The 55,594-nt window shown below is 67.8% G+C and carries 57 protein-coding genes and 1 pseudogene (2 of these 58 running past the window's edge); 28 read left to right on the top strand and 30 right to left on the bottom strand.

The annotated features are described in order from the left end of the window. On the bottom strand, positions 1-567 hold the 5' portion of the coding sequence (gene cei, locus AB0H61_RS03730; RefSeq protein WP_357298783.1) for an envelope integrity protein Cei. It extends 108 nt beyond the left edge of the window; 567 of the gene's 675 nt are visible here — the first part of the coding sequence; it begins with the start codon at positions 565-567; the stop codon falls past the left edge of the window. Between the two features lie 376 nt (positions 568-943). On the opposite strand from cei, the gene AB0H61_RS03725 reads away from it, so the two are divergent. Further along, entirely contained in the window at positions 944-1,246 is a 303-nt protein-coding gene (locus tag AB0H61_RS03725) for a DUF4193 domain-containing protein (RefSeq protein ID WP_357298780.1), read from the top strand. A 66-nt stretch (positions 1,247-1,312) separates the two neighbouring features. Here the strand turns inward: AB0H61_RS03725 and AB0H61_RS03720 are convergent, their stop codons facing one another. After that, positions 1,313-1,786 (bottom strand): DUF3093 domain-containing protein, encoded by a 474-nt coding sequence (locus AB0H61_RS03720; protein WP_357299839.1) that lies wholly within the window; start codon positions 1,784-1,786, stop codon positions 1,313-1,315. 91 nt (positions 1,787-1,877) lie between these two features. Between AB0H61_RS03720 and dut the strand changes: the two genes are divergently transcribed. Beyond that, positions 1,878-2,354 carry a dUTP diphosphatase gene (dut, locus tag AB0H61_RS03715; protein WP_357298777.1) on the top strand — a complete coding sequence of 159 codons (477 nt, stop codon included), beginning with the start codon at positions 1,878-1,880 and terminating at the stop codon, positions 2,352-2,354. 7 nt (positions 2,355-2,361) lie between these two features. Beyond that, the gene (locus tag AB0H61_RS03710; protein WP_357298776.1) at positions 2,362-3,264 is read left to right on the top strand and encodes a DUF3710 domain-containing protein; all 903 of its coding nucleotides are present in this window, start codon (positions 2,362-2,364) and stop codon (positions 3,262-3,264) included. A gap of 52 nt (positions 3,265-3,316) precedes the next feature. On the opposite strand, the gene AB0H61_RS03705 is transcribed toward AB0H61_RS03710, so the two are convergent. Next, on the bottom strand, positions 3,317-3,982 hold the full coding sequence (locus AB0H61_RS03705) for an alpha/beta hydrolase (RefSeq protein ID WP_357298773.1): 666 nt from the start codon (positions 3,980-3,982) through the stop codon (positions 3,317-3,319). Positions 3,983-4,210: 228 nt separating this feature from the next. Between AB0H61_RS03705 and AB0H61_RS03700 the strand changes: the two genes are divergently transcribed. The 3 genes from AB0H61_RS03700 (at position 4,211) to AB0H61_RS03690 (ending at position 6,171) form a co-directional block, all read left to right on the top strand. Further along, the gene (locus AB0H61_RS03700; RefSeq protein WP_196147417.1) at positions 4,211-4,588 is read left to right on the top strand and encodes an OB-fold nucleic acid binding domain-containing protein; all 378 of its coding nucleotides are present in this window, start codon (positions 4,211-4,213) and stop codon (positions 4,586-4,588) included. A 5-nt stretch (positions 4,589-4,593) separates the two neighbouring features. Continuing rightward, a complete protein-coding gene (locus AB0H61_RS03695; protein ID WP_357298770.1) occupies positions 4,594-5,346 on the top strand; it encodes a DUF3159 domain-containing protein in 753 nt (250 codons plus the stop codon). A 192-nt stretch (positions 5,347-5,538) separates the two neighbouring features. Beyond that, positions 5,539-6,171 (top strand): sigma-70 family RNA polymerase sigma factor, encoded by a 633-nt coding sequence (locus AB0H61_RS03690; protein ID WP_357298768.1) that lies wholly within the window; start codon positions 5,539-5,541, stop codon positions 6,169-6,171. Between the two features lie 33 nt (positions 6,172-6,204). On the opposite strand, the gene AB0H61_RS03685 is transcribed toward AB0H61_RS03690, so the two are convergent. Next, positions 6,205-6,876 (bottom strand): TrkA family potassium uptake protein, encoded by a 672-nt coding sequence (locus AB0H61_RS03685; protein WP_357298766.1) that lies wholly within the window; start codon positions 6,874-6,876, stop codon positions 6,205-6,207. 2 nt (positions 6,877-6,878) lie between these two features. Next, positions 6,879-7,544, bottom strand: coding sequence for a TrkA family potassium uptake protein (locus AB0H61_RS03680; RefSeq protein WP_357298764.1), 666 nt, complete (start codon positions 7,542-7,544; stop codon positions 6,879-6,881). Between the two features lie 179 nt (positions 7,545-7,723). On the opposite strand from AB0H61_RS03680, the gene AB0H61_RS03675 reads away from it, so the two are divergent. Together AB0H61_RS03675 and AB0H61_RS03670 are read left to right on the top strand one after the other, a co-directional pair. Then, positions 7,724-9,712 carry an APC family permease gene (locus AB0H61_RS03675; RefSeq protein ID WP_357298761.1) on the top strand — a complete coding sequence of 663 codons (1,989 nt, stop codon included), beginning with the start codon at positions 7,724-7,726 and terminating at the stop codon, positions 9,710-9,712. Beyond that, positions 9,709-11,163: a TRAM domain-containing protein gene (locus AB0H61_RS03670; protein WP_357298758.1), complete on the top strand. Its 1,455-nt coding sequence runs from the start codon at positions 9,709-9,711 to the stop codon at positions 11,161-11,163. The genes AB0H61_RS03675 and AB0H61_RS03670 overlap by 4 nt, the downstream gene beginning before the upstream one ends. A gap of 52 nt (positions 11,164-11,215) precedes the next feature. Here AB0H61_RS03670 and AB0H61_RS03665 read toward each other — a convergent pair whose 3' ends face one another. Then, a complete protein-coding gene (locus tag AB0H61_RS03665; protein WP_357298755.1) occupies positions 11,216-12,019 on the bottom strand; it encodes an enoyl-CoA hydratase in 804 nt (267 codons plus the stop codon). A gap of 78 nt (positions 12,020-12,097) precedes the next feature. Here AB0H61_RS03665 and AB0H61_RS03660 point away from each other — a divergent pair, with 78 nt between their 5' ends. Then, positions 12,098-12,484 carry a hypothetical protein gene (locus AB0H61_RS03660; RefSeq protein WP_357298754.1) on the top strand — a complete coding sequence of 129 codons (387 nt, stop codon included), beginning with the start codon at positions 12,098-12,100 and terminating at the stop codon, positions 12,482-12,484. Between the two features lie 24 nt (positions 12,485-12,508). On the opposite strand, the gene AB0H61_RS03655 is transcribed toward AB0H61_RS03660, so the two are convergent. Beyond that, the gene (locus tag AB0H61_RS03655) at positions 12,509-13,393 is read right to left on the bottom strand and encodes a CPBP family intramembrane glutamic endopeptidase (protein WP_357298752.1); all 885 of its coding nucleotides are present in this window, start codon (positions 13,391-13,393) and stop codon (positions 12,509-12,511) included. A 155-nt stretch (positions 13,394-13,548) separates the two neighbouring features. On the opposite strand from AB0H61_RS03655, the gene AB0H61_RS03650 reads away from it, so the two are divergent. Continuing rightward, entirely contained in the window at positions 13,549-13,845 is a 297-nt protein-coding gene (locus AB0H61_RS03650) for a DUF1330 domain-containing protein (RefSeq protein ID WP_357298750.1), read from the top strand. Positions 13,846-13,902: 57 nt separating this feature from the next. Then, positions 13,903-14,313 carry a glyoxalase gene (locus AB0H61_RS03645; RefSeq protein WP_357298748.1) on the top strand — a complete coding sequence of 137 codons (411 nt, stop codon included), beginning with the start codon at positions 13,903-13,905 and terminating at the stop codon, positions 14,311-14,313. Here AB0H61_RS03645 and AB0H61_RS03640 read toward each other — a convergent pair whose 3' ends face one another. Then, the gene (locus AB0H61_RS03640; protein ID WP_357298745.1) at positions 14,314-14,994 is read right to left on the bottom strand and encodes an SIMPL domain-containing protein; all 681 of its coding nucleotides are present in this window, start codon (positions 14,992-14,994) and stop codon (positions 14,314-14,316) included. A gap of 67 nt (positions 14,995-15,061) precedes the next feature. Beyond that, a complete protein-coding gene (gene glsA / locus AB0H61_RS03635) occupies positions 15,062-16,927 on the bottom strand; it encodes a glutaminase A (protein ID WP_357298744.1) in 1,866 nt (621 codons plus the stop codon). Positions 16,928-17,129: 202 nt separating this feature from the next. Here glsA and dxs point away from each other — a divergent pair, with 202 nt between their 5' ends. Beyond that, a complete protein-coding gene (gene dxs / locus AB0H61_RS03630; RefSeq protein ID WP_357298741.1) occupies positions 17,130-19,073 on the top strand; it encodes a 1-deoxy-D-xylulose-5-phosphate synthase in 1,944 nt (647 codons plus the stop codon). Positions 19,074-19,084: 11 nt separating this feature from the next. On the opposite strand, the gene AB0H61_RS03625 is transcribed toward dxs, so the two are convergent. Further along, the gene (locus AB0H61_RS03625; protein ID WP_357298738.1) at positions 19,085-19,837 is read right to left on the bottom strand and encodes a methyltransferase domain-containing protein; all 753 of its coding nucleotides are present in this window, start codon (positions 19,835-19,837) and stop codon (positions 19,085-19,087) included. Between the two features lie 28 nt (positions 19,838-19,865). Between AB0H61_RS03625 and AB0H61_RS03620 the strand changes: the two genes are divergently transcribed. After that, positions 19,866-20,276 carry a MerR family transcriptional regulator gene (locus AB0H61_RS03620; protein WP_357298736.1) on the top strand — a complete coding sequence of 137 codons (411 nt, stop codon included), beginning with the start codon at positions 19,866-19,868 and terminating at the stop codon, positions 20,274-20,276. A 53-nt stretch (positions 20,277-20,329) separates the two neighbouring features. On the opposite strand, the gene AB0H61_RS03615 is transcribed toward AB0H61_RS03620, so the two are convergent. Continuing rightward, positions 20,330-20,902 carry a CGNR zinc finger domain-containing protein gene (locus AB0H61_RS03615; RefSeq protein WP_357298734.1) on the bottom strand — a complete coding sequence of 191 codons (573 nt, stop codon included), beginning with the start codon at positions 20,900-20,902 and terminating at the stop codon, positions 20,330-20,332. A gap of 105 nt (positions 20,903-21,007) precedes the next feature. Here AB0H61_RS03615 and AB0H61_RS03610 point away from each other — a divergent pair, with 105 nt between their 5' ends. Next, entirely contained in the window at positions 21,008-21,424 is a 417-nt protein-coding gene (locus tag AB0H61_RS03610; protein WP_357298732.1) for an SRPBCC family protein, read from the top strand. Between the two features lie 108 nt (positions 21,425-21,532). Here the strand turns inward: AB0H61_RS03610 and AB0H61_RS03605 are convergent, their stop codons facing one another. Together AB0H61_RS03605 and AB0H61_RS03600 are read right to left on the bottom strand one after the other, a co-directional pair. Continuing rightward, positions 21,533-22,804, bottom strand: coding sequence for a ribonuclease D (locus tag AB0H61_RS03605; protein ID WP_357298730.1), 1,272 nt, complete (start codon positions 22,802-22,804; stop codon positions 21,533-21,535). Between the two features lie 22 nt (positions 22,805-22,826). Beyond that, positions 22,827-23,378 carry a DUF3000 domain-containing protein gene (locus AB0H61_RS03600; RefSeq protein ID WP_357299836.1) on the bottom strand — a complete coding sequence of 184 codons (552 nt, stop codon included), beginning with the start codon at positions 23,376-23,378 and terminating at the stop codon, positions 22,827-22,829. 185 nt (positions 23,379-23,563) lie between these two features. Between AB0H61_RS03600 and hemE the strand changes: the two genes are divergently transcribed. The 5 genes from hemE to hemQ all read left to right on the top strand — a co-directional run bounded on the left by hemE (position 23,564) and on the right by hemQ (position 28,801). Then, positions 23,564-24,619 (top strand): uroporphyrinogen decarboxylase, encoded by a 1,056-nt coding sequence (gene hemE / locus AB0H61_RS03595; protein WP_357298728.1) that lies wholly within the window; start codon positions 23,564-23,566, stop codon positions 24,617-24,619. 94 nt (positions 24,620-24,713) lie between these two features. Further along, on the top strand, positions 24,714-26,069 hold the full coding sequence (locus tag AB0H61_RS03590; protein ID WP_357298725.1) for a protoporphyrinogen oxidase: 1,356 nt from the start codon (positions 24,714-24,716) through the stop codon (positions 26,067-26,069). A 239-nt stretch (positions 26,070-26,308) separates the two neighbouring features. Beyond that, complete coding sequence (locus AB0H61_RS03585) at positions 26,309-26,782, top strand: Rrf2 family transcriptional regulator (RefSeq protein WP_357298723.1); 474 nt, start codon at positions 26,309-26,311, stop codon at positions 26,780-26,782. Further along, positions 26,779-28,014 (top strand): globin domain-containing protein, encoded by a 1,236-nt coding sequence (locus AB0H61_RS03580; protein ID WP_357298722.1) that lies wholly within the window; start codon positions 26,779-26,781, stop codon positions 28,012-28,014. Before AB0H61_RS03585 ends, AB0H61_RS03580 begins: the two co-directional genes overlap by 4 nt. A 91-nt stretch (positions 28,015-28,105) precedes the next feature. After that, positions 28,106-28,801 (top strand): hydrogen peroxide-dependent heme synthase, encoded by a 696-nt coding sequence (gene hemQ / locus AB0H61_RS03575; RefSeq protein WP_357298720.1) that lies wholly within the window; start codon positions 28,106-28,108, stop codon positions 28,799-28,801. 222 nt (positions 28,802-29,023) lie between these two features. Here hemQ and msrB read toward each other — a convergent pair whose 3' ends face one another. The 4 genes from msrB to AB0H61_RS03555 all read right to left on the bottom strand — a co-directional run bounded on the left by msrB (position 29,024) and on the right by AB0H61_RS03555 (position 33,244). Beyond that, a complete protein-coding gene (msrB, locus tag AB0H61_RS03570; protein WP_357298717.1) occupies positions 29,024-29,467 on the bottom strand; it encodes a peptide-methionine (R)-S-oxide reductase MsrB in 444 nt (147 codons plus the stop codon). Next, positions 29,464-30,819, bottom strand: a complete 1,356-nt coding sequence (locus tag AB0H61_RS03565) for a glycosyltransferase family 87 protein (protein ID WP_357298715.1) — start codon at positions 30,817-30,819, stop codon at positions 29,464-29,466. The genes msrB and AB0H61_RS03565 overlap by 4 nt, the downstream gene beginning before the upstream one ends. 77 nt (positions 30,820-30,896) lie before the next feature. Continuing rightward, a complete protein-coding gene (locus AB0H61_RS03560; protein WP_357298713.1) occupies positions 30,897-32,450 on the bottom strand; it encodes an alpha/beta hydrolase in 1,554 nt (517 codons plus the stop codon). A gap of 32 nt (positions 32,451-32,482) precedes the next feature. Continuing rightward, positions 32,483-33,244 (bottom strand): pyrimidine reductase family protein, encoded by a 762-nt coding sequence (locus tag AB0H61_RS03555; RefSeq protein WP_357298711.1) that lies wholly within the window; start codon positions 33,242-33,244, stop codon positions 32,483-32,485. Between the two features lie 35 nt (positions 33,245-33,279). On the opposite strand from AB0H61_RS03555, the gene zapE reads away from it, so the two are divergent. Continuing rightward, positions 33,280-34,299 carry a cell division protein ZapE gene (gene zapE, locus AB0H61_RS03550; protein WP_357298708.1) on the top strand — a complete coding sequence of 340 codons (1,020 nt, stop codon included), beginning with the start codon at positions 33,280-33,282 and terminating at the stop codon, positions 34,297-34,299. 75 nt (positions 34,300-34,374) lie between these two features. Next, entirely contained in the window at positions 34,375-34,884 is a 510-nt protein-coding gene (locus tag AB0H61_RS03545) for a tyrosine-protein phosphatase (protein ID WP_357298706.1), read from the top strand. Here AB0H61_RS03545 and AB0H61_RS03540 read toward each other — a convergent pair whose 3' ends face one another. From AB0H61_RS03540 to AB0H61_RS03530, 3 genes are all read right to left on the bottom strand, one after another. Next, a complete protein-coding gene (locus AB0H61_RS03540) occupies positions 34,885-35,379 on the bottom strand; it encodes a hypothetical protein (protein WP_357298704.1) in 495 nt (164 codons plus the stop codon). Between the two features lie 76 nt (positions 35,380-35,455). Beyond that, positions 35,456-36,238, bottom strand: a complete 783-nt coding sequence (locus AB0H61_RS03535) for an ABC transporter permease subunit (RefSeq protein ID WP_357298701.1) — start codon at positions 36,236-36,238, stop codon at positions 35,456-35,458. A 44-nt stretch (positions 36,239-36,282) separates the two neighbouring features. Then, positions 36,283-37,170: an ATP-binding cassette domain-containing protein gene (locus tag AB0H61_RS03530; protein WP_357298699.1), complete on the bottom strand. Its 888-nt coding sequence runs from the start codon at positions 37,168-37,170 to the stop codon at positions 36,283-36,285. A gap of 128 nt (positions 37,171-37,298) precedes the next feature. On the opposite strand from AB0H61_RS03530, the gene AB0H61_RS03525 reads away from it, so the two are divergent. After that, positions 37,299-38,051, top strand: a complete 753-nt coding sequence (locus AB0H61_RS03525) for an alpha/beta fold hydrolase (RefSeq protein ID WP_357298697.1) — start codon at positions 37,299-37,301, stop codon at positions 38,049-38,051. A 22-nt stretch (positions 38,052-38,073) separates the two neighbouring features. On the opposite strand, the gene AB0H61_RS03520 is transcribed toward AB0H61_RS03525, so the two are convergent. Both AB0H61_RS03520 and AB0H61_RS03515 read right to left on the bottom strand, forming a co-directional pair. After that, complete coding sequence (locus AB0H61_RS03520; RefSeq protein ID WP_357299835.1) at positions 38,074-38,604, bottom strand: GNAT family N-acetyltransferase; 531 nt, start codon at positions 38,602-38,604, stop codon at positions 38,074-38,076. A 5-nt stretch (positions 38,605-38,609) separates the two neighbouring features. Then, positions 38,610-39,842, bottom strand: coding sequence for an MFS transporter (locus AB0H61_RS03515; RefSeq protein ID WP_357298695.1), 1,233 nt, complete (start codon positions 39,840-39,842; stop codon positions 38,610-38,612). Positions 39,843-40,155: 313 nt separating this feature from the next. Between AB0H61_RS03515 and AB0H61_RS03510 the strand changes: the two genes are divergently transcribed. From AB0H61_RS03510 to AB0H61_RS03500, 3 genes are all read left to right on the top strand, one after another. Next, the gene (locus AB0H61_RS03510) at positions 40,156-41,391 is read left to right on the top strand and encodes a cytochrome P450 (protein WP_357298692.1); all 1,236 of its coding nucleotides are present in this window, start codon (positions 40,156-40,158) and stop codon (positions 41,389-41,391) included. Positions 41,392-41,684: 293 nt separating this feature from the next. After that, positions 41,685-43,229: an NAD(P)/FAD-dependent oxidoreductase gene (locus tag AB0H61_RS03505; protein ID WP_357298691.1), complete on the top strand. Its 1,545-nt coding sequence runs from the start codon at positions 41,685-41,687 to the stop codon at positions 43,227-43,229. A gap of 524 nt (positions 43,230-43,753) precedes the next feature. Beyond that, a complete protein-coding gene (locus AB0H61_RS03500; protein ID WP_357298688.1) occupies positions 43,754-44,722 on the top strand; it encodes a LysR family transcriptional regulator in 969 nt (322 codons plus the stop codon). Here AB0H61_RS03500 and AB0H61_RS03495 read toward each other — a convergent pair whose 3' ends face one another. Further along, entirely contained in the window at positions 44,723-45,799 is a 1,077-nt protein-coding gene (locus AB0H61_RS03495; RefSeq protein WP_357298685.1) for a hypothetical protein, read from the bottom strand. A 492-nt stretch (positions 45,800-46,291) separates the two neighbouring features. On the opposite strand from AB0H61_RS03495, the gene AB0H61_RS03490 reads away from it, so the two are divergent. Then, complete coding sequence (locus AB0H61_RS03490; RefSeq protein WP_357298682.1) at positions 46,292-47,248, top strand: hypothetical protein; 957 nt, start codon at positions 46,292-46,294, stop codon at positions 47,246-47,248. 17 nt (positions 47,249-47,265) lie between these two features. Here AB0H61_RS03490 and AB0H61_RS03485 read toward each other — a convergent pair whose 3' ends face one another. From AB0H61_RS03485 to AB0H61_RS03465, 5 genes and pseudogenes are all read right to left on the bottom strand, one after another. Then, positions 47,266-48,471: a sigma factor-like helix-turn-helix DNA-binding protein gene (locus tag AB0H61_RS03485; protein WP_357298680.1), complete on the bottom strand. Its 1,206-nt coding sequence runs from the start codon at positions 48,469-48,471 to the stop codon at positions 47,266-47,268. 190 nt (positions 48,472-48,661) lie between these two features. Then, on the bottom strand, positions 48,662-49,213 hold the full coding sequence (locus tag AB0H61_RS03480) for a GNAT family N-acetyltransferase (RefSeq protein ID WP_357298677.1): 552 nt from the start codon (positions 49,211-49,213) through the stop codon (positions 48,662-48,664). A gap of 112 nt (positions 49,214-49,325) precedes the next feature. Then, positions 49,326-50,032 (bottom strand): annotated as a pseudogene (locus tag AB0H61_RS03475) (SDR family oxidoreductase). A 136-nt stretch (positions 50,033-50,168) separates the two neighbouring features. Beyond that, positions 50,169-51,020: a helix-turn-helix transcriptional regulator gene (locus AB0H61_RS03470; RefSeq protein WP_357298675.1), complete on the bottom strand. Its 852-nt coding sequence runs from the start codon at positions 51,018-51,020 to the stop codon at positions 50,169-50,171. Between the two features lie 102 nt (positions 51,021-51,122). Continuing rightward, positions 51,123-51,680 (bottom strand): hypothetical protein, encoded by a 558-nt coding sequence (locus tag AB0H61_RS03465; protein WP_357298672.1) that lies wholly within the window; start codon positions 51,678-51,680, stop codon positions 51,123-51,125. A 380-nt stretch (positions 51,681-52,060) separates the two neighbouring features. Between AB0H61_RS03465 and AB0H61_RS03460 the strand changes: the two genes are divergently transcribed. After that, a complete protein-coding gene (locus AB0H61_RS03460) occupies positions 52,061-53,404 on the top strand; it encodes a hypothetical protein (RefSeq protein WP_357298669.1) in 1,344 nt (447 codons plus the stop codon). A 108-nt stretch (positions 53,405-53,512) separates the two neighbouring features. Here the strand turns inward: AB0H61_RS03460 and AB0H61_RS03455 are convergent, their stop codons facing one another. Both AB0H61_RS03455 and AB0H61_RS03450 read right to left on the bottom strand, forming a co-directional pair. Then, positions 53,513-54,487, bottom strand: a complete 975-nt coding sequence (locus tag AB0H61_RS03455; protein ID WP_357298666.1) for an NAD(P)-dependent alcohol dehydrogenase — start codon at positions 54,485-54,487, stop codon at positions 53,513-53,515. Positions 54,488-54,579: 92 nt separating this feature from the next. Then, positions 54,580-55,251 carry a TetR family transcriptional regulator gene (locus tag AB0H61_RS03450; protein WP_357298663.1) on the bottom strand — a complete coding sequence of 224 codons (672 nt, stop codon included), beginning with the start codon at positions 55,249-55,251 and terminating at the stop codon, positions 54,580-54,582. A 252-nt stretch (positions 55,252-55,503) separates the two neighbouring features. On the opposite strand from AB0H61_RS03450, the gene AB0H61_RS03445 reads away from it, so the two are divergent. Beyond that, positions 55,504-55,594, top strand: the start of a protein-coding gene (locus tag AB0H61_RS03445) for a lipase family protein (protein WP_357298660.1). It continues 1,250 nt past the right edge of the window; the window shows 91 of its 1,341 coding nt (coding positions 1-91); it begins with the start codon at positions 55,504-55,506; the stop codon falls past the right edge of the window.

Raw genomic sequence — 55,594 nt, 5'->3', positions numbered from 1 at the left:
CCGCAGCTCGCGGAACAGCGAGCCGAGTACCAGATCGACGGAGTCGTCGCCGCGCTGATCCTCGATCAGCTCGGCGCACGGCGCCACCAACTGCGCCGAGGCGGCGGCCGCGCGGCCGCTCACCCCGAATCGAATCTGGCCCGTGCATTCCAGGTCGCCATTGACGTATATCGAATCGTTGCCGTACTGCGTTCCGGGCGCACTCGCGAATCCGAGATCGCCGAGCTGCGAGGCGATGTGGGCGGCCTGCCCACGCTGGTTGTTCGCGTTCAGTACGCGCACCTTGCTGTTGGCGAGCGGGGCGGGTTCCACGTCCTGAAGACGTGACGCCCCGACCCGCTGTCCCAGCGCTGGGGGCTGTGCCGCGCCGCGGTCGGTGGCCGGACTCGGTGAGTTGCAGGCCATCGCGGTGGTGTCGTCGTCCTGCGTCGTCAGGGCCTTGATCCACACAATGGTGCAGATCAGCGCCATAACGCCGAGCATGATGAGCCAGGGCCGCGGGCGCCGCCGGATGAAGGGCCGTCCCTGCGGATCCGTTGCGCTGCCTTCGGTGATCAGTGAAACCACCAACACACTCTACGAAAATGTCTCGGGCACAGTGCGCAAGGTCTCGGCGAGTTCCCCGGTTGGTGTCGATTACCCCTCAGTTTCGAATCGTCTGTGTTTTGATTGCGACTTTTGCCTCGCGGTCCGCTATTGTCTGGCGGCCCAGATCGAATCACCAGCGGCGAAATCGGTGGTCGGTCGCGGGAACAAGTAGGGCATGTCCTGCGTTTACCGAGCGCTATCCGGAGTGGATCTACACGATCCGCCCTGATAGGTGACCGGTGCACGTGTGATGTGCACCACCGGCGGGGCGGTGCGGGGCACCTCGATTCCGGAAGGAATCGGCGTGGCGCGAGCCGGTCCGGGATATACGGAGTAAGGACGAGGGGAAGACGACATGGCAACCGACTATGACGCACCGAGGCGCACAGAAACCGACGATGTGTCGGAAGATTCGCTGGAGGAGCTGAAGGCTCGTCGCAACGAGGCACAGTCCGCCGTCGTGGATATCGACGAATCCGATACCGCGGAGTCGTTCGAGCTTCCCGGCGCGGACCTGTCCGAGGAAGTACTGACGGTTCGGGTCATCCCGAAGCAGGCCGACGAGTTCACCTGTTCCAGCTGTTTCCTGGTCCATCATCGGAGCCGGCTGGCCAGCGAGGCCGGCGGTCAGCTGATCTGCATGGATTGCGCCGCCTGATCTCCCCGGGAGATCGGAATATCGCGGCGGCCGGATCTCAGCCCGGGTTCGGCCGAGCGCCTTCTGTCAGTCCGCGCTCGGCAGCCCGAGCGCGGCTAGGACCTTTTCCGGGCGCCGGGTACTGATCAGCCAGTACGGTGTCGGATCGTCCGGGTCATCCAGGACGAGCAATACCATCGGCCCGATCCAGGGGCGGTGTTGCACATACGCGGCCGGGTCGAGTTGGCGGCCCATCGCCGCGCTTTTCGCCGTGGGCGCGACCACGGCCGCGCGGGAGACGAAGTTCACCGGCAGGTGCGCCCGATCGGCGCGCAGCTCCGGCGTTCCGGCCGCGTCACCGGTCACCTCCACCCGGTGGCGACTCAGCCACAGCAGCACCCATACCGGCACCGGGAACAGCAGCACGTAGGGCAGCCACGCACGGATTCCCGGTGCGCCCATGTGGATTTCGGCGGCCAGCAACCCGGCGATCGCGATCGCGACCGGCCACCACCACAGCGGCACCCAGAGACGCTCGCGGTACGGCTGGGGAGCTCGCATTTCGTTGTCCGTCACGGAGTGGTTGGGCTGGTCCGACACGACTCAACACTAAGTCACGAGCTCACGCGGGCGACGCGTAGGCTCGTCAAACGTGAGGGAACTTTCACCCATACCTTTGCTGCGGCTGGATCCCGGCGTCCCCGTGCCCACGCGCGCCCATCACGGCGACGCGGGCGTGGACCTGTGCACGACGGAGGACGTCATCCTGGAACCGGGGGAGCGGGTGCTGGTCGGCACCGGCGTCGCTGTCGCGCTTCCCGTCGGCACCGTCGGTCTGATCCATCCCCGATCCGGACTGGCCGCGAAAACCGGTTTGTCGGTGGTGAATACGCCGGGCACCGTCGATGCCGGGTACCGGGGCGAGATCAAGGTGTGTCTGATCAATCACGATCCGCGCACGCCCATCGAGCTGCGCCGGGGCGACCGGATCGCGCAGTTGCTGGTGCAGCGGGTGGAGCTGGTGGATTTCGTCGAGGTCGAGCACCTCGACGAGACGACGCGGGGAGCGGGTGGTTACGGGTCGAGCGGCGGCCACGCGAGCCTGGCCGACGCTGCCGAGAAGGGGTGAGGCGGAGATGTTCGGGAAGAAAAAGAAGCGGTCGGACGCCTACCGCGAATCCGACTCCTACGACGACGAATACGACGATGCCGGATACGGCGATGTCGAATTCGACAACGTCGACTACGACGCCGAATACGACGAGCCGGGCTACGACGACGAAGCCGACACCGCCGACATCCCGGTGGTGACGCCCGAGGCTCTCGCCGCCGCGGATGCCGGGAAGACCGGCCCGTACGACTTCGATGAGGTCGTCGAACTGCTCAACACCGTCGCCGATCAGCGGCTCGATCTCGGCTCGGTGATCCTGCCGGTGCCGCCCGGCGGCCAGCTCCAGGTGGAGATGACACCCGACGGCACCCCGCAGGCGGTGCACCTGGCCACCGAGCACGGCAGGCTCACCGTCGCGGCCTACGCGGCGCCCAAATCGCCGGGGCAGTGGCGGACGGTCGCGTCCGATCTCGCCGAATCGCTGCGCAATGACGGCGCCCGGGTCGCGGTGGAGTCCGGACCGTGGGGTCGGGAGCTACTTGCCATCACCGAGGGCGCGGACCTGCGTTTCATCGGCGTGGACGGCTACCGCTGGATGGTGCGTCTGGTCGCGGCGGGACCGTCCGGCGCGGCGAATGACGGCACCCCGCTGGTGACGGCGGCGCGTGCGATCCTGAGCGAGACCGTGATCCGGCGCGGTACCGATCCGTTGCCGGTGCGCGACCCGCTACCGGTTGTGCTGCCCCAGGAACTGGCCGAACAGCTGGCCGCCGCGCATCAGGCGCAGGTCGACGCCCAGCAGCAGCAAGCCGCCCAGGCACAGGCTCCGGTCGCCCAACCCGGCGGCAGCGTGGTGCCGCCCCGGATGCCGCAGGAGCCGCGGCGTGGCGCCGATGGCTCGGCCATGCAGCAGCTCGGCCTGAGCTGATCCGCACTCGGGCATGAGGCGCCGGACGTCATGTTCGGCGCCTTTCGCTCGTTCAGTCGAAGGCGGCAAGTCCGGCCCGCCCGAGCACGGCTGGGTCGGCGCCCAATTCGTCGAGGGTGATGCGCAGCAGCACGGCATCGGGGATGAGCCGCGCCCATTCCTCGGCCACCGCCAGCGGGTGGACCGGGTCGTCGACGGCGGCGACGATCGCGACCGGAATCGTGAGCGCGCGTAGCCGTTCGGTCTCCGGCCACTTGTAGGCGGCGGCCTCCTCGAGCGCCGCGGGCAGATCCGGCCACTGCGACCGCCACGATTGGGTGAGCGCGGCGGCCAGCCACGACGGACTGCCCGCGCGCATCCGTTCGGTGACGGCCGCCAGCCCGTCGGCACGCAGTTGTTCGGCGGTGAACGCGGCGCTGCGTGCGGCGGGGCATTCGGCGGTGTCCGGTCCGGTCCACGCAGGCAGTGCGGCTATGACACCCGCCACCGCATCCGGGTGGTCGGCCGCCCACTCCAGTGCGACCGCCGCGCCCAGCGAGATCCCGGCGGCGAGCACCGGCCCGCGTTCAGCCGCGGCGTCCAGCGCCGCACGATAGCTGGCAACCACTCCGCGCGGATTCGGCTCCACCGCGATGAATTCGAGGTCGCAGGCAGCGCAGGCGGGTTCGAAGGCGCGCCGGGCGAAGTCGGCGTCCGACCCGGTGCCTGGCAATGCCACGGCAACTCGGGTTGGCCGAAGAGGTTTCAACCGGGCGGATTCGGGCAAATCCAAGCCCGTAGATCGGCGATCTTGCACCACCGGGTGTGGGGAGTCGAACATCGGGTCGAGCGTAGCGGGGCAGTCCCGCTGCATCTACAGTGGCGGTATACGGCCAACCGCCGGTCGTTCGTTGGAATCTACGATGGTGTGCGACCCACGCCATTTGCGTTAGCAGGAGTGCGTGCAATGCCATCCGCTGCCTCAGGATATTTTCGCCGACTGGGCCGCAGGCTGACCGAGGATATCGATCAGCTGGATGCCGAGGAGCTGGCCGAGACCGCCGAGGCATCAGGAGCGTGTCGCGCGTCCGAGTGTCGTCGCGGTGACGAAGCCACCATGCTCGGCCGACTACGTAGTGTCGAAGCGTGCCCCAAGGCCGCGGGCGCTAGTGTGCAGGCAGAGTTCTTCGATGGCACCGACGCCATCACCCTGGTGTGGATCGGACGTCGCCGCATCCCCGGTATCGAACCGGGCAGGCGCATCCTGGTCCGTGGCCGTGTCGGTGATCGCGACGGCCGTAAGGTGATCTACAACCCCTACTACGAATTGCGCGGGAACAGCTGACACGTATGCCATCGAGCAACGACAACGGCGCCGAGCTGGGCACGCCGACCGATACCGGAGTGCGCGGCCCTGCGGACACCGAGCCCCGTGCGTTTCCGACTTCCGAGCCCACCGACCTCGACATCTCCGAAGCCGAGCGCGAGGAGGCCGCGGAACAGACCCTGCTGGAGCAGCTGGGCGGTTTCAGTGGCCTGATCTACTCCACCCTGCCGGTGCTCGTCTTCGTCCCCGTGAACACCCTTGCCGGCCTCGCCGCGGCCATCTGGTCGGCGCTCGGCGTCGCCGGAGCTATCCTCGTCTGGCGCCTGGTCCGGCGCAGTCCCGTGCAGCCCGCCATTTCCGGCTTCCTCGGTGTCGGCATCTGCGCCTTCATCGCCTACCGGATGGGTGAGGCCAAGGGGTTCTTCCTGTTCGGCATCTACACCAGCCTGGTGTACGCGGGCGTATTCCTGGTTTCGATCCTGGCGCGCTGGCCGCTGGTCGGTGTGATCTGGGGGTATCTGAACGGGCACGGCACCGAGTGGCGCACCGATCGCCGCCTGATCCGCCTCTACGACCTCGCGACCTCCACCTGGGTGCTGGTATTCGGTGCTCGATACCTGGTTCAGTCCTCCCTCTACGACACCGACCACACCGGCTGGCTCGCCTTCGCGCGCATCGCGATGGGCTGGCCGCTGACCGCGGTCGCACTCGCCGTCACCGTCTGGGCGGTGCGCCGGGCCGGGCACCTGCCGGTGCGCCGTACCGCCGCCGCCTGACCAGCGCCCGACGCGGATCGGGCAGCGCCGCAATGGCCTTTGGAAATTGTCTGGATAGCCGCAAGGGTGAGCCCACCCCACCGCCCAGGTGGGGCCTTACCCACCCTGGGGTACCTGGCTGGTGGCCCGAGTTCATCAGACGATCGTTGTCGACACGAGAAACGCAACGATCGACTGGAAAGGACTCGGAAGTTGGCTACCGAGCACAAGATTGCGGCAACGAAGTCCCACGCGCATCCCAACCCGGCCCTCTCGGAGAGCAAGCGGATCGGTGTCGAACTGGATAAGCTGATCGGCCCCGCCGCGGCGGGCGACAAGGAATCCGTCGCCGAGATCGTGCGGATCGTGCATCCCCTGGTTCGCCGCTACTGCGCCGCGCGCCTCGGCAGTACGGCACATCTGCACGTCACCGCCGACGATGTGGTGCAGGAGATCCTGATCGCCACCGTGAACGCGGTTCCGCGCTACCGGGATCAGGGCAAGTCCTTCCTGGCCTTCGTCTACGGCATCGCGGCCAACAAGATCGCCGACGCCTTCCGTCGTTCGCAGATGCACCCGACCTACCCGATGGCGGATCTCCCGGACGAGCCGTCGATCGCGGCGGGACCCGAGGAATGGGCGCTGGCTTCCGAACGGCGCGATGTCACCCGCGAATTGATGAAGATCCTGGCTCCCGCGCACCGCGAGGTCCTCGTGATGCGGATCGTGCTCGGCTGGAGCGCCGCGCAGACCGCCGAGGCCATCGGCACCAGCCCGGGCGTGGTCCGGGTGATGCAGCACCGCGCGCTGAACAAGCTGCGGTCGGAACTGAAGGTGGCGTCGTGACCTGGGGCCCGCGGCGGAGGCCCTATCGGGGAGTTAGGGCTTGATGCCGTGGTGGGCCAGCGCCACCCGCAGATCTTCCTCGGCCTCGGATGAGGTCACGAACAGCAGCTCGTCGTCGCCCTCGAAGGGGTCGTCGGGCTGCGGCACGATCACCCGGCCGCCGCGCAGGATCGTCACCAGGACCGCGTCGCGTGGCAGGGTGAGGGTGCGTACCGGCTTACCGGCCAGCGCGGTATCGCCGGGCAGGGTGATCTCGACCAGATTCGCCTGCCCCTGACGCAGCGTCATCAGCCGCACCAGGTCGCCGACCGACACCGCCTCCTCGACGAGGGAGGCGAGCAGCCGCGGTGTCGATACGGCGACGTCCACACCCCAGGAACCGTCGAAGAGCCATTCGTTGCGCGGATCGTTCACCCGCGCGACGACCCGGCGCACCCCGAATTCGGTCTTGGCGAGCAGGCTGTGCACCAGGTTCACCTTATCGTCGCCGGTCGCGGCGATGACGACCTCGTAGGTCTCCAACCCCGCATCCTCGAGCAGCGCCAGCTCGCAGGCGTCCGCGTGCATCCAGATGGCATCCGGGATCGCGGTGGGGTCGATGTGATCGAGCTGACGCTCGAGCAGCATCACCCGATGCCCGGCGCGTAGTAGCTCACGGGCAATCGATCGGCCGACGGCGCCGGCTCCGGCGATGGCCACCTTCATGATCAGTCCTCGCTCACGGGGGGCTTGCCGGCCAGCGCGACGGCCTCGCCGACGCTGCCGGAGGTCGCGGCCACGTACACGATGTCGTCGGCCTGGACGATGGTTTTGCTGTCGGGCAGCAGGCCCTGTCCGAAGCGGATGATGAACGCCACCCGGGCGCCCACCGACCGCTCCAGATCGCGCACGGTGCGCCCGTACCAGTCCTCGTGCAGGTTCAGTTGGGTCACCGCGACCGTGCCGGTGGGATCACGCCAGGTGGTGGTGCTGATATCGCCGATCAGGGTGCGCAGGAATCGGTCGGTGGTCCACGGCACGGTGGCGATGCTGGGGATGCCGAGGCGCTCGTACACCGCGGCTCGTTTGGCGTCGTAGATGCGGGCGACCACGCGCTCCACCCCGAAGGTTTCGCGCGCCACCCGCGCGGAGATGATGTTGGAGTTGTCGCCGGAGGAGACCGCGGCGAAGGCGTCGGCGCGTTCGATTCCGGCCCGTGTCAGCACATCCCGGTCGAATCCGACGCCGACCACCTGCTCACCCGGGAATCCCTCGCCGAGCCGCAGGAAGGCGCTCGGATCACGATCGATCACCGTGACGTCGTGACCGACCCGGACCAGTGCGCGGGCCAGCGATGAGCCGACACGTCCGCACCCCATGATCACTACGTACACGGTGCAACCTCGTTCCTGGAACCGTGGCGTTCGGTCTGCTTGTCTCTCGGCAGAACCGTACCCGCCGATGGCGTCCAAGGCCCATTTTCCCCCTCGGCGCAGCGGGCAAACCTGGTTGTGGCGCGCCAGGGGCCGGACCGGGCGGGCGCTCCACCCTGGGGGGATCTATGCTCGCTCCAGTGTCCAAGTTGACGACGGCAGCCAAGCGGATGCTGCTGGGCAGGCCCTTCCGAAGTGATTCGTTGGGTCATACCTTGCTGCCGAAGCGAATCGCGCTTCCGGTATTCGCCTCCGACGCCATGTCGTCGGTCGCGTACGCACCGGAGGAAATCTTCCTCGTACTCTCCATCGCTGGTGTTTCGGCTTACCTGTACGCACCGTGGGTCGGCCTCGCGGTCGCCTTCGTGATGGCCGTCGTGGTGGCCAGCTACCGCCAGAATGTGCACGCCTATCCCTCCGGTGGCGGTGACTACGAGGTTGCTACCACCAACTTGGGGCCGACCGCGGGCCTGACCGTCGGCAGCGCGCTGCTGGTCGACTACGTGCTCACCGTCGCGGTGTCGATTTCCTCCGCCGCGTCCAATATCGGATCGGCGATCCCGTTCGTCGCCACGCACAAGGTGCTGTTCGCGGTGGTGGCGATCGCGGTGCTGACCGCGATCAACCTGCGCGGCGTCCGAGAGTCGGGTACGGCGTTCGCGATTCCGACCTACGCCTTCATCTTCGGCATGTTCGCCATGCTCGGCTGGGGTCTGTTCCGCCTGTTCGTCCTCGGCGACGACCTGCAGGCCGAATCGGCGGGTTTCCAACTGAATGCAGAGGAAGAGCACCTCTACGGACTGGCCTTCGCCTTCCTGATCGCGCGGTCCTTCTCCTCCGGCTGTGCCGCGCTCACCGGTGTCGAGGCGATCAGCAACGGTGTGCCCGCCTTCCGTAAGCCCAAGTCGCGCAACGCCGCCACCACCCTGCTCATGCTCGGCTCCATCGCGATCGTGCTGCTGATGGGCATCATCATCCTGGCTCAGAAGATCGGGGTTGTGTACGCGCACAACACCTCCGACCTGGTCGGTGCGCCCGACGGCTACCAGCAGAAGACGCTCATCGCGCAGCTCGCCGAGACGGTGTTCCACGGGTTCCCGATCGGCTTCTTCTTCATTACCACGGTGACCGCGCTGATCCTGGTGCTCGCCGCGAATACCGCGTTCAACGGATTCCCCGTGCTGGGATCGATTCTGGCGCAGGACCGCTACCTGCCGCGGCAGCTGCACACCCGTGGCGACCGGCTGGCCTTCAGCAACGGCATTCTGTTCCTCTCGGGTGCGGCCGTCGCGTTCGTGGTGTTCTTCAGCGCCGAGGTGACCAAGCTGATCCAGCTCTACATCGTCGGCGTCTTCGTGTCGTTCGTGCTGAGTCAGACGGGCATGCTGCGGCACTGGACCCGCCTGTTGCGTACCGAGACCGATCCGGCGCAGCGCAACCGGATGAAGCGGTCCCGAGTAATCAACGCGATCGGCCTGACGGCCACCGGCGCCGTGCTGGTCATCGTGCTGATCACGAAGTTCTTCGCGGGCGCCTGGATCGCCATCCTGACGATGGTGGCGATCTTCGCGGTGATGAAGATGATTCGCAAGCACTACGACTCGGTCTCCCGGGAACTCGACGAAAGCGACTGGGACGGTGTGCTGCCCAGCCGTTCGCACTCCATCGTGCTGGTGTCCAAGCTGCACCTGCCGACCCGGCGCGCACTGGCCTACGCCCGCGCCACCCGCCCGGACACCCTGGAAGCGATCACGGTGAACGTCGACGAGGCCGATACCAGGGGCCTGGTGCGCGAATGGGAGCGCAGCGATATCGCGGTGCCGCTCAAGGTGATCGAATCGCCCTATCGCGAAATCACCAAGCCGGTACTGGATTACGTCAAGCGCGTGCGTCGCGATGCCCCGCGCGACGTGGTGACCGTATTCATCCCGGAATATGTGGTCGGTCACTGGTGGGAGCAGGTCCTGCACAACCAGAGCGCGCTGCGGCTGAAGGGCAGATTGCTGTTCGAGCCGGGTGTGATGGTGACCAGCGTGCCGTGGCAGCTGAGCTCCTCGACCCGGGCCAGGCAGCCCGGTGACATCAACGCACCGGGTGCGGTGCGGCGCGGTTATGAGGATCGGGTGTGAGTTCCTGGCGCGGAATGACATTCGAGATCCGGCTGGGTCCGCCCGGACACGGCGGCTTCTGCGTCGGCAGGCATGAGGGCCGGGTGGTCTTCGTCCGGCACGGGCTCCCCGGTGAACTGGTGCTGGCCAGGATTACCGAGGACCGTGGCGGCTCGTTCTGCCGGGCCGAGGCCATCGAGATCCTGGAAGCCTCGCCGGACCGGATTCCCGCGACCTGCCCGGTGTCCGGGCCCGGTGGCGCGGGGTGTTGCGACTTCTCCTACGCCACCGCCGCGGCGCAACGGGCGCTGAAGGCGTCGGTGGTCGCCGAACAATTGCGCAGGATCGCGGGGATCGAGCGCGAGATCGTGGTGGAACCCATCGCGGGCTATCCCGCCGAGGAGACGGGCGGCTGGCGCACCCGGGTGCGGTTGGTCGTCGACGCGCAGGGCCGGGCCGGGGTGCACGGCTACCGCAGCACCGAGGTGGTCACGGATCTGCGCTGCCCGCAACCGGTTCCGGGGGCGATGGATGGCATCGCCGACCGGCTGTGGACGCCCGGCGCGGACCTGGTGGTCGCGGTGGACGGGGACGGGGTGCGCCACATCGTCGAACTCGCACCGCCGGTTGTCACCCATGGGCGAGGCGGTGCGCGACGCGGCAGGGGACGTGCCGACGGTCCCGGGGGTGGGCGCGGCGCGGCGCCGCGCCGCGGCGACGGACGACCCGGCGGGCGGCACCCACGCGACGCGAACGGGCCGCGAGACCACCGCGACAGCGCTGAGGGTCCGCGCGATGATCTCGACGAATCGGGCGTGGACAGCGGCGTCGACGATCGGCGCGAGGCGGCCACGCGGCGGGCCGCCACCCACGCGGTGCGCGACGAATGGGTGATCGCCGGGAGCGGCCGGACCGTCGAGGAGGTGGCAGGTCGGCGCTGGGAGCTGTCGGCGACCGGGTTCTGGCAGGCGCATCGCGGTGCGGCACAGTGCTATTCGGATCTGGTTGCGGAGTGGGCGGCGCTCGGATCCGGCGACATCGTCTGGGACCTGTACAGCGGTGTCGGGGTGTTCGCCGCGCGATTGGCCGAGCAGGTCGGGCCGACCGGATCCGTACTGGCGGTGGAATCGGCGCGCTCCGCGGTCGCCGACGGCCACGCGGCGCTGCACGACCTACCGTGGTTGGACCTGCGCGCAGACCGGGTCGAGCGCTGGATCGCCGACCATGCTTCCGGTCCCGCGCCGGAGGTGGTCGTGCTGGATCCACCGCGCGCGGGCGCGGGCAAGGAGATCGTCAACGCGCTGAGTGAAGCAGGCCCCGCCCGTATCATCCATATCGGTTGCGACCCAGCCGCTTTCGCCCGCGATCTGGGACTGTATCAGGCGGCCGGATATTGCCTCACCGACCTACGCGCCTTCGACGCCTTCCCGGCGACCCATCACGTGGAATGCCTCGCGCTCTTGGAGTGCTGACCGGCGCGCGGCGCATACACCCATCCGATCGGCCGCGTCGTGGACGGTGCCGTCAGTGCTCGTAGTGCGGTGGGCGGCGGTCCCTGCGGGCGCGGATGGCTTCATCGAAATTGTCGGTGGTGAGGCGGACGTAGAGTTGGGCCAAACCTTCGTGCTGCATATGGGATTCGAAGCTATTTGCCTCCAGTCCGCTCCACAGCATGCGTTTGGTGAGTTCGGTGCCGACACGGCTGAAGCTGATGATCCGTTCGGCGAGGTCGAAGCAGGTCTCCAAAAGCTTTGCGGTGGGTACGGTCCGGGAGACCAGGCCGATCCGCTCGGCCTCCGCCGCGTCGACATCGCGGCCGGAGAGCATGATTTCGAAGGCGCGGGAGGAGCCGATGGCACGCGGCAGCAGGAAGCTCATGCCCAGTTCCGTCGAGGTGAGGCCGTTATTGATGCCCGCGGCGCGAAAGTAGGCATCCTCGCCCGCGATGCGGATGTCGGTGGCCACACTCAGACAGAAGCCGCCGCCGATGGCCGCGCCGTTGATCGCCCCGATCACCGGCTGGTGCATCCGCCGCAGCGTAGTCATCACGTCGTTGAGCAGATCCATCGACCGGCGGGCCACGCTGGTGGTGGTCAGACCCTCGATATTCGGCACCCGCCCGGCCCCCTGGAGGTCCGCGCCGGAGCAGAAGCCCGGCCCCGCACCCGTCAGCACCACGACCCGAATATCGTTATCGGCGCTCACCGCCTCCAACGCCTCACGCAGCGGAATCATCACGTCGAAGGCCATCGCGTTCATCCGCTCCGGGCGGTTGAGTGTCACCAACGCGACGTGCGGCCGTGGCGTGTCGATGAGCACGAACGACATACGATCTCCTGACGACTACGGCAGTTCCTCACTATAGGCACGGCCCCATACCCGCCCGCACGAATTCACAATCCGGTCGTGGTCTCGACGCCCCCGGGTCCCGGCTACGGTGAGACCGCCGATCGACTGTCCGGTCTTGCCATGCGCATTAGGTTCGTGATCATGCAGTCGGACGTGGCGGAGATACTCGGCATACTCGATCGAGTTCTGGCGATCGCGCAGGCGGGCCGCCAGGATATGACCTGGCAATCTCGGTATGCGGATGGCGGGGAATTGGTGGATGACCTGACCGATCATGCCGCGCGGATTCGGATCGGGGATATGAGCCGGTTGTCCGACCTCCGGTTCCTCTTCGCGCCGACCGGGCCGTTGTGCGAGATCGCCGCCAGCAGTGGATGGTTGGACATCTACACACTCCTGGGGAACCGGTTCGATCGGTTGCACGAGCGCCTCGGGCAGCAATGATGCCGGGCGAATATCGTCCGGTGATCAGCGCAGTGAGGGCTGCGGTCGGCCGAGCGGTACGGCCTGCGGTACCGGAGGCCGGGCGCGGATCGGATGGCGCATGTAGAGGGCGACGGCGAGGAGTACGAGTACCGCCCAGCCGACCAGCCCGAATCCCGCGAGCAGCGGGTTCGCGCGCCGGTCGAGCGATTCGAATGAGCTGAAGACACCGGTGCTCGCGTTGAACGCGGCATGCGCCACCACGCACGGCCAGATGCTGCCGGTGTGTAAGCGCAGCCAGCCCAGGATCGCGCCGAACGGCAGGCAGAATCCGAGGAAGGCCGGGGCGGCCCAGGCGCCCAGGTTCGGATAGTTGTAGCCGAGCAGCGTGAGCGGTGCGTGCCAGAGTCCCCAGATGACACCACTGGCCGCGACCGCCGCGCCGGGGCCGAGCCGACCGGCGAGGTGCGGTAGCAGCCAGCCGCGCCAGCCCACCTCCTCGCCCAACGCGAACGGCAGCGTGCCGATGGTACTGAGGGTCAATGCCTCCACCACGACGACGGCCGCGACGTCGGAGCTCACGAAGTCGAAAGAGAAACGGTACAGGCCGAATACGGCGCTGAGGCCGAAGGCGATCCACAGGAACAGAGGTGTGCCGAGCCACGCGGCCGCGGTCAGCCACAGCGTGCAGTGGGGGCGCGGGCCGAGCATCGCCCCGGTCTCGACGGCCAGTTCCCGCCAGGTGCGACGGCGGTAGTTCCACACCGCGAGCACTCCGAGTGCCGGGGTGAACATCATCATGGCGGCGCCGGGACGTAACCACAGGCTGGACAGGCCCTTGCCGTCCAGCCACGGTCCGCACGCGAGAACCCAGGCGGATATGAAGGATACGGTGAAGAACAGAGCGAAGTCGTTGCGTCGGGCGATCATTCGACATCCTCGGATCGACTGGGATGGGTCTCGCCGCTCTGCCCGCGGCGGGCTTCCTTATCTACTCGGACGCGCCCACCGCCGATTCGGTTCCCTGGGAAGCGTAAAGCCGTGCACCGAAACCCGCGGTGCCCCTCGCTCGTAGAGTTCCCGGCATGACCGTGTATGTGATCGCCCAGCTGAAGTTCACCGACCGCGCCGCCTACGACCGCTATCAGGCGCGCTTCATGGAGGTCTTCACCCGCTACTCCGGCACCCTCCTGGCCGCCGACGAAGCACCCCGGCTTCTCGAGGGGCAGACTGACCGCGAGAAGGTGGTACTGATGTCGTTCCCCGACGAAGCCGCGGTGACGGCATGGGCGCAATCCCCGGAGTATCAGGAGATCTCGAAAGATCGCCACGCCGGTGCCGATACGGTGTCGGTGCTGGTCCACGGCCTCGGTCACGTGTGAGATGCCGCCCTGCATCTCCGGGATGGCAATCTGGACCGGGTGATCCACCATGTGCAAGTGAGTTGCCCCGCAGGTGCCGAGGACCGGCAGCGTGACTTCTACTCCGGCGTGCTCGGCTGGCCGGAGCTTCCGAAACCGCCGCTACTGGCGGCGCGCGGCGGCTGCTGGTTCTTGGTGCCCGGCCGCGGCGGTCCCGACGGTGAACTACACGTCGGCGTGGAGGCCGACTTCCGCCCCGCGACCAAGGCACATCCGGCTTTCATCGTCGATATCGACGCCACTGCCGCCGCGCTCGCCGCCGTGGGTCACCCGTTCATCTGGGCCGATCCCGCCGAGATCCCCGGCCGCCGCCGCCTCCACACCACCGACGCTGTCGGCAACCGGCTCGAATTCCTCGCCGACCGACACCCCGGCGAGGACTGCGTGCCCGGGCCGGACCGTGCGGGGGAAGTCTTTCCGTCACAGTGATCAGTCCAGCTGCCAGGTGGCGCGGATACTGGCCGAGATTTCGCCTTCGCCGAGTTCGACGGGGACCGGTGCGGCGGCGTAGGCATCGGTCATGGGGGACGACACGGCCCTCATGCGTGGTGCGAAAGGCGTTGCCGAGGCCGTGTTCTCGGTGATCTCGAGCACCGAACCGAGGATGCGGGCGGCGCGAGCCGCGTACTGCTCGGCCTTGGCCAGTGCGTTGTCCCAGGCGGCATCGCGGGCCTGCGCGAGCAGTCCCTCCTGATCGGCGAAGGTGAGGGCGAGGCCGCCGAGCCGGACATCGTCGCCGCCCGCGTCCACACAGTTGGCGATGATGGTGGCGGGGCCGGGGTCGGCGGTCTCGCCGATATCGCGCAGTATCACGATCAGGTCGGTGGTGGCGAAGTAGCCGGTGATCCGAGTGCCCTGGCCTTCGGTCCACACGGTTTCCGTGCGCACCGACAGTCCGCTGGTCGCGATGTCGGCGCTCGCGATGCCGTCGGCGCGCAGTGTCGCGGTGACCGCGGCGACGCGTTCCCCGGCCTGCCCGTAGGCCAGGGCGACATTGCTCGCCCGGCTCTCGATGGAGATGGTGACCCGCATCAGATCCGGGGTGGCGCGCACGCTGCCCTGTCCGAAGGTGGTCACCGTGCCGGTAATGGATTCGGATTTCTTACTCACTGAGTTCTCCCGGTTCGGTCGGCGCGGTGGACGTTGTTTCTTCGGCACGGGCAGCACGCCATGGGCGTCAGTAATCCCCACCGCGCACCGCGATCGCGCGCACCGCCGCATCCATCTGCGCGTAGGCCCCCGCCGCGAGTCTTTCCAGCAGCGCCAGTTTCAGATGAGGCGCCTCGCCGGTGAGTTCGTCGAATTGCGCGGGGCTCAGCACCGCCACCCGCACCGCGGTCTCGGCGTGGGCCTCGGTGACGAACGGGATGCCGACCAGCATCGGGATTTCCCCGAAAGACATCCCGGCCGACAGCGACACCAGCCGGTGTGTCCGTTTGTCGGCGCCTTCGAAGATGATCCGCACCCGGCCCTCCAGGATCAGGTACAGCCCCGAACGCGCGCTGCCGCGCTGGGCGATCGTCTCGCCGCGGGCAATGGTGTGCACCTCGAAATCCTCGGCAAGCAGCGCCCGGTCCTGCGGAGTCAGCGCGGCAAGAGCCGGATGCTCGTCGATCGAGATCGACGTGCAGGCCGGTTCCTCGGCCGAGCGGTGGCGGTCGAGCAGAATCTCCTCACACCATTCGGCCGCGCTGTCGCGGTCGATGAAGACGCGACCGCGCGGGTCGGCGGGGTCGAGGCCGGAGACCAGGTGGCCGAGGCGGGCATCGGGGTCGACCAGCGCCACCCGGCATCCGTTGGCGGTCAACTCACGCTGGAGCTGGTCGAGCATGTCGACCGCGATCCGGCTCACCTCGCCGACCCTGCGCAGGTCGATCACCAGCGCGTCCAGTTCACCCGACTGCTCCTCGATGACCTGGACCGCGCGTTCGGCGCCCGCGAACAGCAGATCGCCGTCGAGCTCGTAGACGCGGGCGCGATGCCCGTGCTCGGCGAGCAGGTCCATCTCGTCGGTGCCGCGCCGCAGCCGCGAGGGCACTTCGGCCACCGTGTAGTCGGCCCGGATCGCGGTCCGCGCCGCCCGGGTGACGTGCAGGAAGTGCAGTTCCAGCCGCCGCGACAACTCGCGGCAGGCGGCCACCCCGCGCACGCTGTTGCCGTGGATGTCCAGCCGCGGCGAGTAGACCGCGATACCGATCTGGCCGGGCAGCACCGCCAAGATGCCGCCGCCGACCCCGCTCTTGGCGGGTAGTCCGACGGTGGTCACCCAGTCGCCGGCCGCGTTGTACATGCCGCAGGTGGTCATCACGCTGAGCACGCGTTCGGTGAGCGCGGCGGTGAGCGCTCGTTCCCTGGTGAACGGGTTGAGTCCGTTATTGGCCAGTGTCGCCGCCATCACCGCGAGGTCGTGGCAGGTGACGTTGATCGAGCACTGGCGGAAGTAACGGTCGACGGCATCGTCGGGATCGGACTCGATAATGCCGAACGAGCGCAGCATGTAGCCGATGGCGCGGTTGCGGAACCCGGTGCGCGCCTCCGAGGCGTACACCGCATCGTTCATGGTCAGCTGGCGACCCGCGAAGCGGGAGTAGCAGCGCCGGATGCGCTCGAATTTCTCGGCCGGGTCGTGGCCGGTGATCAGCGAGGCGGCGGTGATCGCGCCCGCGTTGATCATCGGGTTGCGCGGACGTTCGGTCACCGGATCCAGGCTGATCTCGTTGAACGCGTCGCCGGACGGCTCCACATCGATATGTTCGGCGACCCGATCCGGGCCCCGGTCCGCCAGCGCGAGCGCGTAGGTGAAGGGCTTGGAAATGGACTGGATGGTGAAAACGGTCTCGACGTCACCGACGCCGTACACCCGGCCGTCGGCGGTGGCCAGACACAGCGCGAACGAATCCGGTTGCACCGCAGCCAATTCGGGGATGTAGTCGGCCAACTCGCCGGATCGGTCGGTTCGGCACAGGTCGAAAACGTCGGTGACGATGCGCTCCACCACGCCCGGGTCGACCGCGCGCGGAACCTCTTGTTCGGGCTGGGCCACACGACCACTGTAGGACGGGTAACGTATGTGCGGCGGTCGCTCGGACGCGTGTGTCCGGGCGGCCGTTGCGGTCGGCATTTCGTGTGGAGGCTCACATTTCGCGGCGGAGTCGGCTGGTGACAGGCTGAGGTCGAGCAGGGGCGCTGTCACGGCTCCGTAGACTGATCGGATCAGATGCACTATCCGGAGGGAGCGAGTTCAGGTGGGAGTGCTTTCCCGGGTCGATACGCCCGAAGACGTGCGTGGGCTGACCGTGCCGCAGCTGCGTGAGCTGGCAGACGAGATCCGTGAGTTCCTGGTGCGGAAGGTCGCGGCCTCCGGCGGGCACCTCGGCCCCAACCTCGGCGTGGTCGAGCTGACCATCGCTCTGCACCGGATCTTCGAATCGCCGACCGATCCGCTGATCTTCGACACCGGGCATCAGGCCTACGTGCACAAGATCCTCACCGGGCGCAAGGATCAGTTCGATTCGCTGCGTAAGCAGGGCGGATTGTCCGGCTACCCGAGCCGCGCCGAGAGCGCGCACGACTGGGTGGAGTCCTCGCACGCCTCGGCTGCCCTGTCCTACGCCGACGGCCTGGCCAAGGCGTTCGCGCTGAGCGGGCAGGACCGCACCGTCGTCGCGGTGGTCGGCGACGGCGCGCTCACCGGCGGCATGTGCTGGGAGGCGCTCAACAACATCGCGGGCGCGCCGGATCGTTCGGTGGTCGTCGTGGTCAATGACAACGGCCGCTCCTACGCGCCCACCATCGGCGGCCTCGCGGATCGGCTGACCGCGCTGCGCACCCAGCCCGCCTACGAGCACGCGCTCGACGCGGGCAAACGGATCCTCAAGAGCATTCCGCGCGTCGGCGAATCCGCGTACTCGATGGTGCACGCGGTGAAGGCCGGGATAAAGGACGCGGTGAGCCCGCAGGAGCTGTTCAGCGATCTCGGGCTCAAATACGTCGGCCCGGTCGACGGCCACGACATCGTCGCCATGGAGGCCGCGCTGCGCCGGGCCAAGGATTTCGGCGGTCCGGTCGTCGTGCACGCGGTCACCCAGAAGGGGCGCGGCTACGAGCATGCCGAGAACCACGTGGCCGATCAGATGCACGCCTGCGATCCGATCGACCCGCTGACCGGTCGTCCGCTCGCGGATAAGAAGGCGCCCGGCTGGACCTCGGTCTTCTCCGAGGAACTGATCGCGCACGCCGAACGCCGCGACGACATTGTCGCGATCACCGCCGCCATGCCCGGTCCGACCGGACTCGCGCCGTTCGGCGAACGCTTCCCGGACCGGATGTTCGATGTCGGCATCGCCGAACAGCACGCCATGGCCTCGGCGGCCGGACTGGCGCTGGGCGGTATGCACCCGGTGGTCGCCATCTATTCGACCTTCCTCAACCGCGCCTTCGATCAGCTGCTGATGGACGTCGCGCTGCTGAAGCAGCCGGTCACCGTGGTACTCGATCGCGCGGGCATCACCGGCCCGGACGGCGCGAGCCACAACGGCATGTGGGATCTGTCGTTGCTCGGCATCGTTCCCGGCATCCGGGTCGCGGCCCCGCGCGACGCCGCCACCCTGCGCGAGGAGTTGGCCGAGGCGCTGGCCGTCAACGACGGTCCCACCGCCATCCGCTTCCCGAAGGGCAGTGTCGGCGCGGATATCACCGCGGTGGAACGACTCGACGGCGTGGACGTGCTGCGCCTGGCGACGCCCGACGGCCCCTCCGCCCAGACCCAGCGTGGCGATGTGCTGCTCGTCGCGGTCGGCCCGTTCGCCGAAACCGCCCTGCGGGTCGCGCAACTGCTGGAGCCCGAGGGTATTTCGGTCACTGTCATCGATCCGCGCTGGGTGCTGCCGGTCTCCGACACCATCGTCAAGCTCGCCGAGAACTACCGTCTCGTGGTCACCCTGGAGGACAGCGGTCTGCAGGGCGGGATCGGTTCCACCGTCTCGGCCCGTCTGCGCGCCGCCGGCCTGGACGTGCCGACGCGGGATCTCGGTGTGCCGCAGCAGTTCCTGGACCATGCCACCCGCGGCGAGGTGCACGAGGAACTCGGCCTCACCGCACCCGATATCGCCCGCAGGGTCACGGGCTGGCTGGATGCCCGCTCGGTCCGGGTCGTGGTGGCGGATGATCGGGACGTGGCCTCCGCCTGAGCCCGGGTGGCTCACCGGGCGGACGCCGCGGCGATGAACAGCGGGACGACCACGCACAAGCGGCCGGAGTGAGCCCGGGTGGTCTGTTCGGCGATCCATCGATCGACGGTTTCGACGTCGAGGTGCGATGCCGTCGCGGTGAGGCCGGTGAGCATCGGCAGTGTGTCCGCGTCGGTCAGCACCGGGGTGCGGACCTCGACGGTGATGTCGTCGAATCCGTTGTCGAGCAGCAGGGTTCGGTAGGCACGGGCCGCGCGCGGATTGGTGACGGCGTCGGCGCGGCCGTGGACAATGGCACGGGTGGTTTCGGGATCGTCGGAGTCGATGATGATCGCGTCCCAGTCCTGACCGAGCAGGACGAGGCGACCGCCCGGCTTCAGCACGCGGCGGGCTTCGGCGAGTGCGGCTGCGGGGTCGGCGATTTCGTGGAAGACCTTATCGGCGCGGTAGCCGGTGATAGACGCGGCGGGCAGCGGTAGCGATTCGGCGGTGCCGAGGCGGAAATCCAATGCGGGCCATCGGGTTCGCGCGACGTCCAGCATCCGCGTGCTGGGATCGACGCCGAGAGGACGGGTTTCGCGGGCCGCGAGTTCGGCGACCGCGCGTCCGGCGCCGCAGCCGATATCGGCGACCGGGTCACCGGGGCGCAGCCGCAGCAGGTCGTAGGAGTGGTCGCGGAGCTCGGCGGCGCCGGGCAGCCGGTCGGCCGCGTCGAGTCGCCGGATCAATGTCGCGGTGGCGGTTTCGATTTCAGGGGTGGACATATGTGTCATGCTGCGACTTAATGACGACATGAAGTCAAGCGGTCCGGTCGCGCCGGCGAGTATCGGCGCGGTCGCCGAGTGGTTCGGGCTCGCTACCCACGTATTGCGCCACTGGGAGTCCGCGGGTCTGTTGCACCCGGCCCGCGACTCCGCGGGCCGCCGGCGCTTCGGTGCGGACGACATCTTCCGCGTCGCGGTGATCCTGCGCGCCAAGGAAGCCGGTTTCCTGCTCGAGGATATCCACGCGATGCTCACCACCGCCGATCCGGTCGAGCGCGCGGCCGTCCTGCGTAAGCGCCGCCGGGAACTCCGGCTGCGAATCGCCCGCACGCAATCCTCGCTGGAGATGATCGATCACGCATTGGCCTGCGACCACGAGGATTTCACCGTGTGCCCGCACTTCCAGGCCGCCGTTGCGGAACGACTGTTCGGCCGGTAGACCGCCGCGGCAGCGCTGCCGTGAATTCTTCCGCGATGCCGGGGTAACCGGGTCTAGCGGCCGGTGCTGCGTCGTTGTGCCGCACGTACTTTCACGCGATTGCCGCAGACATTCATCGAGCACCAGGTGCGACCGTGGTTGCGGGAGTGGTCGTAGAAGGCCCAGCGGCAGCTGGGTTCTCGGCAGGTCTTGAGGCGCGGCCAGGTACCCGCTGCGACGGCGGTGGCGACGTCGGCCAGCAGGGTGGCCAGGGCGCGGTCCACCGGATGGTCCGGCCGGGGTGTCAGACGTGGCGGGGTGACGGTGACATCGAGGGTCAGCGGCAGCTGTGCGGTGAGCGCCGCGAGTCGCGTGCGCGCGGCCGGATCGAGGCCGTCGGGGCGGGGGCTGGCGACCGGTTCGGCATTGTTCGCCGCGAGTAGGGCGCGCAGCCCTTCGCGCACCCACTCGGCGCGGTCGCGGTCGCGGTCGGTGACCGCGGTGTCGCGTGGGAGCAGGGCGTGGGCGTGCAGCCAGATCGTGAGCTGTTCGGGGGTTCCGATGTCGTCACCGTCGGCGCGGCGGGTGTTCACGAACTCCGCGATGCGCGTCAGCGTGTCCTCGGCTGCCCGGATTCCGGTCGACATGCCACCATATTAACCACCTATTGACGATGGGTAGTTAACTAACTAGCGTTCTAGGAACACCAGTTATCTGCGACACAGGTGTCGCGACGAACCGAGGAGAATGTCATGGCGTCGGTCGAGAAGGAGATCGTCATCGAGGCCCCGGTCGAGGACGTGTGGGCGATCATCGGCGATTTCGGACAGGGTCCGATCCGGATGGCGCCGGGCTTCGTCGTCGACAGCAGGCTCGCGGAACCGGACCTGCGAATCGTCACCTTCGCCGACGGCACCGTGGTGCACGAGCGGCTCATCGCACTCGACGACGCGAAACAGCGCTTCGTGTTCTCCATCGTCGGCGGCAGCGTCACCCCGATCCACGACAACGCCACCATGCGGGTTTTCCCGCACGACGACGGTCACAGCCGCTTCGTGTGGACGCACGATGTGCTGCCCGCCGAACTCGCGGACGCCTTCGGCGCGAGTATGGAACAGGGGTTGCTGCTCTTCAAGCGCACGGTCGAAAGCGCGGCCGTCGATTCCTGAACCGCGCAACGGCCCGTGTGCGCGGTTTCGGCGCTGCGGTGCGATAGTGCCTCCGAGGTCGCACCGGCCACTGATTTGCGCCCACCGCGCTGGTCGGTGGGGCGACGCCTACTCCCGGGGTGTCAGCGCCTCGGTCAACACCGGCACCGCCAGCTCGCGCTGCCACGGCCGCGCCCCGCCGGACTTCAGGAATCCGTCGATCGCCGCGGCGAGTTCTTCGGGCTCGCCGACCTTGTCGTAGTCGGGCAGTCCATCCCAGCAGAGTCTGCGCACCAGGTCGGGGGCCAGCAGGTTCTCCACCGGAACGGCGCGCTCGGTGGAGAGCTCGCCCATCGCGGCGCGGGCACGGGCCAGCCGGGCGGCCGCGGACGGATCGCGCCGCTCCCAGCGGTTCACCGGTGGCGGCCCGTCGAATGGCTGGGTGAGCGGTGGCAGTTCGCTATCGGCCAGGGTGCGGGCACGGTCCACCGCGCTCAGCCATTCGCGGGAGTACCGGCGCTGGCGCGGCCCACCGAAGACCGGCAGCGTGCGCAACTGGGCGATGGTGCGCGGGTCGGCCGTCGCCGCCGCCACGATCGCCACATCCGGCAGAATCCTGGCGGGGGCGACATCGCGGGCGCGCGCCAGCGCATCCCTTGCGCTCCACAGCTCCCGCACCACCGCGAGCTGACGGGTGCGGCGCAGCGTGTGGATCCCGGAGGTGCGCCGCCATCGGTCGGCCTTCGGCGCGGGCGGCTCGATTGTCCGGATATGTTCGAATTCCTGCGCCGCCCAATCGGTTTTGCCCTGCCTATCCAGTTCGGCGGCGACCTCGTCACGGAGTTCCAGCAGCAGTTCGACATCGAGCGCGGCATAGTTGAGCCACTCATCCGGTAGCGGCCGCGTCGACCAGTCGGCGGCGCCGTGGCCCTTGCGCAAGGCCCGCCCCAGCAGACGCTCGACCATCGCCGCCAACCCGACTCGTTCGAATCCGGCCAGTCGGCCGCCCAGTTCGGTGTCGAACAGTCGCGCGGGACGCAACCCGAGTTCGGCCAGGCCCGGTAGATCCTGATCCGCCGAGTGCAGCACCCACTCCAGGTCGTTGATCGCCGCGGCGAGCGGGTCCAGCGCGTCCGTCACCGGAATCGGGTCGATGAGGAAGGTGCCCGCACCCGCGCGGCGCAACTGGATCAGATACGCGCGCGCCGAATAACGGAAACCCGAGGCACGCTCGGCGTCCACCGCGAGCGGTCCGGTGCCCGCGGCGATGCGGGCGGCCGCATTGGCGACTTCGACGGCGGTGACAAGAACCGGTGGCACTCCATCGGCGGGGGCGAGCAGGGGTTCTGCTGTGCTGTCTCCCACGATGTGCCCATTGTCGGGCTTGTCTGCTACCGGCATAGCCCTGAACTTTACGTTGCTGTCAACTGAGGTCGTTGCTGGTGTAGGACTGAGGTCGCAGATGGGTGATACCGGCCGGTGGCAATCCGGCCGAGTAGGCGAGCACTTCGCAGAACGCCTCGACATGCGGACGCATGTCGGTGGTCATCGCGGTCCAGGAGGCGCGCATCTCCAGTTGATGCGCACGCGGCGGTCCGGCGATATCGCCGTAGCGCACCGAACTCGTCGAGGTGACGGTGCCGCCGAGGGCGGTGAACGGCTCGGATCGCGACTCCAGCGCGTCCACCAGCCAGCTCCACGCCACCTCCGGCAGCAGCGGGTCGGTGGCCAGCGCCGCATCGATATCGGCCTGGATATAGGCCACCAGCCGGAATACCCCGTGCCACGCGTCGTCGCCATCCGGGTCGTGTAAGAGGATCAGCCTGCCGAAGGCATCGCCCTCGGAATCGATCGGCACGACGGCGGTTTCGGGATGTTTGACTTCGGCGCCGATGGCGTAGGAGTACGGGGCCAAGCGCTGCGGCGGCCGGATGGGCGCAAGCTCGATCCTGGGGTGCACGGTTGCGGAGCCCATCGCCTCGACCGCGGCGCGAAATGACGCTGGTTCGCCCTGGGGTCCTTCGGTCGGTGCGGCGCCGTCGCGGAAGTCGAGCGGTGTCACAAAAGTGACGGTAGACCTTGTGCACCCGGCTCAGTCGGAGGCGCGCCGCACGCCGCCGCCTCCGGGTCCTTCGCCGGGCCCGCTTACGATGAGCGGTGATGAGCACTCACACCCGCCGCCGGTTGACCGATGCCCCGTTCCTGGCCGCCGCCACCGGCGGCGAGCCCAGCAGGCGGCCGGTCTGGTTCATGCGGCAAGCCGGTCGGTCGCTGCCCGAGTACCGCAAACTGCGCGCGGGTATCGGGATGCTCGAGTCGTGCTTCGATCCGGAGCTGGTCTGCGAGATCACCATGCAGCCGATCCGCAGGCACGGCGTCGACGCGGCGATCCTGTTCTCCGACATCGTCGTTCCGCTCAAGGCGGCGGGTATCGACCTGGATATCGTGCCGGGCGTCGGACCGGTGGTGGCCGCGCCGGTGCGCACCGCCGCCGACGTGCGTGCGCTGCCGCATCTGCGGCCGGAGGAAGTGGGCGCCGTCACCGACGGGGTGCGGCTGCTCACCGACGCACTCGGCGACATCCCGCTGATCGGATTCGCGGGCGCGCCGTTCACCCTCGCCTCGTACCTGGTCGAGGGCGGGCCGAGTAAGCAGCACGAGCGCACCAAGGCGATGATGCACGCCGACCCGCAGACCTGGCACGCACTGCTCGGCGCGCTCACCGATATCACTATCTCCTTCCTCCAGGCGCAGATCGCGGCGGGCGTCGACGCGGTGCAGTTGTTCGATTCCTGGGCGGGAGCGCTCTCGCTGGCCGACTACCGCACCTTCGTGCTCCCGCACTCCGAGCGGGTCTTCGCCGAGATCGCCGACGCGGGCGTCCCGCGCATCCACTTCGGCGTCGGCACCGGGGAACTGCTCGGTGCGATGGGCGAGGCGGGCGCGGATGTGGTCGGCGTCGACTGGCGGGTGCCGCTCACCGAGGCTGTCCGTCGGGTCGGTCCCGGAAAAGCGTTGCAGGGCAACCTCGATCCGGCCGTTCTGTTCGCCGGCGCAGACGCCGTCGAGGCCGAGACCCGTCGCATCGCCCGCGAAGCGGATGAGGCGATCACCCTCGGCGCCGCCGGGCACATCTTCAACCTGGGCCACGGCGTGCTCCCCGACACCGATCCCGGTGTGCTGACCGCCTTGGTGCAGCTCATCCACGAACTCTGATCCGTCGCCCGCTGATTCACGCACGCAGTGAGTTCGGCGACGATGATGTGGGCCGGGTCGCGGGTTCCGGGTGGGTGGGGGATACCGTCGGGGGATGAGGATCGCGGTGGTCGGCGGTGGGATCAGCGGGTTGGTTGCGGCGTATCGGTTGCGGACGCTGCTCGGCGCGGGCGCCGATATCGTCGTGATCGATCGGGCTGATCGGGTCGGGGGGATTCTCCACACCGGTGAATTGGCCGGGGAGCCATTGGATCTGGGGGCGGAGGCATTTGTCGGGCGGCGTCACGAGGTGCCGGAGTTGCTGCGCGAAGTCGGGTTGGAACAGCAACTGGTGGTGCCGGCCGGGCGACGGCCGCTGGTCTGGTCCGGTGGGGTCGCCCATCTGCTGCCCGAGCGCACGCTGATGGGGATCCCGTCCACCGCGGAGTCGATGCGGGGGCTGGTCGACCACGACACCCTGGCGCGCATCGCCGCCGAGCCGCACCGGCCGCTGGCCTGGTACCCCGACGCCGATATCGACGTCTACAGCCTGGTCGCGGACCGGTTCGGCGCCCAGGTCGCCGAGCGCAGTGTCGACCCGCTGCTCGGCGGCGTCTACGCGGGCAGTTCGCGCTCCATCGGCGTGCGCGCCGCGCTGCCGACCCTGGCCGCCGCGCTCGACGACGGCGCGCCCAGCCTCACCCACGCGGTCGCCGCGGCCATGCCGCCGCCCACCAACGCCCCGGTCTTCGGCGGCATCCGCGACGGCTACCGCGTCCTGCTGCACGCACTCGCGGAGCGCTCCGGTGCGCGCGTGCTCACCGCCACCTCCGCCACCCGCCTGGCGCGGGCGACCCGCGGCTGGGTGGTCGACCCGGTCGGTGTGGTCGACGCGGTGATCCTCGCCACCCCCGCCCCCATCACCGCCCGTTTGCTGCGCCCCATCGCCCCGGCCGCGGCCTCGGCCGCCGCGGGCATCGAGCTCTCCTCCTCGGTGGTCGTCGCACTGTCCCTGCCCCGCGACACCGCACTCCCGGAGAACTCCGGCATCCTGGTGGCCACCGGAGAACGCTTGCGCGCCAAGGCCTTCACTCTCTCCAGTCGGAAGTGGCCGCATCTCGCCGCCCGCGAAACCGCGCTGGTCCGAGTCTCATTCGGCAAATTCGGCGATTCCGCGCCGCTGTCCTGGTCCGACGAAGAACTGATCGCCGCCGCCACCGAAGACCTCGCCACAGTCACGGGCGTCCCCATCGGTCCGCTCGAGGCCGTCGTCCAGCGCTGGCCTGGCGGCCTCGCCCAATACGCTCCCGGTCATCCCGATCGCATTGCCGAAATCGAGTCCGCCATAGCCGATCTCGACAACCTCGCCATCGCAGGCGCCTATCTGCATGGCGTCGGCGTCCCCGCGTGCGTGGCCTCCGGCGATCGGGCCGCTCACCACATCGCCGCGCGCTACGCCTCGCTGCACTGACTTCCCGACCTGCCCCGAGAACCGCACCGCCCAGGTCGTCGGCACCCTGCGCCGTCGAGCCCGGATCGGGTTCGTGGCGCCGGATCGCGAGGCGGGGGTCCCGCCTGGGTGTGACGCGGATCGCATCGCGGACACCGGATTCCCCTTCGCGCTGGCTGAAAAACCGCACGATACGGCGTAATTAAGCACACCATCGCGGGATACTGTGCGCGGGGTTGCTCGTCGGTAGCGTCGAGTCCATGCAGCTCTCCCGGTTCACCGATATCGGCCTACGGGCCATCATGCGGTTGGCGGTGAGTGACGAGGCCGACGGCCGGGTGACCACCCGGCTGATCGCCCGGCAGGTGAACGCCTCCGAACACCACGTGGCCAAGGCGGTCTCCCGGCTGGTCGACCTCGGTCTGGTCGAGGCGCAGCGCGGTCGCACGGGTGGGTTGTTCATCACCCGGGCGGGCCGGGAGGTGTCGGTCGGCGCGCTGATTCGCGAGCTCGAGGGCGACCGCGAAGTGGTGGTCTGCACGGGTGAGCATCCGTGCCCGCTGGCGGGCACGTGCCGGTTGCGGCGCATCCTGGCCGACGCCAAAGCGGCGTTCTACCGGGAATTGGACCGCTACACGCTCACCGAATTGGTCACCGCGCCGACGGCCGGATTGCTGCGTTTGCTCGCCACCACCCCGGCGAGCGGTTCCGTGGAGAGAGAGGAACGTCCATGAATAGCGTCGCCCGGAGCGCCCCGGAGCTGGAACCACACCACGCCGAACTCGTACGCGCCACATTGCCGCTGGTCGGCGCCCATGTCGACGAGATCACCACGGTCTTCTATCGAACCTTGTTCGGCAACCATCCCGAGTTGATCCGCGACCTGTTCAACCGCGGCAATCAGGCCCAGGGTGACCAGCCGCGCGCCCTGGCCGCCGCCATCGCGACATTCGCGGGCTACCTCGTCGATCCCGAGCTGCCGCATCCGGCCGCCATGCTGTCGCGTATCGGTCACAAGCATGCCTCCCTCGGGGTTACCGCCGAGCAGTACCGGGTCGTGCGCGACAATCTGTTCGCGGCCATTGTGGCGGTTCTCGGCGCCGATGTGGTCACCGATGCGGTGGCCGCCGCATGGGATCGCGTCTACTGGCTGATGGCGGACGCGCTGATCGATCTGGAGAAGCAGCTCTACGTACAGGCCGGTGTCGAACCGGGCGATGTATTCCGCGCCGCTACCGTGGTGTCCCGGATCGACGACCCGGCCGGGGTCGCGGTAGTCACCGTCGAATCCGCCGATCCATCCGTTGCGTTGCCGGAATTCATACCGGGGCAATATATTTCGGTGGGTGTCCGATTGCCCGACGGTGCCCGTCAGCTGCGCCAGTACAGCCTGGTCAACGCGCCCGGCGACGGCACCCTCGCCTTCGCGGTCAAGCGGGTAGCGGCCGCCACCGGCTGCCCGGCGGGCGAGGTATCGACCTGGCTGCACGACAATGTCGGCGTGGGAGATGAACTGGAGATCACCCTGCCGTTCGGCGATCTCACCATCGACACCGATGCGATCACACCACTGGTGTTGATCTCGGCGGGCATCGGCGCGACACCGATGATCGGAATCCTGGAATATCTCGCCGCGCACGCCCCCCACCGTCGGACGCTGGTCGTGCACGCGGATCGTTCCCCGCGGACCCACCCGTTGCGGGCGCGACTTCGCGAACTCGGCACCCGGCTCGAGGCCATGACGCTGGAACTCTGGTATGAGGAGCGCACCGAGGGCGCACATCACGGCCTGCTGGATCTCTCGGCGCTCGAGCTGCCCGCCGACGCCGACGTCCACGTCTGCGGTGCAACGGGTTTCCTGCAGTCGGTACGAAACCAATTGCGTGACGCCGGAATCCCGGAGCATCGGATCCATATCGAACAGTTCACCCCGACCGACTGGCGGCTGGACTCCTGCCCGGTGTAGGTCCGCGGTCGTGAGCCACAACCCCGGTCCCGAGACGTCGCGGACAGCCCACCCCGACCCCCGACCCGCCCGCAGTGGCACGATAGGAATCATGGCGCGACTCGACTATCAGGCTCTCAACTCCACCATCCGCTACCTGATGTTCTCGGTGTTCCAAGTGAAGCCGGGTGCGTTGGGGGAGGATCGGGCCAAAGCGATCGCGGACGCGCAGACGTTCTTCGACGGGCTCGCCGACCGCGACGTGGTGGTGCGCGGCCTCTACGACGTGGCGGGTATGCGTGCCGACGCCGATTTCATGATCTGGACCCACGCCGAGCGCCTCGAGGATCTGCAGGCCGCGTACGCGGATTTCCGCCGGACCACGGAACTGGGCCGCGCCAGCACCCCGGTGTGGAGCAATGTGGCGCTGCACCGCCCGGCCGAGTTCAACAAGAGCCACATTCCGGCCTTCCTGGCCGGTGAGGACCCGGGCAACTACATTTGCGTCTACCCGTTCGTCCGCTCCTACGAGTGGTATCTGTTGCCGGACGAGGAGCGTCGCAAGATGCTCGCCGATCACGGCAAGGCCGCCCGCGGCTACCCGGACGTGCGCGCCAACACGGTGAGCTCGTTCGCGCTCGGCGACTACGAGTGGATTCTCGCCTTCGAGGCGCCGGAACTGCACCGCATCGTCGACCTCATGCGCGACCTGCGGGCCACCGAGGCGCGTTTGCACGTGCGCGAGGAGATCCCGTTCTTCACGGGCCCGCGGGTCGAGGTGGACAAGCTCATCGCCGCACTGCCCTGACGGCGCCTCCGGCCGGGCCGCCGAGGCTCGGCGGCCCGGCCTTCGTCGGCGGATCCGGGCCAGCTACGGCCCGGCATTAACCTCCAAAGTCGGGCGATACGCCCGCTGACCTGCGGAATCCGCCGATGGCACAGACGCGGGACGTGTGCATGCCCCGGCAATTAGGGGCATGCACCGTACGCTCCGCAACCCGTACGCTGCGCTGAGCGCGGAGCCGGTTACTTACTCCGCTGCGCTGTCCGAGGGGTGCAGTCGCAGCGCGATCGAGTTGATGCAATAGCGCTTATCCGTGGGCGTGTTGTACCCCTCGCCCTCGAACACGTGTCCGAGGTGGCTGTGGCAATTGGCGCACAGCACCTCGACGCGGTGTATGCCGAGCGTGTCGTCGGAACGCAGGATCACAGCCTCCGACTCGGCCGGGTCGAAGAACGATGGCCAGCCGCAAGGCGAATCGAACTTCTCGGTGCTGCGGAACAATTCTGCTCCGCAGGCCCGGCACGAGTAGACGCCCTCGGTCTTGGTATCGGTGTACTCGCCGACGAAGGGGCGTTCGGTCGCGGCCTGTCGCAGTACCGCGTACTCCTCGGGATTCAGCTTGGCCTTCCACTCCTGAGGCGTCAGCTGGATCTTCGGGGCGGGTAGTGACGTATCAGCGTCGGAACTCATTGCTCCACGCTAATGCGTTTCTCCTCGACGGGTACCGAACCGTTATGTGGCCTGGGCGAATCCACGGCGGGCAGCTCCGCGACGGTGCTCGTGGGGGATACGGGCTCGACGGTGTCCTGATCGCGCGAATCCGGCGCGTCCTTCATCCAGACGGGGTCGATAGTGCCCGAGGACAGGCGGCCGTCGCGGCGCGCGGCCAGGTACCGCTCGCCGAGTACGCAGAAGATCACGATGAGCAGCAGCGTCCAGCCGAAGGTGATGCGCAGGTACTCCAGGTTGCGCCCGACGTTCTGCCAGCGGTCCGACAGCCATTTGTCGTAGGACATGAAGCCGAAGACCGCGAGCCAGGCGGGCCAATTGCGCATAACCGAATTGCGCAGCACGACCGACATCAGCAGCGGGAACAGCATCATCGAGTAGTACATCTGGCCGAGGCCGGAGAGCAGGAACATCGCGGTCAGCAGCACACCCGACGAGGTCGTCACGAAGAACAGCTCGTCCTGGCGGTAGTAGCGGTACAGCAGCCACAGCGAGATGGCTACCAGCGCCGCCATGGTCAGGCGCATGCCCCAGGTCAGCCAGTCCGGCAGGCCGTAGTAGGCGGCATTGCCCGAGATCGCGCTGTTGAAGTAGTCCCGGGTTTCCAGGATGTAGGGGAGGGTCCGGGTGAAGAACTGATCCGCATCCTTCATCAGCGGCCAGGCGATCACCGTCGTCACGACCGGTACACCGATCGCGGTGATGAACACCTTCCACTGCCCGCGGGCCGCCGCGATCAAGACCAGCGGCGCCAGTGTGGGCTTCACGGTGATGCTCAGGCCGAGTATCGCGCCCGCCCACAGATCGCGTCGCTGCAACAGCAGGTGCATGAACAGCAGTTCGGCCAGCAGGATGCAGCCGTTCACATTGGTGAAAACCAGTGTGTTGATGACGGTTTCGGACATGAACATGGCCAGCAGCAATGCGGGCGCGGCCACCGATTTCACGGTGTACTTGAACAGCCGCAGCAGCAGGTACCAGGCGAGCAGGATGGCTGCCGCATTGAGCAGAATGAAGCACCATCGGGACTTTTCGGGGTCGATCAGCGCCAGCGGCGCGATCATCAGGGTGCCCCCCGGCGGGTACAGGTAATGCGGATCGACAGAGTCGAAGTTCGCCGTGTACACGGGTCGGCCGTTGAGGAAGGCCAGGGACGCGTTGTACACCGGTTTGAAGTCATCGGTGATGAATCCGTTGACAGCCTTGATGAAGACCCGGTTCAGCACGGTCATGACCGCAAGGGGCCATAATGCGAACTTGATCACCTCGGCGGTGGTACGAGCGGTGCGCGGCTCGAGCTGTCGAAGTAACACTGGGGCACGGTACACCGGATCAGCCGACAATAGGTTGCCGGGACCTGTCCGGGCGTGCCCGAGTGGTCAAGTCGAGATCAGGCCGGACACGCGGTGCCATCGGCGGGCAGCTTCGCATCCTTCAGATATTCGAGCAGCGCGCGCTGGGCGCAGCCGGAGTGCGTGACGACCGGATGTCCCCAGCCCTGCCAGTTCATCGTGGCGTGCCGGGCACCCGAGGTGCCGAGGGCGCCGGTGACCGATGCGAGCCCGCCGTTGCCGACCACGGGATCGGCGATACCGCCGAGCACCAGCACCGGAAGGTGCAGCTTCTCCGGCAGCGGCGGGGCCGACGCCACCGGCCAGGCGGCGCAGTCCAGTAGTGCGATCGCGGCGGCCTTGCCGAATACCGGGTATTTCTGGCCCCAGGTGGTGCTCAGCTCCTTCGCCTTGGTCGGGGTCGGCGGCTGCTGGGTGTCGCTACAGCGGTTGACGAACTGCCCGTCGCTCGCGGTCGCGGCCGATTCGCGCAGGATCAGGTTGCCGAGTGCGCCGCGATCGCCGCGCCCGGCAGCCGACAGCGCGTCCGCGAGTTCGGCGACCCGGTTGGGCTGGTCGGCGCGCGGGCCGCCGAGGAAGCCGGTGATGGCGGTGAGCAATGAGTTCGCGGAGATATCGCCGAGTTCGCCGTTGCTCGCCCGGTTCACCAGGTCGGTGACGGCGGCACGCGGATTCGATCCGAGCGAGCAGCCGAGCCCGATGCAACGCTGGGCGAAGGCGGTCAGCGCCGCCTCGGCGCCCTGCAGCCGATGGTCCTCCTTGGTAATGGCGTCGGTGCCGACGGCCTCGGGGGAGTCGAGCACGAGCCGGGCCAGGTGGTCGCCGAACTTGCGCGCGTAGCTGAGCGCCACCTTCGCACCGTTACCGCTGCCCAGCAGGTCGATGTGGTCGACCTGCCACTGCTTGCGCAGCTGCTCGATATCGTCGGCGGCGTGCGGCGCGTCGAAGGTGCCCTCGTAGGGCTGGAGGAAGTCCCGGCAGGCGATGGTGCCGTCCTGGCTGAACCCGGTCACCGCCTCGACAGGATCCGGTGCTCCCGGACCGAATTGGGCGTTGTCGGCGAGACCGCGGCGGATATCCTGCGGCAGGCAGTCGATCGGTTGCGAGGTGCCCAGGCCGCGCCGGTCCACCGCCACCACCGGGCGGTCGGCCAGCAGTGCGCTGACCCCGACGGCGAGGCCGGCCAGAGTAGCGGTGGAGGACCGGTCCGATCCGGAGGTGAATACCAGCGGCGCCACGTCGGTCGGCGTCTGTGCCAGCCGGGCCCGCATCGCACCGGCGCGGAAACTGCCCAGCACGCTGCCCGAGGCATCGATAGGAGTCGAAAACTCGGCGCAGTCGAGCACCAGTCCGGCCGGGGCGGGTCCGAGGCCGAGCAGGGCCAACGTGGGCGCGGTGCATTCGCGCCAGCTCAGGTCGGTCTTGGGCAGCTCGGCCTTGGGCGGCGGCGCGGTCGCGGAGGTGGCGGGCCCGCCGCCCCCGACCGTCGGACGCTCGACGGCCACGCCGGGGCGGTCGGAGGGTCCCGCACCGCAGCCGGCGATCATGATCGAGAGTGCCGAGGCCAGTACGGCGGCTCGAGTCCAGCGCATGCGTTACAGCCTGCCAGGTTTCCGGCGCGGTTTCATCGACGGGCCCACCGGGTGAGGATCGTGCCGTCCTGGTCGAGCAGGACATGCCTGCGCACCATGGCGCGTTGGAACTCGTGCGCGGACAGCGCGATTCGCCGTGCCGTGCCGCCGACCAGCAGTGGTGCCGTGGTCAGGCAGAGCTCGTCGACCGCATCCGCCTCCAGCAGTTCGCCGAACAGGTGCGGACCGCCCTCGCACAGCACCCGGCGCAGTCCCCGCTCGGCGAGGGCGGCCAGCAGCGACCGGGGTGTCACGGCGACACCGCCCGCCTCGATCACCTCCGCGCCGGCCTCGGCGAGTTGGCGCTTGCGATCGGCGGGTGCGGTCGTGGTGGTGATGATGAGCGGCGCGACGGTGGTGTCACTGAACAGACGGCAGCTCGGCTCGATGGCCCCGCTCGCGGTGACCACCGCGATCGGGGGCGGCGCGCCGTCCGGATGCCCGCCGAGGCCCCGGTGGTACAGGGCGCGCCGGCGCGCCGGGTCGGTGCGCGCGCCGCCGTAATTCTCGGATCGCACCGTTCCCGCGCCGATCAGGATCACATCGGCGAGGTCGCGCAGCATCATGAATACGGTCCTATCGGCCGGCGTGCCCAGGCCGGCCGACAGGTCGCCGCTGGTCGCGGCGCCGTCGATGCTGGAGACGAAATTCGCACGGACCCAGGGCGCGTCGAGCGATGATGGGTAGGCGTAGAGCTCTGCCAGGCCGTCGGGGTTCAGCTCTGTGAGCTGGATCGCATTGTGGATACGCTGCATGAAGCAACATCACACCACGTTATTAGGCTTCGCCCATGCAAGAACGCCTCGTCGATCGCCACCCTGAGGTTCCGGCCGATCAACTCGTCGCTCAGATGGTGCCGCCGCCCATGTTCGACGAGGTCAGTTTCGCCTCCTACATCCCCGACCCCAAGGAGCCGAGCCAGGCTGCCGCGGTGCGCAAGGCGGAGGATTTCGCGGGGCAGGTCACCAAGATCCACCACGCCGGGAACAAGAAGACCCTGTTCGGCAAGAAGAAGCCGGTCAGCGGTGCGGGGCTGTACCTGGACGGTGGCTTCGGCGTCGGCAAAACCCACCTACTCGCCTCCATCTTCCACAGCGCGCCCGCGCCGAAGTCCTTCGGCACCTTCGGTGAGCTCACCAACCTGGTCGGCGCGCTGGGCTTCAACAACGCGGTCGAACGCCTCTCCGGCAACAGCGTGCTCTGCATCGACGAATTCGAGCTGGACGATCCGGGCGACACCATGCTGGTCTCACGGCTGCTGACCGAATTGTCCGCGCGCGGCGTCTCCATCGCTGCCACCTCCAACACCCTGCCCGGTCAACTGGGCGAGGGCCGTTTCGCCGCGCAGGACTTCATGCGCGAAATCAAGAAGCTGGGCGCCATCTTCGAGGCGGTGCGGGTCGATGGCCCGGACTACCGGCATCGCGATCTGCCGCCCGCGCCGGAGCCGACCTCGCCGGAGTCGCTGGCCGATCGGGCCGCCGCCACACCGGGTTCCACGATCGACGAATTCGACGCGCTGCTGAGGCACCTGAGCACACTGCATCCGTCCAAGTACGGCGCGCTGATCTCGGGCGTCTCGGCGGTCTACATTTCCGGCGTGCACCCGGTCACCGATCAGGCCGTCGCACTGCGCATCGTGGTGCTGGCCGACCGGCTCTACGATGCCAGCGTCCCGGTCACCGTGTCGGGGGCCAAGCTCGATCAGATCTTCTCGCAAGAGATGCTGGACGGCGGGTACCGCAAGAAGTACCTGCGCGCCATCTCGCGTCTGCTGGCGCTGTCGCGGTTCGAAGCCGCGCCCGCATAGCCGAATCCGCTGGGTTTCCGCCGGTGTCCGGTTGTCCGCCGACACCCGGCGGACCAACGAACGGAGCTCATCATCGTGACCCGTGCCCTCCGCGCCTCGGTCGCCGCCGCCACCGGCCTCGCCATTGCCTTCGGCCCGGTGATCGCTACCGCGGTCGCCGATCCGGCGGCCGCCGCCGAGACCACCTTCGACCGTTCGCTATCCCTACAGGGTGTGCAGAACGCCCGGGACGCGGGCGGATACCGCACCACCGACGGCCGGTGGGTTCGCACCGGGCTGGTGTACCGCACCGGCCAGCTCAATAACGCCACCCCGGCCGACCTGGCGACGCTGAGCGGCCACGGGATTCGCGTCGTCGACGACCTGCGCACTGTCTACGAGCGCACCATCGCCCCGGATCGGGTGCCCGCGGGCGCCGTCCAGAACTGGGACGACGTCATCGGCCAGGCCCCTCCGCAGACCTTGGCCACCACCCTCACCGGCGGCGACGACCTCTACCGCGCGTTCATCACCGCGCCGGGCGCGAACCAGGCATTCGCCGAAGGCGCCGATATCACCGCGCTGAAGGCGAAGATGCTGGCCTGATCAGGACCGGGGGTGCTCGGCCCACCACCGGTCGATCAGCGCCGGAAGTTCCTTGGCCAGCCACACGAAGAATTCGTGCATATCGCGGATGCGCGCGGCCTCCTGGCTGTCCGGATCCTCGAACAGGGCCAGGCCGCGGGCGGTCATCGTGATCAGCGAGTCGTACTGGCTCATCTGCTGGCTCTGTAGTTCCGGCATGACGCCCGGGCGCATCTGGTAGTAGTCCCTGCGGTCGCCCGGCTTGGAGATCTTGTCGACCCAGCGCATGGTGACCAGGGTCTTGAGCGCGGTGGAGATCGAGCCCTTGGAGGCTTGCACCGCGTCGGCGACCTGACCGAAGGTCTGCTCCGGCGGATTGCAGACCAGTAGCCAGCCCGCAGCCCGACCGGTCATCCGGACCAGACCCATGCGCTCGAGGACGAGCGCGAACTCCTCGACGAAGGCGAGTTGTTCCGGTGTGGGCGAGGTCGGCTGCTCGGGTTCGGTGCTGCTCATAGCTCGAGTATCCCTTCAGGCGTCGTGAATTGTGGAAAGCGGGGCGGGCCATGTCGGCCCGCCCCGTTCGCGGTGGCTACACCGCGAGGTCGCGGCGATCGAAGGCGATCAGCGCGGCCGTCAGGCCGACGGCGATCAGGGCGGCCAGAACCGCCAGGTCGACCGCGCTCCAGCCGTTCACCAGTGGTGAGTTACCGATCGCGTAGGAGAAGGGTGAGAGCTTGCGCAGCCAGTCGGCGCCGTCGAACATGCCACCCAGGTTGTTGGCCAGGTAGGCGCTCAACGCCACCAGCGACGCGAGACCCAATGTCAGCGCCCGCTTTCCGGTGATTGCGCCCATCAGCAGGGTGACGGTGCCGACCACCAGGGTGAGCAGGCCGAGCCCGACGCAACCCGCGACGATATTGCCCGTAGGGATCCCCATTCGGCCCGCATCGGCGCCCGCGATAACGGCGAAAGTGAAGACGGTGGTGACGATTCCGGTCTGCACGGCCAGTGCGGCGAACCGCTGCCGCAGTAGGCCGGTGCGGCTGATCGGCTGGGCCAGAAGTAGATCCAGGGTTCCGTTGTCCTCCTGGGTCGCCGAGCGCGCCGCGAAGGTGATCGCGAAGACGAGCAGCAGCAGCGAGCCCATCAGCGAGAACACCATCGACTGCAGATACCCGGTGGCGCTGGCGAAATCGCCCATGCCCATGGCGTCGTAGAGCTTGTTGTCCTTGATGTTGTCCAGCGTGCCCTGCTCTTTGAGCGACTGATAGGACGGCAGGTACATCATCGGGACGATGACCAGGCCGATCGACCAGCCGATCAGGCCGCGCCGCTGCTCCTTCAGTGTCTGGCTGAAAACCGTGCGCTTCATGACGAATTCTCCTGTGCGATAAGTATTTCTAGATGCCGATGTGATCAGCGGCCGTAGAGGCTGAAGAAGATCTGCTCCAGATCCGGTTCGGTGGACAACACGCTGACCAGGTGATATTTGGCGGCCACCTTGAACAGCTCGTCGACCTCCCCTTCGGTGGTGCAGCGCACCGTCTTCGCGTCCATGGTGAGATCGCGGACGCCGGGCAGGCGGGCGAAGTCGTCGGCGAAGATCTCCTCGCCGAAGATCAGTTCGACCGAGCGTGGCGAGCGCCGCCGCAGATCCTCCACATTCTCGGTGCCGAGCAGCCTGCCCGCCCGCATGATGACCGCTCGGTCGGCGGTCTGCTGCACCTCGGTGAGGATGTGCGAGGACATGAAGACCGTTTGCCCGTTCGCCTTGGCCGCGGTCACCAGATCCAGGAAGCGTTGCTGCAGTAGCGGATCCAGGCCCGAGGTTGGTTCGTCCAGGATCAGCAGATCGGGGTTGTGCATGAAGGCGGCGATAATGCCGACCTTCTGTTTATTGCCCTTGGACATGGCGCCGACCTTCTTGGACAGGTCGAGGTCGAGCAGTTCCGCGAGTTCGGTGATCCGGTTCCCGGATACCGTGCCGCGCTGATCGGCCAGGAAGCCGAGCAGGTCGCGCGCGGTATTGCGGCCCTCGATCTGGAGTTCGCCCGGCAGGTAGCCGATGCGCTTGCGCAACTCGGCGCCGCCCTTGCGGGGGTTCGTGCCGAGCACCTCGACGTGCCCGGAGGTGGGGCGGAGCAGATCCAGCAGGATGCGGATCGTGGTCGACTTGCCCGCGCCGTTGGGACCGAGGAATCCGAACACCTCACCCCGGGCCACTTCCAGGTTCAGGTCGGTTAGTGCCACATGCTTGCCGTAGTGCTTGGTCAAGCCTTCGGTGCGAATCGCGGCGGTGGTCATGCTGCTCCTTCGAATTCTCCATCAGGTTCCGTAGGTCCCGTCCGTTCCATAAGAACCAACGTGTTCAGTAAAGACTGAACATGCAGAACTTGTCAACGGGTAGGAATCGGATCATTACTATTCGGCCCATGACGAAGTTCAAGACCTGGGACGGGCTGGAGCTCAACTACCGCGTCTGGGAGGGCGAGGGCACCCCGGTCGTGTTGCAACACGGGGTCGTCGCCGACACCAATGCCAACTGGATGAGCATGGGCGTGGTGAACGCACTGCAGAGCGCCGGTCACCAGGTGATCTCCCTGGATGCGCGCGGGCACGGGCGTTCGGAGAAACCGCACGACCCGGCGCGCTACTCGTGGGATGCGATGGCCAAGGATGTGCGGGCCCTCTACGACGAACTCGGGCTGGAAGAGGTCGCCCAGGTGGGGTATTCGATGGGCGGGGTGATCTCACTGCTGGTCGCCGCCGCGGATACCCGGGTCCGGCGCCTGGCGGTCGGCGGCATCGGCTCCGGTGTGATCGACTGCGGCGGTATCGACCGCCGTGTCATCGAGGTGGAGTGGCTGATCGAGGCGATGAAGGACGACGGCGCGGCCGCCCCGCCCATCGCGCAGATGTTCCGGCTGCTCGCCGATGCGGTCGATGCCGATCGGGTCGCCATCCAGGCCGTGGCGCAAGCCCTCGACGAGCGCCCCATCGAGACCCTCGATGACGTCACGGTGCCCGCCCTGGTCTTGGCCGGGGATAACGACCCCTTCGCCGCCGAGCCGCAGCGCTTGGCGGATGCCCTCCCCGACGGCCGCGCGGTGGTGGTCCCCGGCGATCACATGATGGCGGTGATGAACCCCGGCTTCTCCGCCGCCCTGGTCGATTTCCTGCGGTGACCGATCGCCGGGTGCGCGTGCGTCAGAAGGCCAGGCGCATGACGTAGTCGTGATGGAGCTGGTTGCCGACGTGGAAGGTCTTGGTGCCGACACGCTGGAAGCCGTGTTTGAGGTAGAAGCGTTGCGCGCGCTGGTTTTCCTGGTTGACGCCGAGCCAGACGCCCGCGGCGCCGTCGTCGCGGGCGCGTTCGAGGGCGGCGCGCATCAGGGCCTTGGAGACGCCGCTGCCGTGGTGGCCCGGGAGCACGTACATCTTGGAGATCTCGACCACCGGTGACAGGTTCACCGCCGCGGCGACCTGGGGATCGGCCGGTTCGCCCGCGTGCAGCATCGTGTAGCCGACGATATCGCCGCCGGTGACGGCCTTGAGTACCGTCCGGGTGGGATCGGTCAGATATTCACCGAACCGCTCGCCGGACAGGACGTCGCTGATGAAGATCTCGATATCGTCCGGAGTGGCACCGGGCGGGCACGCGAGCGGGAAGGTCGCCGCCGCAACATCACTGAGGGCCTCGGCGTCCCACAATCCGGCTCTGTCGACGGTGACCAGGATGTTGCTCATATGTCCAGTACAGCACGACTCGCATCCGATATGGGTCGCTTGTCCGTGTCGGGACGGGAATCGAATACGGCGGCCGACACGATCAACACTGCCGCGAAGACCAGCGGAACCACGAAACCGGCCCGATAGGTGAATGCGGCCGTGATACCCCCGACCACCACCCCGGCCACCAGCGTGCCCGCGTAATTGAACAGGTTGAGCCGGGCGACGAGCGCGTCCAGTGCGGTGCCGCTGGTCAGCTGCCCGGCCTCGCTGAAGCAGAGCGGTGCGATTACCCCGATGCCGAGACCGGCGATCAGGAATCCGGCGATCGCGATCACCGTGACCGGCGCGGCGACTACCAGCGCGATCCCGGCCACCCCGAGCGCCGCCACCGCCCGCACCACGCGGCGCGGCCCGAAACGCCGAACCCAGGCGTCCCCGGTGAGGCGGGCCAAGAGCGACGCACCCTGGTACGCGGCCAATGCCAGCGTGGCGGTCGCCGAACTCGCGCGCAATTCGTCGGTCAAATAGAGGGCCGACCAGCTGCCCACGGTGAGGTCGATGGCGAAGACGAGGGCTAGGGCGAGGCCGAGGGCGAGGAATACGCGCCGGGCGACCGTGCCGGATGCCCTGGATTCGCCGTCACCCGTCGCATGTTCCGCCGGACCGGCTTCCGCCTCCTGTTTGCCAAGTAATCGCGGGCCGATGACCAGCCCCACCACGAGGACGATCGCGGCCGCGATCAGCAGCGATTGGCGCAGCGTGATGCCGAGCGACTCGGTCGTCGCGACGAACAGCGCCCCGCCGATCGAACCGGCGCTCCACGCCGCGTAGAACGATGCCAGGATGACGGTGCCGTAGCCGTGCTGGATGAAGACCGCCTGCATATTCGCGCTCGCGTCCACGATGCCGAGCGCGACGCCGTAGCATCCCAGCGTCACCAGCAGCACCGCCGTATTCGGCGCCAGCGCGATCGCGCAACCGGTCACCGTGACGAGCAGCAATCCGATACGCACCGTGGTGCGGCTGGACCAGCGCGTCGCCACCTGCTCCGCGGCCACACTGCCGCCGCCCGCCAGCAGTGAGGCCAGCAGCACCGACACGGCGATCGTCGTGTCGGACAACCCGAACTTCTCCTGCTGCTGGGGAAGGTGACTGAGCACCACGGCGAAGAAGAAGCCTTGCATCCCGAATGCGAACGAGTCCGCGATCCGGGCGCCGCGCACGGCGGGCGCGATCGAACTCATCCCCGGAGGCTAGCGGTCGCCCGGTACCCGCGCTCGTCGGATCGATCGGACGTGACGATGTCGAACCCCACACAGATGTGCCGGTCACCGCGGGATCCTGGCCGAATCCAGTGACTCGTGCCACTATCGAAGGGGTCGGATCAGCCAACGGCCACAACTGATTTCGACAGCACACGGGCACCCGGCCGGGCGCATCGGCTCCGGGCCCGCCTTCCATCGCCGTTGCGATGGGAGGCGTGCGCGGACTCGGGGTCGACAGTGCGCGGGGGTGGCGCGGCGCACCGATATTCGCGAGCGGGGAAGGGTTTCACAGATGAGGCAGTTGCCACCGGACTTCTTTCGTACACCGTATGACCACTACGAGAAGCTTCGAGCCGAAGGCCCGGTCCACGAGACCGAGTTCCGCACCGGATTGCGCGCCTGGCTCGTGGTCGACTACGACGCGGCACGCGAGGTGCTGCGCAATCCGACCGTCCGCAAGGATCCCCACACGGCCGCCGGGACGGCAGCGCGCAGCCTCGCGGCGGGTGACAGCGGAGTCACCGCGGTCAATTCGCGGTTGTCGTACCACCTGCTCAACACCGATCCGCCGGACCATTCCCGACTGCGCAAACTGGTGACCCCGGCCTTCGCCCCGGCCCGGATCGAGGCGCTGATGCCGCGGGTGCGGGCCATCACCGACGACCTACTCGACCGCCTCACCGCGACCGCGGCGAGGGGGCGAGTGGATCTGATGGCGGAGTTCGCCTTTCCATTGCCGATCACCGTCATCTGCGAAATGCTCGGGGTCCCGATCGCCGATCGCGCGCGATTCCGCGACTGGTCCACCATCGTCTCCGACGTCACGCTCTCCGACCCGGCCGAGATGCGCCACGCGACCGACGCGATCGTCGACTACTTCGACGCACTGATCGCAAAGCGACGCAGCACCGGCCTCGGCGAGGATCTGCTGTCCAGTCTGATCGCCACCACCGCCGAGGACGACCGCCTCACCGACGACGAGGTGATCTCCATGGCGTTCCTGATCCTCATCGCGGGTCACGAGACGACGGTGAACCTGATCGGCAATTCCGTACTCACCCTGCTGTCGGACCGCGCGAAATACCGGGAGCTGCGCGCGAATCCGGATCGGGTGCCCGCCTTGGTCGAGGAGATGCTGCGCTACGACGGTCCGGTGAATATGGCGACGCTGCGCTACACCACCGTGCCGACCACCCTGGGCGGCACCGAAATCCCGCCCGGCGAGCTCATCCTCGTCGCCCTGGGTTCGGCCAACCACGACGAGAAGCATTTCCCCGCCGCCGCCGAATTCGACCCCGTCCGAACCGCCAACGGCCACATCGCCTTCGGCTACGGGATCCACTACTGCCTCGGCGCGGGCCTGGCCCGATTGGAAGCGCGCATCGCGCTGTCGGGGCTCGTCGAGCGTTTCCCGGAGCTGCGGTTGGCGGTCGACGCCGACGAGATCGAGTGGCGCCAGAGCATCCTGTTCCGCGGGGTGCGGGATCTGCCGGTCGAGCTATCGGGCGCCCCGGCGCTGCGGGGGTGAGATCCACCGGCCGCCTGAGCTCCGTCGCTCCGCGCGGACCTCGCGCCACGGCCGCATCGCATCGTCACCATCGGCTGGCCGCGCTACGTGTGAGTGCGCAACATCACTTCGACGCCGCGGGGCAAGGCCGGTTCTGTCACCACGCCTCACCAGCCGTTGGGGGCATAGCGGAATCGAATAAGTAGCGCCTGCGGGCCTCATACGGGGCCGAGTTGGCCGTTCGACCACCGAGATCCGGTGAAATCAGGCACGGGGGCTTTGCGGTGCTCCGCGGGCGGGTAATCTCGGTGCCCATGACGAGCGGGAACCGCATCGCGATCGTAGGCGCGGGCATTGCAGGCCTCGCCTACGCGAAGGTGTTGAGTCGAGAGGGTTTTCCGGTCGAGGTGTTCGATCGAACACCCGATGTAGGTGGTGTGTGGAGCGCGACCCGGCGATACCCGGGTCTGCGCACCCAGAACACCAAGCGGACCTACCACTTCTCGGACTTCCCGATGCCCGGGGACTATCCGGATGTGCTCGACGGCGCCCAGATGCAGGCCTACCTGGACAGTTACGTCCAGCAGTTCGGTCTGCGGGACAGCCTGCGGCTGAATACCGAGGTGGTGGCGGCGGATCCGGTGGACAGCGGATGGCTGCTGGAGATCCGAGACGAATCCGGCATCCATCGCAGCTCCTGCGACCACCTCGTGGTGGCCAACGGCGTGTTCAGTGATCCCACGATGCCGGACTTCCGCGGCGACGACCTGTATCGCATCGGTGGCGGGCAATTGCTGCACACCTCCGAATTCCACGACATCGAATCCGTCCGCGGAAAGACGGTGGTCATCGTCGGCTACGGTAAGTCGGCCTGCGATATCGCCGAGGCGGTCAGCCACGTCGCGGCCTCGACCACCGTGGTGGCGCGCAGGTTGCTGTGGAAGATGCCCCACAAGCCGGGATTCGGACTCGGCTATGAGCGGATGCTGACCAGGCTGGGGGAGGCGCACTTCCGCTACCAGCATCTGAACCGATTCGAGCGCTTCCTGCACGGTTCCGGTCACTCCTTCCGCGACAGCAACTTCGACGTACTGCGTGAGCTCACGACCAAGAAGTTGCTGCTGCGCGAGCTCGACCTGGTGCCCGAAGGCCGGTTCGAGGAGATCGCGCAGAGCAGCGTCGGCCTCGCCACCGAGGGTTTCTACGAGCAGGTCCGTGACGGTCACATCACCGTGCACCGGGACACCACTATCACCGAGATGTTCAGCACCAAGGCGGGTCCCGCGGTGCAGATGTCGAACGGGCAGCGCATCCGAGCCGACGTGGTTTTGTGCGCCACCGGTTTCCAGCAGCGCGTGCCCTTCCTCACCCCGTACGTGCAGCGCAGACTCACCGACGAGGACGGCAACTTCCGGCTCTACCGCCACGTACTGCCCGTCGAGGTCCCCAACCTGACCTTCGCCGGCTACAACTCCTCGACTATCAGCACGCTCAACGCCGAAGTCGCCGCGCACTGGACCGCCGCCCTGCTGCGCGGCCGCCTCACCCTGCCCGCGCCGGAAGAGATGGCGGCACAGGTCGACGAGCGGCTGCGCTGGATGGACGCGGGCACCAACGGTCACCACGCCCACGGCACCGCCATCACCCCCTTCGCCATTCACAATATCGATGAGCTGCTGCGCGACCTGAAATTCCGACTACCACTCACCACCCGCCTGGCCCAGTGGTTCCGGCCGATCAGGCCGTCCGCCTACCGTGGTCTCGGCGAACGCTCACACCCCACCCCTCAACCCCCGACAAACCTTCCCCCCGTAGAACCGAACCTCGAACCCCACCGCCCCCGCGCCGACCTGAGCTGAGCACATCGGCTCCGTCGGTGTCGGGGTGATCCGGCGAGAGACCCGTGGAACGAGACTGAATGAAGCGGGTCTTCAGTCGTGCAAAGAGCCAGGTAGATCAGTGTGCTCCCCGCGCACGTGGGGATGATCCCGCTGCGGCCAACAACGACGTTGCAGCGTGCTCCCTGCGCACTGCGGTCGATTCGGGAACCGGCGGGAGCTGGGTGTAGTTGGTGCGATGCAGGTTCCAGCGATCGGTGTGGTGGGAGTTCCTGCGCATTGCCTTCGGGGCCGGGCGTCGGGTGGTCTCGGGGGTCGGGGAAGGCCATCGGTGCCGAGTGCCGGTCGATAGCGGGGTGTGGGGTCGTGGCGGATGTGGGCGGCTTTCGCCCGGACCATTGAACGGGTATTCGGTGAGGTGCTGCCGTCGAGGGTCAGGTTTGTCGGCGATACGACGGGGATGGCTTCGCCCTTGTGGGCGCGAATCGCGGATTATCGCCATTGCAATGTTGGTTCCCACTCTTTTCATTGGTGATAATCCAGAGGTGGATGCGCTGGACATGAACCTGCTGGTGGCGTTGGACGCCCTGCTGGATACGAACAGCGTCACCCGGGCCGCCGAACGGTTGCAGACTTCCGTACCCGCGATGAGCCGCACCCTCGCCCGGCTGCGCACCGTCTTCGATGACCCGCTGCTGGTCCGGGCCGGACGCAATCTGGTGCCTACGCCGCGGGCGCTCGAATTGCGGTACGAGGTGAGCGCTCTGGTCGCCCAGGGGCGAATGTTGCTGGGGCCCCGCGATACCCTCGATCCGGCGGGTCTCAAACGCTCCTTTGCGATCGGCGCCGACGATATGGTCCGTACCGAACTGGCGGCGCCGCTGCTGGTCGCGCTCCGCACTCAGGCACCCGGTGTGACCGTGCACTTCCGCCCCGACATCCCCGATGGCACCTCCGCCCTCCGGGACGGCCGCGTCGATATCGAGGTCGGCGTTATCGACCACACGGATCCGGAGACCACCGTGCACCGCGTCCTCGGTGATCGGGTCGTCGGTGTGGCCGCCGCGGACCACCCCCTTATCACCGAACACGTCACGGTTGCTCGTTACGCGGCCGCCGCCCATCTGGCTATCTCCCGTGACGGTCGCGCCCGCGGCCCCATCGATGACCGGCTCGCCCTGCACGGCCGCACCCGCCGCGTCGTCGCCACCGTCCCGGACCTCGCCACCGCCTTGTTCGCCGTCCGCTCCGGAGTTCTCGTCTGTCCGGCGCCCGCGCACCTCGCCGCCGCCGCCATCTCCGCCCTACGGTTGCACACCTTCGAAATTCCGCTCCCGCTCCCGGAAGTCGCCATCTCTATGGCCTGGCACCCCCGCAATACCGCCGACAGCGGCCACCGCTGGCTGCGCGAACTGATCCGCACCCTCCTCACCCCACCGTCGAATAAGGAGAAGCCCAAACGCCGCCGTGAGGACCGAAACGCGACGATTCCGGTATCTCACGGTCGGCGTTGATCAGGTGGGCATCTCGCCCGACGGGTTGCTCAGCGGGCGGCCGAAGGGGCCGTTCGGGTTGCGCTTGAGTTCATCGAGCATCGCCTGCAGCTTGTCCACATGGCCGTTGTCTTCGATCGTCGACCGGTGGGCGCCGTTGGCTTCGGGCTCGGATCGGGGCGCGGTCATCCCGGAGTCCGCGCGGCCGTTCGGACTGGCCGGTTCCAGGCGGCCGTTGAGATTCGCGGGAGCATCGAGACGGTCGCTGCGCGGGCTGAGACCGCCGTACTCCATGCCGTGCTGGCCGGGCGCCGCCGGTACGTCCGACACCGGTACCGGTTCGTAGCGTGGGGTGAACGATTCCTGGCGATCGTGTGCGGGCGGGGCCGGCGGTGCCGGGGCGATGGGGGTTTCGGCGCGCGGCGCGGGTTCGCTCGGCGGATTCACGGGAACGACGGGCTCGACCCAATCGTGTAGGGCAGCCGGGACCGGCGGCATTCGGCGTTCACCATTGGTGTCGGCCTGGGTCGCGCGTGCGCCCACCGCGACAGGCTCGAGATTCTCACCGGGGGAGTGCGCGGGGGTCGTCTCGGTCCGTTCGCCGCGATTCGCCGCGGCCCGGGGCAGCCGACGTTCGGTTCGGGCGGCGACCGGGGGAGTTTCACTACGGGTGGGCAGTTCGTGTTCGCCGCGCGTGGGCAGTCCGTGTTCGCCGCGGATGGGGAGTCCGGGTTCGCCTCGGGTGGGGAGCGCGGGTTCGCTTCGGGTAGGGAGCGCGGGTTCGCTTCGGGTGGGGAGCTCCTGTTCGGCGCGAGCGGCGAGTTCGCGGCGTTCGGCACGGGTACCCGCCTCGGCGGGCTTGGCGGGACCGGACTCGACGGCCTCCACCCGCGCCCCCAGTTTCGAGACATCCTGTTCGGTACGGAAGGCCCAGGCCTCGAGCTTCGCCAATCGGCCCGCCAGATCGCCATCGTTGGTGGGGTTGTCGTCCACCCGGGCCGCCACAGCATCCAGCTTGTCGCTGACCTCGCGCAGGATCTCCGCGATCCCGGACAAGATCGCGCCGATCGACTCGGCGCCCCGCTGGCCGTGCTCCATCCGTACCTTCTTCCCCGTCGATGCCCGGAACTCCGCCGTGGCCGGCCGATTCTATCCGCCAACCCGTTGATGTGCGGGGTGAGACTCCAACTGCCGCCCCGCCGTGGTGCTTTCGCCCGGAAGGAAACTCTCGTCCCGTCGACTCCGGTTCGGAAGCTGTCGCATAGGCTCGCGCACAAGCTGTTGCTTGTGCGGGATGTCCACAGGGTATGCCGCGGGCGTGCTCGCTCGAGATCGGGGTGCGGCACGTGGTCGTGTCCCAGGATTGGCGGCAAAGATCAATTGATCGGAAATTCTGTGGTGATCCCCTCGCATGTCGCCGCGAAATCCCTTGTGACGCACCACACATAGCCGGGCTGATGGGTATGCGATGGTTGTGGCGCGCGCGGGCGCGGGGTATAGGGGGCTGGCGGGCGGAGGAAGATGGGCGCACTCTTGATCTATGGAGTAGGTCGTGAGACCGGCGGTGGTATGGGCTAGGGGTGTGATCGCGTGAGAACGCAGCAGCGAGCGGATCAGGCTTGTGGGCGTCGGAGGGTGCTGGCCGAACTGGGGATAGGGGAGGACGAGGAGCAGACGCGCGGCCCGGCCGGGGATCGATCCCGCTACAGCTGTCATTGCCCGGGATGCGCCGACGCGCAATGGGATATCCAACGGCTCAAGTACTGGCTGTGCGGGCGGCTGGCCGCCTTCGGCGCGGACACCGCCGAGGTGGATCAGCGGATCGGCATCCATCGCGTCGATATCGCCTGGCGGGTGGGGGATCGGCTGTACGCGATCGAGGTGCGCGGCGGCCCGCTGGATCGGGCACTGGCGCAGGAACATACGGCTCGGTTGCGGGAGGCGGGCTGCGACGGCGTGCTGTGGCTGTGCCAACCCGGCTACTGGGTGGCCCACCTGCCCGCACTCGGCATCGCCGACTTCGCCCCGCCCGCCTGCGACTACCTGGCGGAGAGCGGGGTCTTGGACGCCGAGCACAGCGCGCTCGCGGTGCCGCGCCGCGAACCGTTCGAGCTGCGTGATTTCATTCGGGGCTGGGTGACGGGCGAGATCGTGTGGGGCTACCGCGACGAGATGACGGGAGGCTGGGCAACCGTGACGGACTGGGAGCATCACACGAGGACGCAGGCGGCGGTCATCGCCCGTCAGCGCCAAGAGCTGGTCAATCAGCGCACCGCCCTCGCGCTGTCCCGGAAATCGGTGCGGGATAAGCAGAAACAGGTGATGAAGCTGACCGCCAGGCTGGAGAGGGCCGAACAGGACGCCCAGCAGCAGGCCGACTCGCTGGCCGATGTGAGCCGCAAACTGGCCGACCACAATCGGGTCGATATGAGTCTGCGGGCCACCATCCGCAGTCTGCAACAGACCATCAGCCACTGGCAGCTGATCACTTACTGCGCGATGATGCTCATCGTTACGTTTGTCGCGGCCGCGATGGTGGTGAAGTGAGCCGCTGAGCTCCGCGGCTAGGTCGGACCAGGCGTGCCGGCCGCGCGCAATCGGAACGGCGCGCGGTCCCAGCGCCATTCGTTGCGCAGCACCAATGCGATCAGATCGAGCACATCCAGATCGATCTCGGCGCGGAGTTGCCGGATCGCCGACCAGTACACCGGTCCGCGATCCAGGAGTTCGCGCAACCGCTCCTCGCTCTGTGGCGCGACCGAACGCTGGAGTAGTTCGGGTATCCCGATCCGGCTTCCGGTCCACACCAGCCAGCCCCACCCATTGGCGTGCGCATATGCCCGCCCGGCCGCGGACTTGACCCGATTGACGTGGACGCCGACATTTCCCAGCGGTTGCACGTCGATCAGCACGACGCGCCCGTCGGTCAACCGTGCCGCGACACTCGGAAAGGCCACCCGTTCGCCGCCATCGATCTCGTATCCGACGACGCTCGGTTGCTCCTGGAACGAATCGACGAGATCGCTCGCGGTGAGTGTCTGCAACAGCCGGGCTTCCAATGCCGAGTCGAACGCCACGTCCCGGCCCACCTTCTCCAGGTAGAAGCGCCCGCGCGCGTCATCGTCGCCGTCCACGGTGCGGGCCGACCCGACCGGCAGCGCCGCGGGTGTGCCAGAACCGGGCCAATCGATCCGCGCCGACCAGGAACCCACCGCATCGCTGGCCGACTCCTGCGGCCCGTGTAGTTTCGCGAGTCGCCGATTGGTCTTCTTCTGCCATGCCATAATCCGCTGCATCACATAGCCGGCGATCCTTTTCGCGTCCTCCGGTGCGTGCCCCGCCAACCGCAACTTCAGATACGCCAGCTCATTCGCCGCCAGATCGGTATCGGTCGCATACGTCTCCACCAGCAACGCCCGCACCAACTGTTGATCCCGCGCGTCGACCGGATAGCGCTCGGCGAACACCCTCGCCGCCTGATGCCCGCTCAGCTGCGCGTCCCGCAGCATCTGTCCCACCGCCCGGGTATGCAGCTGGCGCACCCGATCGCGCGCGAGATCGAACCGCGCTCCGATGCGCGCCAATGTCTCCGGCCTTTCCCCGGCCACCCCGAGCCGCAACGCGATGATCTCCGCGTCGCGCCGCCGCCGCTCACCCTGCACCTCGATCAACTCGGCGAGCAGCTCATTGACCTCTTCGAGCCCGAACGAAATATCCTCGGCAATGTCATCCACCAGCGCGAACTCGGCCGCTTCCCGACTTGCCGTCACACCACACCCCTCACTCGACTCGTCGACCTGTGCCAACTCGAACCGCGCGCCACCACGAACCACGCGATCCCGACAATCCGCGCCACCTCCGAAGACCTGCGTGGCACAGACTATCCCCGCCCACCGACACCCGAGTGCGCCCTCGGATCCCCCTCCGAAACGCCGTGCCGGTCGGATCGCGGCAAGGAGCTCAGGGACAGGTGCGTCGGCGCGCGGCCGAATCCGCTATCGGCATCGGCGTATCCGGACCGCGGTAGTGGTGTACGAGAGCAGGCCGCCCGGTCGAGTCGAGCCACGTTGCCCGCACACTGGCCACTCGACGCCAGCCGAGCTTCTCGTAACAGGCGATCGCCGCGCGCGCCTCGTCCGAAACATGGAGAACCAGCGGACGATTTCGCGCTGCCGCATGTCGATGCGCCGCGTCGAGCAAATGTTCCGCGATGGCGCGTCCACGAGCGCCGGGTACGACGAAGAGCCGGTTCACCGAACCGACCGACCCTTCGGGTGTGTGTACCGATTCGGCCACGGCCGGGTCCAGGTCTCGGGACTCGAGCAGTGACAGTCCGATGTGCCCGGCCACGGCCTCGCCGTCCAGCGCCACCCATGCCGCACACAGATTCGCCGGCGTGAGCCAACGCGCCGGATCGGCCGGCCATTGCACGGGGTATCGGTCGTAACGGTGAACCTTGACGAGCGCGTCGACGCACGCGGTCATATGGTGCCGAGTTCGCGGAACGATCATCGGCGGACCCTATCGCCCAACTGCCCGTGGTGTGCGGCTGGCCGCGGGCCCCGCCTCTATGGAAGCGGGTGAGGCGAGCGGCAAGCTGGTCGGCACCACCTGAAAACCGTGATTAACCGGCCGATCCGGCGGTGGCCGCGACCAGCCCGCCATCGATGATCAAATCCTGCCCGTTGATGTAGGAGGCCTCGTGCGAGGCCAGGAAAGCGACGGCGTCGGCGACATCCTCGGCGGTGCCGAGCCGTCCCGCGACCACCTCGGCGATGACCGCGGCATGCGCTTCGGCAGAGATATTGTCGTGGAACATCGGGGTCTCGATATATCCCGGACTCACCGAGTTGACCCGAATTCCCTTGGGCCCCAACTCGGCGGCCAGTGTATGCGCCAGATTGTGCACCGCCGCCTTGGTCGCCGAATAGAGGGACGCGCCGGGCAGGCCGCGGTGCGTGTCCACGAGGCGTTGATCACGATCGCGCCGTCGTCGGCGAGCAGGGGCACGGTTCGCTGAATAGTGAAGAACACCCCCTTGAAGTTGATATCGACGGTGCGATGGAATTCGGCCTCGGTGATCTGCGCATTCGGCTGGAACGAGGCGACACCCGCGTTGGCGAAGACCACATCCAGCCGCCCGAAACGGTCGAGGATCGTCGCCGTCAGCGCGTCGAGATCGGCGAGCACCGCCACATCGCCGCGGACCGCCACCACGCGATCGCCGCCGTCGAGCTCCTTGACCGCCGTATCGAGCCGAACCCGGTCGCGCCCGGTGATCACCACGCGCGCGCCCTCGGCGAGCAACCTGCGCGCCGTGGCCAGACCCATGCCGCTGGTGCCGCCGGTGATGAGTGCGATCTTGTGGTCGAATCGGGAAATGCTGTGCGTCATAGGTTCAGCGTGCCGACCCGGACCCGCCGCAAACAGTGCGTAGTCAACCTGGGAGTGCCACCACCACCCTCGCTCAGGCGGGTGCGGCGAGCTGAACGCGCGCCAGTCGCTGTAGTCGTTCCGCGGTACCCGTTCCCGGCCGCGAGTTGTACAGCTCCACATGCCATTCCGGGTGATCGGCCACGGTCAGGGCGGTGAGATCGAATACGAGATCACCGACCTCGGGATGGTGCACCGCCTTCACCGCCTGCCCGTGCGTGTGCACCTCGTGCTTCGCCCACAACTGTGCGAATTCCTCACTCACGGTGCTCAATTCGGCCACCACCCGATCGAACTCCGTGTCATCCGGGAAATGCGCCGCGTTGGCGCGGAAGGCCGCAACGACCTCCGGCGCGACCGCCGCCCACTCCACATGCAGGCTCCTATAGCGCTCGTTCGTGAAGAACGCGAACAGGCAATTGCGATCCGACTCCCCGTATCCGAATACCGTTTGCGCCGCCCCATTGATCGCCAGCAGATTCCAATACCGGTCGCGCAATACGGCGGGCTGCGGCGTCCACGCCTCCAGTAACCGCCGCAACTCCGGCCCGACCTCCGCCCCGGCGGTCCCCTCGACCCGCGGCGGATTCATCCCCGCCAGCAAATACAAATGCGCCCGCTCGGCCTCACTCAACCGCAGCGCCCTGCCGACGGCATCGAGCACCTCATTCGAAACCTTGATATCGCGCCCCTGTTCCAGCCACGTGTACCAGGACACGCCGACCCCCGCCAGCAACGCGACCTCCTCCCGCCGCAACCCGGGAGTCCGCCGCCGCCCCACCGACACCAGCCCGGCCACCTCGGGCGTAATCCGCGCCCGCCGTGTCCGCAGAAAATCGCTGAGCTGCTCCCGCCGCCGCGCCACTCCAAGAGATCCGCTGGTCATAAGCCACGGTAACAAGACCGCTCGCGCGTGTGTATTCCCGATCGACGCAGCGGAACTGGTCCGCGTGGCAGCGATTTCCGTTGGTGCGACGGCGGGCTCCGCTCATCCGCATCGCCACCGCCCCGCGATATTGACCCATTCCTCGCGGGGCCGATCGTAGGTATTGAGCCACACGTCGATCGTGCCGCCCTTGCGGTCGGCGTCGAACATGATCGTGGACGGCACGTCCGTGGAGACTCCGCCCACCATCGTGGGCGTAGACACCGCGACGCCGTCCACGATGGTGGGTGCGTCGGGCAGGTACAGGTGCACCGCCATCCCCGTCGGCAGCGGATGGACCTGCCCCGGATCGCGGTAGGCGGGGTTGTCCTGGTTGGTCCACAGGCGCAGCGCCACCCGGTATCCGGGCCGGATATCGCCGACGATGGTGGCCTCATAGTTGTGCGACACCCTGTCGGAACCGTTGTCGCCGAGCACGAGATCGGCGACCTCGCTGGTCGCGCACTGGGTCATGGTCAGCTGCCCGGAACCGGAATCGGTGCCCTCACGGGCGTTGACGCCGTGGGTGAGGTGACCGGTGACCGCGCCGGTGAAGGTCAGCGACTGTTCCAGGTCGGGCAGCCGATCGACGTCGTCGCCGCAGCCCGACACGGCGAGCACGCACGCGAGAGTCGCCGCCATACGCGCCCTTCGGCCGACCGGCCGCGCCGTGATCACGCCACGAGTCTTCCCGACCGACCGCGCCCATGGCAATCCGTAACCGTGGGCGCGATGTCAACGGTTCGCCCCGAATTCCTTGACATTGCACTGGTGTTGGGTGACGCTGGCACCAGCGCCACAGCTGTGTCCGCATCCCGCGATCGCGTTCGGATGCGCAGACACCGAGCCGCTGCCAAGCCGTATCTCTCGGCCTTCCCCCTTTCCGGCATCACCATCTCCGCGCGTGATAGCGCGGCGCCCGCCGTCGGTGTCGCGCCCGCGGTCGAACGCCGCGCATCCAGCGCCCGCCGCCACCCGTTCCCGATAATCCGAGGTATTCCATGTCGAATCCCGTTCAACCCACCGCAGCGCCCATCCATGCCGCCGCCGACAACTGGCACGCCGCGATGGAACTCGCCCGCACTCCCGAATCCGCCGCGCCCGACGGTTCGACGCGCGTCCACGACTTCCACGCCATGACTCCCGCGTCGGCGGCGCGGATGATCGAACGCCTCGACGCCGTGCGCACGATGACCGAGGCGGTCGAGCAGGCCGCCGCGCGGTCCGCGGCCGGCGTCCCGCTCGACCCGACGCGGGCGCAGTCGCCGAACCCACTGGACGCCCTCGCCCGGTTCCTGCGGCCATCACCTACTCCGCCACGCCTTCGGTTCGTCGACCAGGAATGGGTGGCCGTGCCTCCCTACCCGGCCATGTACAACCCCGCGCCGACGCTGGACGGTCCCGAGGACGTGCTCTACGGCAATCCCGCATTCGGACAACCCGATCCCTACGGTCCCAGCGACTACGACATTCTGCCGGAGGAGAAGGAACGGGAGCGCAACCTGCTCCAGCTCGCCGGGGTCGCGGTCGACTACATGAAGGATCAGGGCTGGACCTTCGCGGCCAGTATGCTCACGCACTTCCTGTCGAACAAGGAAGGCGGCACCTTGTTCGACCTCGGCAAGGACTTTCTCTTCAACCGGTCCCAGATGGACAAGATCGTGAAGAGTCCCTGGATTCAGGAGGCCCTCTTCCAGGGGCAGGACTACGTCATGGAGCCCAATGGAGGTCCGCATCCAGAGCAGAAGTGGGTACCGCCGGGAACTCCCGGTGCGAAACACGATCCGGGGATGAACGAGATCATCGAGCAGAACGTGGCGCGCGCTCGTGCCGACAAATCCCTGCTGGGCAAGCCTATTCCGTTCACCGTCCCGTGGATGAGGAATACCGACAGAGGCTACAACGCCAACCGCAACGACAATGGGGGAACGGGCGCCGACGTCCACAGTGCGCTCGGCCATTTCACGGCGGGGGCGTCGGGAACCATGATCCTGTCGGAGCAGGCGGACGGCACCATCGGCTATGGTCGTCTACAACGTGCAGGCCTGGGATTACTACGTCTTCGAGGAGATGGACGACGGCGATGTCCAGTACGCGCCGCTGGATTCGGGCGGCAACTGGTTGTCCGAGACGCTGGGGAGTTTGAAGCACAGCGGTCTGAAGTCCATGAACAACCTGATGTACGAGGCGCAGCGGCGTGGGCTCGCCCGGAACTTCCTCGCCCACGGGGTATCCGCGCTCCGGGTCCGGCGCGGCAGTGTGGGCGCGAACGGAAAGGCCACCGGTCAGGTCACCGACGACCTCCTCGACCAGCCCAAGTAAGTTCACAAGACGAAATCGATTGACCGAGAACAACTCAGGGTTCGAGGCAGGCGAGAAGCTCGCCGGATCCACTGCCGGAAGCCTCGGTACCCACGACACGGGCATGGCTGATTCGGACGACGGCGGATCGGTCAGGGTTCGTCGGTGATCGAAATCGTCACGTTGCCGCGTTTGTGCCCGGTCTCGACGTAGCGGTGCGCTTCGACGATCTGGTCGAGCGGGTAGTTGCGGTCGATGACTATGCGGAGCTCGCCGTCTTCGATGAGTTCCTTCAGGAAGGTGAGGGCGGCGCGTTTGTCGATCGACATTCCGGGTCGGACCTTCCGTCCGCCGCGCAGTGCGGTCCATCCGGCGATGGCCCAGTTCCGCAGTCCGGTGGTCGGCAGGTAGCGGCCGTGGGGTGTCAAAGCAGGTCGGCAGCGCCGGAAGGAACTCGCGGTCACGGTGTCGAAGATGACGTCGTAGGTGTCGAGCCGGGTGCAGAAGTCCTCGGCGTTGTAGTCGATGAGATGGTCGGCGCCCAGTGAGGTGACCAGTTCGGCGTTGCGGGCGCTGCATACCGCGGTGACCTCGGCGCCGAAATATTTGGCCAGTTGTACCGCGTAGGTGCCGATACTGCCGGAGGCGCCGTTGATCAGAACATGTTCCCCGGCACGGAGTTTCGCTCGTTCACGGAGGAAGTACAAGGCGGTCGACGCGCCGTCGACCGCGGCGGCGGCCTGCCGGTAGGTGGTGTTGACCGGCTTGTGCTCGAGTGAGCCCGATTCGGGCAGGCAGGTGTACTCCGCGCAGGCGCCGACGCCGAAACCGGTGAAACCGAATACTTGGTCACCCGGTGTGAATCGGCGTACCTGTGCGCCGACTTCGACGACCTCACCGGCGAGTTCCAGACCCGGTGTCCGCAGGCTGCGGCGCGGGCGGGTCGGGCCGAGGATGACGCGCCCCCACAGGGGGAGTCCCCGTCGCATCAGGATTTCCGCAGCGGTCACCGTGGTGGCATGCACCTTGATCAGAACATCGCCGGGCCTGGGTGTGGGGCGCGCGACATCCGCGAGGGTGAGTACCTCGGGAGACCCGAATTTGTTGTGCACGACTGCTTTCACCACGCACCTCCGTATTCGGCGGCCGTCCCGCGCAAGCCGGGTCTTCGGACGAGCCTACCGGCGGGCGGACTCCACGGTGCGGGCCGAGAAGGCCGTCACCGCTCGGGTTCGTCCGCCGGAGGGTTGAAGGGTGCGGCGAGGGAGGGGTCCACGCTGAAGGCCTCCCCGTCGGGCCGCGAAGTGCTGCTGGTGGCCGCCGCGGCCGCAGATGCATTATCGCTGGTCAGTCGGAAAACTGCCCGCTCGAGTGTGGGCAGGATGTCGGTGATCTCGAGGCTGTGGTCGGCGAACCGTCCGATCACCGCGTAGGCCATATTGGCCAGGATCAGTGCGACGTCCTCGATATAGGTCGGGTCCGCGCCTTCGAACAGCGCCGCGGCGACCGGCAGGATCGCGCTGATGCCTTGGGCGTCCAATCGCTCGCCGCCGGCGCCGGTGCGTGCGCGGTGATACGCCTCGAGCATCCGGGGGTTGCGCTCCCACGGCTCGAATACATACCCCAGGACGCGCATCAGTCCGTCGTGCAACGTCTCGCCCGCTCGCGGCTGCTCCAGTGCCGCGTAACTGTTTCGGGCCATCCAGCGTTCGATGGCGGCAACGATCAACTCATCGCGAGTCGCGAACCGGCTGTAGACAGTCGCCAGTGACATATGCGCCCGGCGCGCCACCTCCCTGAGCTGGACGGCCTCGTATCCTTCGGACTCCAGCAAGTCCAGCACCACGCTGATGATCTGCTCGGTTGACGCCTCTTTCCGTGCCCGACTCACCCACACACGGTAACTTCACCCGGCTTCCAGCCGCGCCCCCTGTCGCGGGACCGTGCCCAAGCCGTTTGCCTCCTACCGCTGTCGACGATGGCGTGCGCCCATGGACGAATCTGGCACCGTTTGGTGTCACTGCACGGGTAACCGTGTTACTGTCACCTGGTTCGCCAGTGTGACGGGCCTCATGCCCTCCACGCACTGCGGCGTAGGACACCTGGGCGACGGTGCCTGGGCGGAGCTCATGGAGAGTTATCGATGCATCAGCAGCTTGGGTGGCGTTCTCGATCCGGATCGCTTTCACAGGCCGGTCGGGTGGCGGCAGCGGTGGCCACGGCCTGCGTCACCG

Origin of the sequence: Nocardia sp. NPDC050710 (genome assembly GCF_040654375.1) — a bacterium.
GTDB lineage: Bacteria > Actinomycetota > Actinomycetes > Mycobacteriales > Mycobacteriaceae > Nocardia.
This window is presented reverse-complemented; position numbering and strand designations above follow the sequence as displayed.

Bases quoted from the DNA above. Each gene is read 5' to 3' on its own strand.
- AB0H61_RS03725 (WP_357298780.1), top strand. From the start codon at position 944: ATGGCAACCGACTATGACGCACCGAGGCGCACAGAAACCGACGATGTG.
- AB0H61_RS03720 (WP_357299839.1), bottom strand. From the start codon at position 1,786: ATGCGAGCTCCCCAGCCGTACCGCGAGCGTCTCTGGGTGCCGCTGTGG.
- AB0H61_RS03710 (WP_357298776.1), top strand. From the start codon at position 2,362: ATGTTCGGGAAGAAAAAGAAGCGGTCGGACGCCTACCGCGAATCCGAC.
- AB0H61_RS03700 (WP_196147417.1), top strand. From the start codon at position 4,211: ATGCCATCCGCTGCCTCAGGATATTTTCGCCGACTGGGCCGCAGGCTG.
- AB0H61_RS03695 (WP_357298770.1), top strand. From the start codon at position 4,594: ATGCCATCGAGCAACGACAACGGCGCCGAGCTGGGCACGCCGACCGAT.
- AB0H61_RS03685 (WP_357298766.1), bottom strand. From the start codon at position 6,876: ATGAAGGTGGCCATCGCCGGAGCCGGCGCCGTCGGCCGATCGATTGCC.
- AB0H61_RS03665 (WP_357298755.1), bottom strand. From the start codon at position 12,019: ATGTCGTTCGTGCTCATCGACACGCCACGGCCGCACGTCGCGTTGGTG.
- AB0H61_RS03655 (WP_357298752.1), bottom strand. From the start codon at position 13,393: ATGATCGCCCGACGCAACGACTTCGCTCTGTTCTTCACCGTATCCTTC.
- AB0H61_RS03650 (WP_357298750.1), top strand. From the start codon at position 13,549: ATGACCGTGTATGTGATCGCCCAGCTGAAGTTCACCGACCGCGCCGCC.
- AB0H61_RS03625 (WP_357298738.1), bottom strand. From the start codon at position 19,837: ATGTCCACCCCTGAAATCGAAACCGCCACCGCGACATTGATCCGGCGA.
- AB0H61_RS03620 (WP_357298736.1), top strand. From the start codon at position 19,866: ATGAAGTCAAGCGGTCCGGTCGCGCCGGCGAGTATCGGCGCGGTCGCC.
- AB0H61_RS03615 (WP_357298734.1), bottom strand. From the start codon at position 20,902: ATGTCGACCGGAATCCGGGCAGCCGAGGACACGCTGACGCGCATCGCG.
- AB0H61_RS03610 (WP_357298732.1), top strand. From the start codon at position 21,008: ATGGCGTCGGTCGAGAAGGAGATCGTCATCGAGGCCCCGGTCGAGGAC.
- AB0H61_RS03605 (WP_357298730.1), bottom strand. From the start codon at position 22,804: ATGCCGGTAGCAGACAAGCCCGACAATGGGCACATCGTGGGAGACAGC.
- AB0H61_RS03600 (WP_357299836.1), bottom strand. From the start codon at position 23,378: ATGGGCTCCGCAACCGTGCACCCCAGGATCGAGCTTGCGCCCATCCGG.
- hemE (WP_357298728.1), top strand. From the start codon at position 23,564: ATGAGCACTCACACCCGCCGCCGGTTGACCGATGCCCCGTTCCTGGCC.
- AB0H61_RS03590 (WP_357298725.1), top strand. From the start codon at position 24,714: ATGAGGATCGCGGTGGTCGGCGGTGGGATCAGCGGGTTGGTTGCGGCG.
- AB0H61_RS03585 (WP_357298723.1), top strand. From the start codon at position 26,309: ATGCAGCTCTCCCGGTTCACCGATATCGGCCTACGGGCCATCATGCGG.
- AB0H61_RS03580 (WP_357298722.1), top strand. From the start codon at position 26,779: ATGAATAGCGTCGCCCGGAGCGCCCCGGAGCTGGAACCACACCACGCC.
- hemQ (WP_357298720.1), top strand. From the start codon at position 28,106: ATGGCGCGACTCGACTATCAGGCTCTCAACTCCACCATCCGCTACCTG.
- msrB (WP_357298717.1), bottom strand. From the start codon at position 29,467: ATGAGTTCCGACGCTGATACGTCACTACCCGCCCCGAAGATCCAGCTG.
- AB0H61_RS03560 (WP_357298713.1), bottom strand. From the start codon at position 32,450: ATGCGCTGGACTCGAGCCGCCGTACTGGCCTCGGCACTCTCGATCATG.
- AB0H61_RS03555 (WP_357298711.1), bottom strand. From the start codon at position 33,244: ATGCAGCGTATCCACAATGCGATCCAGCTCACAGAGCTGAACCCCGAC.
- zapE (WP_357298708.1), top strand. From the start codon at position 33,280: ATGCAAGAACGCCTCGTCGATCGCCACCCTGAGGTTCCGGCCGATCAA.
- AB0H61_RS03540 (WP_357298704.1), bottom strand. From the start codon at position 35,379: ATGAGCAGCACCGAACCCGAGCAGCCGACCTCGCCCACACCGGAACAA.
- AB0H61_RS03535 (WP_357298701.1), bottom strand. From the start codon at position 36,238: ATGAAGCGCACGGTTTTCAGCCAGACACTGAAGGAGCAGCGGCGCGGC.
- AB0H61_RS03530 (WP_357298699.1), bottom strand. From the start codon at position 37,170: ATGACCACCGCCGCGATTCGCACCGAAGGCTTGACCAAGCACTACGGC.
- AB0H61_RS03525 (WP_357298697.1), top strand. From the start codon at position 37,299: ATGACGAAGTTCAAGACCTGGGACGGGCTGGAGCTCAACTACCGCGTC.
- AB0H61_RS03515 (WP_357298695.1), bottom strand. From the start codon at position 39,842: ATGAGTTCGATCGCGCCCGCCGTGCGCGGCGCCCGGATCGCGGACTCG.
- AB0H61_RS03510 (WP_357298692.1), top strand. From the start codon at position 40,156: ATGAGGCAGTTGCCACCGGACTTCTTTCGTACACCGTATGACCACTAC.
- AB0H61_RS03505 (WP_357298691.1), top strand. From the start codon at position 41,685: ATGACGAGCGGGAACCGCATCGCGATCGTAGGCGCGGGCATTGCAGGC.
- AB0H61_RS03495 (WP_357298685.1), bottom strand. From the start codon at position 45,799: ATGGAGCACGGCCAGCGGGGCGCCGAGTCGATCGGCGCGATCTTGTCC.
- AB0H61_RS03480 (WP_357298677.1), bottom strand. From the start codon at position 49,213: ATGATCGTTCCGCGAACTCGGCACCATATGACCGCGTGCGTCGACGCG.
- AB0H61_RS03470 (WP_357298675.1), bottom strand. From the start codon at position 51,020: ATGACCAGCGGATCTCTTGGAGTGGCGCGGCGGCGGGAGCAGCTCAGC.
- AB0H61_RS03460 (WP_357298669.1), top strand. From the start codon at position 52,061: ATGTCGAATCCCGTTCAACCCACCGCAGCGCCCATCCATGCCGCCGCC.